The organism is Paenibacillus sp. WC2504 (assembly GCF_052682475.1).
Genome location: NZ_JBQZFH010000001.1, coordinates 2,114,903 through 2,172,573 on the forward strand (window position 1 = coordinate 2,114,903; position 57,671 = coordinate 2,172,573).

Sequence of the window (57,671 nt, forward strand, 5' to 3'; positions counted from 1 at the left end):
ATGCATACAGTTGGTGTTCGACTCGTCGCAGCCCGGAAATCAGCGGAAACGCGATAAAACACGCGGCGAGCATGCTTAGAAAGGCAATGAGTAAGCTCCACAGCCTGGATTCCTTAACGCCCTGCGTTATCGCGTCGAAGGGGGTTAATAACACCATTTGCCAACCTGTGGGAGCAATTTCTTGGGCAATAACTTCAAAGTGTTCACCCTCTGATTCAAATAAGAGCTCTTCGTTCGGTACTCCGCCTTTATGAAGAGCGATTTCGAGATTATCATGAAGTTCTCCGGAAAGCGGTTGTTTGGATATGACGTTTCCACTAGCGGGGTGATATAATAGGATTTGACCGTCGCCAGATTCGTAAGTCCCATTCATAAGGCTTCGAAAATGTTCAGCTTTGATTTCAACGATGAGCCACGCATTAATTTCCCCACTGATTAGGTAAGTAACCGGCCTAATAAGTGAAATACTTTCTTGGGGAGGGCCAAGCGTATAGAGTGTTTGATGCAGTTGGCTCAGTACGGGTTTGTACACGGAAGCTGCTTTCATAAAAAGCGGATCCGAAGCAAAGTCATAACTATAATTCATACTTTTCTGATTGGAATTATATAATATCTTACCTTCTTTATCCATATAAATGATGCCCTCAATTTCCGGATGGGATTGGAGCAAGGGGTCTAGCTTCGGGCGAAAAGTAAGGATGCTGCCGGCTTGACTGACGATATCGTCTTTAGGGATATTCATATACTTTTGAAAACTCGAATCAATCACAAGCGGGTCCAGGGATTGGTTAATTTCTTGAACCGATTGCGAGACCTCTCTGGCAGCATAGCGGGCGAACTCCGATGAGACGGCTGAAGAATGAAGCAGGCTGGAGCGAACCATTTGATAGTGCCAGCTTAAACTGGCGAGCAGGATAGGTATAATTGTAATAATAAGCACTATCACTAAAATTTTGTATTTCAATGAAAGTGGCAGGGCTCGGAGTGAGCTGCGCACAAAGCATTCTCCTTCCGGGGGCTATTTGTAGTTTTGATGGCGGATTCTCTGTTAGTTTACAATAAAAATTGCTGTTGAGGTGGCTTCATATGAAAATTTGTGTAGCGGATGATGAGAAAGAAGTTCGGCACAGCATCGTAATGAAATTAACGGAATCCCACCCCTATGCCAATGTCTTTGATGTAGGTTATGGATACGAGGCACTGGAGCAAATCAAGCTCATACGTCCTGAACTCGTTTTTTTGGATATTCGAATGCCTGAATTGGATGGTCTCGAGATGTTGGCGAATGTGATGAACGCGCTGCCTAAGACAAAAGTTATCATGCTGACGGGCTACAACCACTTTGAGTATGCGAAGAAAGCGGTACATTTCGGTGCATCCGACTATTTGCTTAAACCCGCTGATGTCGATGAAATCAAGCAGCTCGTGCATTTGACCTACGATCGATTGACCCAACAGCTGGGAATGGAACTGAACGGCGCGCTGGGAACAACGATGATCGAAGGTTTATATTATAGGAACATTACTTACTGGTTCGACGATCGTGTTCGAAAGTCGATTATATTCGAAGATGAACTGGTTCATGCCGAAACTCATGGTAAAGCCATTTGCGGATTTGAATGCCAAGGGCAGAGAGTCCTGATTGTGGCGGTAGAGCCATCTTACAGTGGAGGGAGCTTTCGAGATTCGGGCGAACTTACCCGACTGTGGCCGGTGGAGTGGAAAACCTGGGAAACGAAACGGTTTTTTGATAAAGATTTCTTGCATCGTGGACGATTCAGATTGAATGCGGATTCAGCAGGCGGACTTAGGCTGGGTGTTGTTCGAGCGGTGAAGACAGCGGATCGGGAGAAGTTGAATGAAGATCTGTCCCTGTGGATCCAGGAGCTGCAGAGTCTGCAGGCCAATGTGGTTCGGGAGGAATGCGCGAAGCTGGTTTCTCTACTCGATTCGGACTTAACCGAAGGGCAAACCTTTAACATTTTGGAGTATGGACCTAAGGAGACATGGCTGCGGGAGGTGGAGCGCTATGCGACTTGGCAGGAGCTGAGGACCTGGTTGCAGGAGTGGGTGATGAAGCGCTTTGAACAGCTGCATCCTGTGACTGTTCCTAGAGGCTCCGCTGATTGGTTTGAAAAGGCATTGAGTCTTCTGGAGCTGCGCGCCGACATGGACATTACCTTGGAATCGTTGGCGGCGGAGGTCGGCGTACATCCAGTAACCCTAAGCCGCATGTTTAAGCAGCAAACTGGGCTAAATTTTGTCAGGTACCTGACGAGGAAGAGAATGGAAAAGGCGAAGCGGATTCTGATTTCCGGCGATCAGCCAATTGCGAAGCTTGCCGAAAGCTTAGGCTACCAGGATCATCGATATTTTACATCCTTATTTAAAAATGAGTGGGGAATGACGCCGGGGGACTACCGGAAACAGCATGGCTCAAGCATTGGAGAAAAATAAACGGTTAAAAAATTCGCCTATAGGCTAAATTTTTCTCGCTGTTAGCCGTCTTCAAATGCCGTATGATGAGATTACATTAAAACCAAGTATACCAATGTGTTTTAAATGGATGTCTACCGGAAGACCGGCGATGTGAATAATTTTGTCGGAGGGGTTAGGATCTATGAAAAAAAGAGGGTTAACTAGCTTTGTATGGCTGCTGGCTGCAGGGATGGCCATCAGCGGCTGCTCGAATAATGGCACAAGTGGTACTGAGCAGAAGGTAGAAGGTCAAAGTAAAGAGCAGGTTACGATCAAGTTTTGGCACCGTTGGCCGGAGTCACAGCAAGCTTTGGAGCAAGCAATCAAAGAATTCTCTGATAAATATCCGAATATTAAGGTAGAGCTGCCCGCAATCGCATCTTCTCAATATGCAACCCAGCTGCAGGCTGCAGTAGCAAGCAACGACCTGCCGGATATTTTCGCCAACGCCAATGCGGTTCCTGTCGATCAACTGAATCGTCTTGGTCTTATTCGCGATATTGACGATGCTGTACAAGGTTATAAGGATAAGTTCTACGAGGGAACCTGGACCGAGGGTTTTACCACGTTGAATGGAAAAGTTTATGCCTTGCCTCATTTCACACCACGTCGTTACGCTCACGTACTTTATTACAACAAAAATGTGCTGAAAAACGCGGGCTTATCCGAGAAAGACGTGCCAAAGAGCTGGGACGACTTGGTGGCGGTCGGTGCCAAAATCAAACAAAGCGGCAGTGATGTATATCCATTAATTTTGGGAATTAAAACCGACTGGCTGGCCAGTGGTTATTTAGGTCAAATGGCGACGGCGATTAAACCGGAGGTCGTTCCTAATGACGGTTTTAATTTGAAAACAGGACAGTATGAATTTGATTCTCCGGGGTATGTGGAGAGCATCGAGTTTATTAAAAAACTTCAGGACGATAAGCTGCTTCATCCAAACAGTCTGGTTATCGATTACAGGGAAGCATCCAGTTTATTTGCCGGGGGCAAGGCGGCTTTCGTCATCGACGGCACGTTTTTGTCCTCAGAGCTGCAGCAAAATAACAAATTTAACGATTTTGGCGTCGCCCCATTGCCAACGAAGGACGGAAAGCCTCAATATTATGCGTTCCAGGGAGAAACGAAGGCGACGCTTCATGTAAGCAAAAATACGAAGCACTATGAGGAAGTCAAGCTGTTCCTGCAGTTTTACATGGATCGATACTACACGAAACAGCTGGAGCTTGGCGTAGAGGGGTCACCAATTGTCGAACAGAACAAGACGGTGAAGATTGACAATCCTCCATTTGTTGAAGCCCAGAAAATTCAGGACCAAACATTTGTCCTCTCACCGCACCCGTTCACGCGCAACCGTGCAGCCGTCCAAGTGAATACGGAACTGAATGGGAAGAAGCCGAAGGAAACGGTCGGTAAAATTCTTGAGGGATATTTAGCCGGTCAAGTCAAGGATGTGAAAGCCCAGCTTTCGCAATTGACGTCAGGTTATAACAAAGCGTTGCAGGAATCCATAGACAAAGTGAATAAATCCGGAACCCCGGTGCAGCCGTCGGATTACCAATTCCCCAACTGGACCCCGCTGCAACCATATTCGACAGACAAATATAACGAGTTGAAAAAATAAGCGCGTGCGACTGGCAGCAGGGCAGTGGAGGGCTTACGCCCGAGGCTGCCTGATTACTGCTGTGAGCTACAGCCCAGAAGGAGGGAATTCCGTGAGTCGCACTGCATCCATGATTCGATGGCCGGTTTCCCGCCGGATGCGAATCCGCTACTTATGGGCCTACGCCTTGATCGGACCGCAGGTGTTATTTTTCCTCGCGTTCACCGTGTATCCTATCGTGATGAGCTATGTGTACTCTTTTTACGAATGGAGCGGATTCGGTCCTCTTGAAAATTTTATCGGATTGGATAATTTCATCAAGTTAGTTCATGAACAAGCGTTCTGGAATGCCTTTCGCAACAGTCTAATCTATATGACAGCTAAGACATTAATTCTATTGCCGACTACGCTCATGCTTGCTCTCGTTTTGAACCAGGCGCTATTTAAAGGCAAGGTATTTTACCGGACGGTATACTTTTTACCGGTTGTAACAACCACCTCGACTGTGGGGATCGTCATGAAATTCATTTTCGGCAACGAAAATGCGTTAGTTAACGAGGCACTGATGGGGCTGGGAGCTCTTTCCAAACCAATTCCATGGCTTGGTCAGGCCGATACCGCAATGTTCGTGCTGATTCTGATCGGCTCGTGGAAATTTTTCGGCATGGTGCTAGTCTATTGGCTGGCGGGGCTTCAATCACTGCCCAAGGATGTTTACGAAGCGGCGAAAACAGACGGGGCGAATGGCGTACAAACGCTGCGGCATATTACGCTTCCGCTGCTTGCCCCGGTAGGTGCTGTTATTCTTTTGCTAACAGTAGTCAACAGTATGCATGTATTCGATTTAGTCAAAACCTTGACGGGCGGAGGTCCCTTCTACGCGACAGAGACGGTGGATCTGTACATTTACAATTTCGCCTTCAGCACAAGCGGCTTCCCACAGATCGGGTATGCGTCGGCGGCCGGTATTGTATTTGGTGTTGCCATCTTTATATTGACTGGACTTCTTGGTCTTCTTGTAAAATGGCTGCAGCAGGCAGGAGGCAGGGGATGATGACAAGAAAGAAAGGTTATCTGGCGAGTGGATTGCTTCACATCCTGCTGACGGTATTCGGCTTCATTTGGATTTATCCTTTTATTTGGATGATCTTCTCTTCTTTGAAAACGAATCAGGAGTATATCACCTCGGGCTTAAAGCTCTTTCCCGAATCTATGCAGTGGATGAACTATGTACGAGCATGGAAGGTTGGCCACTTCTCCGATTATTTCATAAACTCGGTGATCGTGACGGTATCGACAGTCATTATTGTTACCTTGCTGTGCATGTTGACCGGCTATGCGCTCGGTCGCGTCAACTTCCCGGGAAGAAAGGTGCTTATAGTTATCTTCAGCGCTACGATGTTTATACCGAAGGGATATACCATTATTCCAGTGTATTTGATCGTGAAACAATTGGGACTCCTCAATACGATGCCTGGTGTCATTTTGGCGGAATCCTCCGGTGCCCATGTGTTGTTCATCCTGCTGTTCATGGCTTATTTCCATGGCTTACCAAAGGAGCTGGAGGAGTCCGGGGAGATGGACGGGAGCGGTTTTTTCCGGATCTTTTGGCAGATCATGCTGCCTCTATCAAAACCGATTATCGCGACCACAGTCATTATGCAGTTCATTTGGACCTGGAATTCGTTTTTTGTTCCGTTGGTGTTTACACTGAATAAACCCGAGCTGCGTACGCTTGCGGTTGGTATGTTTTCGTTTGCTGGAGAGCATACGATAGACTGGTCCGGTATGGCTGCGGGCGCATCCATTTCGCTGGTGCCGGTTATCCTCGTATTTATTGCATTTCAGAAATATTTCATAGAAGGTATTTCCGGTTCGGTCAAAGGATAATAAATTTAGCCAGGGAGGCTGCTCTGAATGGAAAAAAAACCGCATATCGTTATATTCAATCCTGATCAATGGAGGGGGGACGTCCTTGGGCATGTCGGAAACGCTGCGGCGGTAACGCCGGTGCTCGACCGATTGGTGGAGATCGAGGCCGTTTCGTTCCGCAGCGCCTTTTGCCAAAACCCAGTGTGCACACCGAGCCGATGCTCGTTTATGAGTGGCTGGTATCCCCATGTGCGGGGTCATCGCACCATGTTCCATATGATGCAGCCGGATGAACCGGTTCTTCTGCGCACGTTAAAAGAGCAGGGCTACTCCGTATGGTGGGGCGGGAAGAATGACTTGGTTCCAGCGGAGAATGGCTATGACGCTTACTGTGATATCAAATATAAACCGGAGAAGCAGCCGCGCCCGGAGACGAATCTGCACGGATATGATCAGTGGAGGGGCGAGCCGGAAGGGGACAACTATTACTCTTTCTATGCCGGCAAACTTGAGAAGGATCCAGCCGAGGAAGCTTATTATGACAACGATTGGGCGAATGTATTAGGAGCCATTGAATTTATCAAGAATGCTCCCGAGGATCAGCCGATTTGCCTCTACTTGCCACTGCTTTACCCTCATCCGCCTTACGGTGTGGAGGAGCCTTGGTTCAGCCAGATTGACAGGGAGAAGCTGCCGCCGAGGATTCCGGCACCCGACAATTGGGAAGGCAAGCCGAGTCTGCTTAAGGGGATTTACGAAAGGCAGAATCTTCAAAGATGGACGGAGGAACGCTGGGACGAGCTGAGGGCGACTTATTACGGTATGTGCTCCCGAGTGGATCATCAGTTCGGGCTGCTTCTCGATGCATTGAAGAAAGCGGGTATTTATGACGAAACAGCGGTGTTCTTCTTCTCCGATCACGGTGATTTCACAGGAGATTACGGGATCGTGGAGAAAACGCAGAATACGTTTGAGGATACGTTAACCCGGGTACCTTTTGTTATTAAACCGCCGAAACACATTCCCATTGTACCGGGAGTCAGCGACGCTCTGGTGGAATTAATTGATTTTCCCGCTACGGTCGAGGCGTTACTTGACTTGAAACCGGAGCACACTCATTTCGGACGTTCGCTTCTGCCGCTTCTGGCCGGGGAAACGGATGAGCACCGCGATGCCGTCTTTTGCGAGGGCGGCAGAATCCATGGTGAAATTCACTGCATGGAGAAGGACAGTGTCACCCAAACGACGCCAACCGGCTTGTACTGGCCACGAGTAGGATTGCAGCAGAGTGAAGAGGCGGAGCATACAAAGGCCGTCATGTGCCGCACCAAAACACATAAGTATGTAAGGCGCTTATATGAGTCGGATGAGCTTTACGACCTGCAAAGCGATCCCGGCGAAACTGTCAATCGGATAAATGATCCTTCTTTCGCCGGCGTACTCGCTGAACTGAAGGACCGGATGTTGACTTTTTATCAGGAAACGGCGGATGTAGTCCCGCACAAGACCAACCACCGTTTTTAGCAGGCTTTGATATCGTTCGAAGATGAGGGGCGTCGCTTGCCCCTTCATCTGCGATGATTTAGGGATGGATTAGGCTCTAAGTTTTTCCATCCAATTTATAATTTGCTCGGCTCGATGGTCATAGGTGTGGAATTGACGTACATAGCTTTGAGCTTTACCTGCAATAAGCTGTGCTTCTTGCAGGTTATTTAAGTAATAATCGATTTTATTCATCAAATCATTCCTCGATTGATACAACACGAAATGAGTCCTGTCCTGAAACAGCATTTCCTGTTCGGGCGCATAGTCCGTAAAAACTAAAGCCCCACAGCCCATTCCTTCGAAAATCCGCATATTGAAAGCCTTAATCGAATCAGCTGTATGATTAAAAACAATTTTGGATTTCCCGTAAAGTGAGCTCAGATCATGAAGAAAGACTTTTTTATTGAAAGAAACCGTTCGTTTGCCCTTGAGTTCCGTTTCCATATATTTCATTCTGGCCTCCCGCGTACGGTACAAGGCGCTTTGTCCACCGACAAAAGAAATGTCAAACGGCCGTTCTACCAAAGGAGTCGCTGAGTGAAAAATATGCGGATCAACGCCGAACGGGAAGAAACGAACCGGAGCCGGGAACTGATGCGCGAGATGTAGGGAATGAGCCATGAGCAGCAGATCCGGTTTATACCATCCGCACATCTCAATGTTCGCGTTTAGACGATTTTCACCGTGATGGATCCAGAACAGTTTCGGAATGGTAACGAGATGTATGTTTTTGACAAGCACTTTCGGGCGAGAGGGACTTTCAACAAAGAGTACGCCCAGATAGGAGCTCAAGTTGATCGCGGCAAAATCAACAGTTTCTTCCATTCGAACGACTCGGACGCCAATTCGGCGAAAAGCGTCTTCTAAGTATCTTCCTGGGGTGTACGGAGTTTTTCCATAGCACATTAAAATGGCGGGTTGCGGTTTTGCTATTTCATTGGCGTCCATTGCGCAGCTCCTCTCTTAACGTGTTTACAAAAAAGGCGGCGGACAGCCTTCCTGTATATTTGTTGACTTCTTTCTTCATGGTTTGAACCAAAGTAGCGTGATTCTTTTCAATGTCTTGGGATAAACGCAGGATTTCAAGGTTTACGGAAGGGTTATCGGTTGGTATGACAAAGGGCAGCATGGAGATAGAGGCTGCGAAGTCAAACATTTTGAAGCGATAACCTAATGAGATAAAGGGTACCTGCATAACGGCAGAGAAAATAGCAGCGTGAAGCTTTAAGTTAATGGTAAAGCGGCACTTTTGGATTAAAGCCATAAGTTGATAAGGATACACGGTATCCGCGAGTTTCACTTTGCCGGGTCTGTTTATTTTATTTAATAACCGTTTGCTAGCCGGGACATCTTCTGGCCATACATTGTATAAAAGAATAGAGTAGCCTTTATGGATCAATAACTTAGCGGCTGCTGCAAGCTGATCTTCGACAATGTCCTCTTTGCCTCCGAAAATTTGATTATTCGCCGTTCCCCAATTGATGCCGACAACCGCATCTTGCGGATCGAAGTATTGCGTAAATAACCCTTTAGCTCTATCGCCCGGTTGCAGTAAGAAAGCGGGATCTCCGCTAATCTGAACTTTCGATGTATTCACGCCAATGGATTGTAGAAATCGGTGGCTTAGCGGCCCTCTGACGGCTGTGTAGCGAGAATATGAAATGATTTTATTTAATTGGTTGATTATGTTTGGATCGACGATGTTCATTGGCATTTGTTTCTTGTTTAGTAAGCTATCGAGACCGGCTCTTCCGGCAATTTTATCGACCCCTGAGCCCCAAATATAGATTGATTTCTTGAGCTCCATCGCTTTGCTAAGCAAGGAAATATAACTTGGAGCAAGCAGAGAGCCGCCGCCAAGGACGATGATATCGTAGCCGGAGATATGCGCATACTCTTGCCTGCAAGCTTCCAACAAGCTCAATTCATTGGGGATGAATCGTCTGGTTTCCTGCTTGAAGATGTCCCACATGACTTCGTCTCCTGCATTTCGATACCCAATTTCACCCAAATATAATAGTTTGGCCAAGATGTGACCTCCGTTCAGAAAAAGTTGCTACAACTACATCATATTCAAGGTTTACACATATGTTATATATTCATAGAAATCAGGCTGTCGACACTTAGTCGACAGCCTGATAGGCATTCATTTGTTAATCTTAGGACTGAGCTGTAACGACAACTTCATCAATATAAGTGCCAGCAACGCCTAATTCAATTAATGAGGCAAACAAGATAAAGCGAATTCTGGCTTGCTCAGCTAGGGCAGGTTTAGGACCTGTCACTACAACGTGCGTTTCCCACTCTAGCGAAAGATCAATATCCGTACCTGGCATGTCTTCTAGTACTTCGCTGGAAATCACGGCATAGCCGCCATCTGCTCCTCGTTGCCATACGATCTGAACTTGAATATTTCCGTTTACAATCGGAGCTACTGCCAAAAGTCGACGAAGCGCATAGCTCACACGTAGGTTAACGGCATCAGCAGGGACAGGGAATGCTTGGCTTATGACTGCATTGCCGGGAAGTAGTGCGACAAGTGGACCTAATGTGCCGACAAAGCTGCCTTCGAATGCGCCTGTTATTGGATTTACTGTACCGGCTGTACCAGCTGTTTGCCATGGGTTAATGCCAGTTTCAAAGGAAAAGTTTTGAATTAAGTTTAGAGACATTTTAGTTGCACCTCCTCCTTTTTCAGACATGCCATATCATATGCTCGGTATTTACCAAACTCTTCCAACATATGTCTAAGTCTTCTAAAATGTATGTTTGCTAGGGATTCATATAACTAGATTTCCAATAATAGGTATATCCAGTCCGTCATCTGCCCCTTTCCATTTCATGATAGGGTGCATCTATTAGAAGTATAGAGATGAAGCCGGAGGATGAATGATGAGAGAAGTGATACCAGGCCGTGTAAGTATCATCGTTCCTTGCTATAATTCGGAAGCTTATGTGCAATCGTGTTTGAATAGTGTTTTTAAACAGACCTATAAGGAAATAGAGATCATTGTTGTGGATGATGGATCAACGGACTCAACTTGGAACAAGATTCATAGATGGAAGGAGATTAAAGAGCAAACGGCAAAAACATTCTCGTTTGAAGATCGTTTCTATGCCGTAAAGCTGCCGCGCAATACAGGTTATGCGGGAGCGGTCAATGTGGGCATGTATTTGGCCAAAGGCGAATTCATTGCCATGCAAGATTCAGACGATTTATCGCATTCCAGAAGGATTATGAGGCAAGTCGAATCCATGCGCGAGCATCCATCCCTTGATATGATTGGAACCTCCTATGAATATTTCCAGGATGGTCACTTCGAAAGCCGTAAACGGGAGCAATGGCTCAGCTATGGCGTTTCTAAAATAAATGCGGTCTATAAAAACGGTGGTCATTGTGTTTGTCATGGAACGATATTATTCCGTGCTGGCGTGTTCGATCAGATCGGAGGACCGATTAGGCGTGGTGTCGGTGTCGAGGATTACGATTTCATTGCACGCTGTATAGCAGCAGGTATGAAGGTAGACAATCTGAAAGAACCCCTTTATTTCTATAGAAGACATGAAAACCAACGCTCAAGGGAGTTTTTCCGAAAATAGAAATGATCTGACATAACGAGTCAGGAAGGGAGACTGGGATGCGAAAAGTTTTCTATGTAGGGTGGATTGGTTTCGGCAATATCGGAGACGACTTAATGTGGGATGTTTTTCGTGAAAGTGCTAATCTCATGATGCCCGAACAACCTGTTACGGTCGTACCCTCCATGCCAGGCGTAAGTTTACAGGATGTGGCTGATTATGATGTCGTGGTACTTGGCGGGGGTTCCCTGCTTATTCCAGGTTATGTGGATGTCTTGCATCATGCTTTGAAGCAAGGGAAGCAAGTGGCTGTATGGGGCAGTGGCGTCGATTGGATAACTAAAAAAGATATGTTAAGTCTATCAAGTGGAGATACAGGGAGGATTCAGTATCAAGCAACGCCTGAACATAGGAAAATGCTGAAGAACATAAGCCAAAATGCTATATTCTCCGGTGTGCGGGGACCGCTTACCAAAAAGCTGCTGGAATATCTTGATGTGGATGCCGATAGGTTCATCGTAAGCGGAGATCCGGGTGTATTGCTGTGTTCGGATGATTTGGAGCCGCCTATCAATACCAAAATGTGGCCTTCTAATGAGAAGGTTGTGGGGATCAACTGGGGGACTTCCTATAACCGGATTTATGGGAGTCAGGAAGAGCTTGTGGAGAATCAATTAGCGGAAGCTTGCAAGATGTGGATACAAGCGGGCTACAAGCTATATTTATATTACGTATGGAACCCTGATAGAGAGGCATTGACAAGGTTGGCGGATAAGATCGGCAGCCCGGAAGCTGTGCGGATCGCACCGAAGGTTTATTCGGCGCAAGCGTTGATGAGGATTATGAAGCGCTGCGCATTCACAGTAAATTTCAAGCTGCACGCTAATGTCATGTCAGCTGCGGCTGAAGTTCCCTTCATCGCACTTGGTTATCGGATGAAAACATTTGATTTCGTAGAATCAATCGGGCTGCACTCCTCTGTAGTTTCAACGGACGAGGAGCGGCTTGCGGAGAAATTAGAACAAACCTCATCTCACATTCTAGAGAATTGGGATCTCGATAGGCATCGCCTACAAGCTAACATTTCTGCTTATCAAACAAGCTTACGCTCTCCTTTCCTTCATGCATGGGGCTAAGAAAATGGGTTTTATGGAAATTTAAGTAATCGTTATAAGCAACCATGCCAAGATCGTCCTCATCTCATACATTATAGGAGTACAAGACAAACAGCCCCGGTGCCAGCGCACATGGAAGGAGTGAGGAATTTGCCGTTGCCGAAGAGAAAAGTAATTTCTAGCTTGCGTAAGCCAGCTAGGAAGAAACAATCTTCCCAGAATCAAAATGTGATTGTCATTAAAAATGAAAAAAGCGGTACCATTCATTTGAAGGATGTTGTCCGCTTTGAAGGTAAGCCGCAGATGGTGCAGCTTCCTGCTTCGGAAATTCGCAGAATGCAGAAACATCTGCGAGTCCTTCTGGTCATTGACCAGTTTAACGTAGGTGGGACCGAGACGCATACATTAGGTTTAGCTCGTGAGCTAATGAGAAATGGTGCGCATGTGGTCGTTGCGGCGAAGACCGGAAGAATGCTAGACGCCTTTGCTGCTCTTGGCTGTCCGGTTTATACCGTCGATTTTGTAACAGATGAGTTCAAAGAGAATACGGAGAAAAAAGCTGAAATTATCGATTATTTGAAACTTATTATCCGTAACGAAAATATTTCCCTCCTGCATGCTCATCAGTGGCCATCAGGCGTTTTCGCCGTACAGGCTGGGAAGGAAATGAACATTCCAGTCGTGTTTACGGTGCATGGATTCGTTGATGATGCCTTAATTCCATTAGTCAAACAATGCGACACCGTGCTGGCTGTAAGCCAATCGATTGTTAAAACATTGAAGGCTAATCACGTTACCTCTATCCTGCTGCAAAATGGGATTGATGTGTCGGAGTTTTCCTCTCACAAGTCGACCAAACCTTATGTGCGTGCTTCCTGGGGAATCGACCATGACGCTCCAGTCGTCACTTATGCGGCAAGGTTGTCGTTTGAGAAAGCGGATATTTCACTTGCGATTATGGAAGCATGTCGCAGACTGATTGCAGGCGACTATCCGGAGCTCAAGCTGATTATTGTCGGTGGCGGGCATCATAAGGAGCTAGTTCAAACAGAAATGGCGCGAATTCAAGAAGAAGCCGGAGTCGATTTTATACAACTGGCTGGAGAGTCTTTGCATATGTGTGCTTATTACTCCGCAAGCGATTGCTTTATTGGCACAGGGCGTGCTGCGTTAGAGGCACTTGCCTGCGAATGTCCTACGATTGTTGCAGGAGCTACCGGATATATGGGGGTTATGAGCAAGGAACTGTATGCCAAAGCATGGGAGACTTGGTTCTGTGATCATGGAGCGAGCAAGCCTTGGACGGTAGAAGAGTTCGAGTCCGACATTAAGTCGGTATTGGAGCTGAAAGAGCGTGAGCGGGAAGATCTTGGATGGGTAGGCCGTAAATTTGTTGAGGACAAATTTAATGTGCACGACACGATCCCAGCACTCTTCGATGTTTACTTGAAGCATTTAAAAACATTACCTTCGACAGAACGAGCCGCCATTCGATCGGAAATATAATAGATAGCGTGTTTATGAAAAGCCACTATATCGGTGGCTTTTTTTGCTGTATAAGAAACGCTGAATAAGCGTGTCGCGCTAAGTTCTCGCACCAAGTAACCAGACGGCTCTGATAAACGTCTCACACTAAGTGACCATGCCGCACTGCATGATTGCCTCGCACAAAGTGACTAACCGCACTGCATGATCGCCTCGTACCAAGTAATCAAAACGTTCTGCATGCCCGCTTCACACTAAGTGACCATACCGCACTGTTTAATTGCCTCGCACCAAGTGACTAAACCGCACTGCATGCCCGCCTCGCACCAAGTAATCAAACCTCACTGCAGGCCCGCTTCGCACTAAGTGACCATACCGCGCTGCATGCCCGCCTTGCGCCAAGTAACCAAACCTCACCGCCTCGCGCCACGGCCCCTCGCTCCCAGTTCTATGTTGCACTTTGTACAGCATAGAACTGCTTAAAACCCCATTACCCCGATCTTCATTGCACAAAGTACAATAAATTCAATCAAAATAGCGTGAAAACCGCTCTACTCAGCCTTTTACGGTGTAATTTGTACAACGTAGAAGCCGGCAGTGGCCAATTTGAGGCCTCTAAGTTGCACAAAGTGCAGCATAGAGAAGGCAGTGGCCATTGTTTGTGTGTGTCTGTGCCGCGCAAATTTGCTGCGCACTACCCTGGCAAACGCGCTCGTCCTAAAGAGACGACGAAGTCGTATATCTTTACGTTCGTTGGCAGAGTAACTGGAATTTTTACAGTTAAACATGGTGCGGAGCAGGGTTTTGATGAATTATCGGGAGTATGTGCAGCTATTTCAGTCGATTCGTCCCATTTCAGACGTAACCTAAGGAATTAGCAGGATAATTTCCATCTACTGGATCGAATATAGCAGAAATGAACAATTTAGCAGCATTTTTCCCGATAACAACTAAAAACAAATAAAAACAAATTAAATACACAAAATTAAACTAGATTTAACATAATGATGACAAACACAGTGTAAGATGTCCATATAGAAACAACCAAATCCAACTAGAGGTGAACATATGCCAACCAAACAAGAGCATCAAGCATTCATGAAGACGGAAGGCGATATAAATTTAACGGAAGCAAGGAGTGAATGGTGGACAGCTCAAATTGATGAGGCAGCACGAACTTATTTGCAAGAGGATGAGGATGTCTTTTTGCACCAAACGTTATCTACACCTTGTCTGAATGTCCTTTCCTCCTGTGAAGGGATTTATGTAGAAGATAGCCAAGGACGCAGAATCATGGATTTCCATGGCAATAACGTGCATCAGCTTGGTTTTGGCCATCCTGCTGTTATTGAAGCTGTGAAACAGCAGTTGGACCAGTTATCCTTCTGTACGAGAAGATATACGAATTTGCCTGCCATTGAGCTTGCTAATAAATTAGTTGCTTTAACTGAAGGAGCCCTGCAAAGAGTTCTCTTCGCGCCAGGAGCGACATCCGCCATCGGTATGGCGCTTAAGCTTGCACGCGCAGTTACCGGTAAATACAAAACATTATCGATGTGGGGAGCGTTTCATGGAGCCTCGCTGGATGCGATATCCGTAGGCGGAGAAGGGGCGTTCCGCCGTGGCTTAGGTCCGCTGCTTCCCGGCGCTGAGCATGTGATCCCTTTTAACTCGTACCGTTGTGTGTTTGGGTGTCAGGATGAAGCGCACTCCTTATGTTTGAAGCCTATTGAGTATGTGCTTGAACAAGATGGAGAGATTGGTGCCGTAGTCATCGAAACCATTCGAAATACGGATGTGCAAATTCCACCTGTCGCTTATTATAAAAAGCTTAGAGAACTCTGCGATCGCTATGGCGCTTTGTTGATTGTTGATGAGACGGCAACGGCTTTTGGCCGAACGGGGAAAATGTTCGCTTACCAGCATTACGGGATTGAACCCGACATGATGGTGCTGGGGAAAGGTTTAGGCGGCGGTGTATTCCCGATGGCAGCTTTACTCGTGAAGGAAGAGTTGAACAAAGCACAGCAAATGTCGATCGGGCATTATACGCATGAAAAATCGCCGGTAGGAGCTGCTGCCGGGCTGGCAACCATCCGAGTCATCGAGGAAGAGAACTTGCTGGAGCATGCGGGCCGTATGGCCGATCTCATGGCGCAGCGTTTGAAAAGCATGATGGAGACGTATCCGCTTATTGGAGATATCCGTCAAATCGGTTTACTTGTTGCTGTTGAGCTCGTAACCGATCGTGTGAGTAAGGAACCTGCCGTACAAGAGGCCGAGCGCGTCATGTATAGCTGCTTGGGAAGAGGGCTTAATTTCAAAGTGTCCAAGGGGAATGTTCTGACGCTTTCACCCCCTTTGATCATTACGGAAGATCATCTCAATGAAGCCCTGGATATTCTGGAAAAGAGCATTGCCGAACTCGCATAAGTTCATCTTCATCTACATCAAGCATAGCGACTTATCGCTATGCTTTTTTGCACGTCCCTTTCATGAATAAATCTAATTGCTTTGGCAGGGGGGGAAATCATATAATTTGCTTGAAAGAACAACAACTTGGTATGGATGAGCTCAGGGGAGGCAGTAATGGTAACAAATAACAGACTGAACGTCCCTCTTCATAGATATTGGCAAGAGCAGCAAGGAGAAATGTCTGGTTTTCTGTCCCTCGCAGAAGGTATTACGGAAGCGGTTATGGTCTTGCATAACGCAGACAAGGTCCATCGCCGCTTGAGTCCGGAAACGATTTTAATTGAAGCTAACGATAGAAACCCTATGATAATCACTCTGAACAGTGAAATGTTGGAAACATCCTGGGCCTATCGTGCGCCGGAACAGTCCGGTCGACTAAAGCGGGGCACGGATGCACGCACGGATTTATATGCCCTAGGGATGATATGCTACGAGCTTCTGGTGGGAGAGCTTCCGTATCAAGCGGATGAGCCGACGGAATGGATTTATGCTCATTTGGCGAAACGCGCCCCACATCCGAGTGAGGTTAATCACCGCATACCTCAGCAGATCGGCGACATCATCATCAAGCTGATGGCCAAAGCACCTGAGGAGCGGTATCAGAGTGCCTACGGTCTTTTATATGATATCAAAAGATGTAGAAGTGAATGGGAACAAAATGGCGTTATCGGAGCTTTTGCACTGGGAAGCAAGGACTTTGCAGGCCATTTGCGAATGCCAATTTTTCTAAGCGGACGTGAAGCGGAAATGGCGGCTTTGACTGACGCTTATGCTGACAGTTTGAATGGGAAGACGGCGTTTGCTGTCGTTAGCGGAGGCGCAGGCGTAGGGAAGACGACACTTATTCGTGAATGGTACAGATCGCAGCAGCAAGAGAGAGGTTATTTTATTTCGGGAAAAGCGGATCCACTCATTAGGGAGGTCCCTTATGCACCACTGATTCAAGCTTTTCAAGAACTCATTCATCGGCTCCTTTCAGGGAGTGCGGAACAATTATTACGGTGGAAAGACAAGCTGACTGCGGCACTTGGTGATCATGCAGGCATTTTGGCAGAGATTATTCCGAACATGCACCTGATTATCGGCGAGCAGCCGGATGCTGAGATATTGCCATGGATGGAGTCTAGAAACCGGCTTCATTTTGCTTTTCAAGTGATGATTCGTACGTTTGCTGGAAAAAGATCACCTTTTATTTTGTTTCTTGATGATGCGCATTGGGCGGATGCAGCCACTAAGGATTTTATTCGCAGTATTTCAGAAAGTCGGGATCTAGGTTATTTCTTATGTATACTCGCTTATCGTGACAAAGACATGCAGCCTCGACATTGGTTGAATGATCATCATCGGGCGGCATTTGACCATCGGCGGATTGTGCTTTCTTCCTTAACGTTACTGGAAACAGAGCTTTTTCTGTGCCAAACGTTACATTTGGAAGAGTCAAGGGGGCGGTCGCTGGCTGAAGCGATTTTCCAGAAGACGGCCGGCAATCCCCTTTATATGAAGCAATTCATACAGACTCTCTATGCCCAAAAATGGCTGCGTTTCGATACGCGTACGGAAACTTGGCTGTGGGATGCAGACGAAATCCACAAGCAGGATTCGCTTGACGATGTTTGGGACTTAATGCTGGACAAGCTCCCCAATCAAGCGGGATCTGTGCTGCGCATGGCCGCGTGTATTGGCCATTCGTTTGATTTGCACACGCTGGCTGCTATTTGCCTGCAATCTCCCGAACAAGTCATGGAACAATTGGAGCCTGCGCTGACGGAAGGATTAGTTCTTCCTGTCAGAGAACGTGAAAGGTGGCATGGACTGAACAGGACTGCGGATTCCTCGTTACTGGAATCGACAGATCCGAATATGTGGTTCGTATTTATTCACGATACGATTAGGCAGACTGCCTATGATGCCGTAACGGCCGAAGAGAAAGAGAAGATTCACTCGGGAATTGGTCGGTATCAATGGGGCCTTCAAACGGCTGACAAGCCGGATGACCTCATGTATACGACGTTAAATCATTTCATGCTTGGGCAAAATCAATTGACGGACCGTGAGGAAAAACGACTTGTCGCCGAAATGGCGCTACAGGCAAGCCGTAAAGCTAGAAAGTCGGCAGCATACTTGTCGGCAGCGACGTATCTTGCCTTCGGTACAGGGCTTCTGACCGACACGGATTGGGAGGAGCATCATGCGTTAACTTATGACCTGTATATGGAACGCATGCAAGCTGAGGTGTTATGCGGTCACTTGGAAACAGGGGAGCTGTTGTTCGAGCAGCTCGTGTCCCACTCGCATACTCGTTTGGAGGAGTTGCGGACTTACGCGGTGAAACTGGAGCTTGATATCAATCGCGGGAATGCCAGAGAGGCTTTTCATGCTGGTGTGCAGCTGCTGGGCAAGTTGGGCATTGAGCTTCCCAAACAGGTTGGAGCTGCTCGGCGCCAAAAGGAACTGAGCCAAACGCGCAGATTGCTGCACGAAGGCATCCCGAAAAAGCTGGATGCTGAGCGCAGCGAGGAAACGTCGCCGCTCCAATTGGCTATCCTGCAGCTGCTGCCGCTTGTGGCGCGAGCTTCCTCTTTTGTGGATATGAATTTATTCGTCGTGATGATTTGCCGAAGCATACGTTTGATGCTTGAACACCATGCGGCGTACCGATTTCCGGAAATCATTGCGATTTTTGCCTCGTATATTTCCAGTGAGGAAGGGAAGCACAAGGAAGGATGCGAGCTTTCGGAAGCAGCACTGCACCTAGGTGATGCTGCTCATTCGCCATTGAAGGCGAAGCTTTCGTTTATTTATGCGTTATCTCACTTCTGGCGCATGAGCGCTCAGGAAACGTGGCCGTTATTTAAAGAAGCTCATCGGCTAAGTCTCGCGAGCGGCGATATGTATTATGCCGGTTTTTCGCTTCGCGGCATGAAGTTCAGCTTGTTTTTCGGTGGACATCTGGAAGAACTGTACGAATTTTGCCAAGTCCAAGGCGGCGCTTTTCATAAAAAAGATCCTTTCCTCATGAAATCGTTCGCGTTATATCAGCAGTTTGCCAAATGTCTAAAGGGAGAGACGGCAGGTCGTCTAACGCTGAGTGATGACGCGTTTGATGAGGTTTCTTTTCTTCATTCGATGAGTCCTGCAGAGACCCGTATAGGACTTGTGTTTGAATATTACATTTGCAAAATTCAACTGCTGTACCTCTTCGGCCGCTATCAAGAAGCTGCAGAGCTTTGGGAACAGACAGAGCACAGCGAGCGATACTACAAGTATCATTCGCATTTGCCCGAGGGCATGTTGTACGGCTTTTTAGCCATGTCCAGTGTGTATTGTGACCAATCGGCGAAGCAACAGGAGTTGGCGGACGGAAAGATGCGAAGTATGCTGGGGCAAATGCGAAAGTGGTCCGAGTTAGGGCCAAGTCACTTCCTGCCTAAGTTATTACTGATGAAGGGAGAAGCAGCCCGTCTGAAAGGGCGATGGGAGCAAGCTTTAACCTGTTACGATGAGGCGATAGACGCGGCGCGTGAGAATGGATATACCCATCTGGAAGCCATTTCATGCGAACTTGCCGGTAAATTACTTTTAGCCATGGGTAAAAAGAAGTTTGCCAAAACATACCTTTTGGATGCGTATCATAGTTTTAAGGTATGGGGGGCTATCGAGAAGTGCTTGCAGCTTCGCGAGCAGTATTCTGATTTATTTGAAAGGTCGAGTGAGGAAGGCCGAGTATGGGAGCAAGATTTGAAGCTCACTCGCGCGTCCGCTCAAACGGACTACAAGGATGCGAACGAGGAACCTTCTGTGGAAGTGGAGCGGGATATGTTCAAGAAAGCGGCAGCCCGACTGACACAAGCGTACGGTTTCGAACAGCTGCTTGGTCATTATTTAGTGACGCTTATGGAAAATGCCGGAGCGGCCAAAGGGTTCTGGATCGTTAATAAAGCCGGCGATTTGTGGATCGAAGCCGAGCATGACATTAATCGAAACATTTCCAAGAGCGGCCACTCCGCTTCGCTAGAAAGCTGTTTTGATTTACCGATTTCAGTGATCCGTTTCGTAGCTAGAACCAAGCAGCCGCTTATCCTGGAGGATGCGCATCTGGACGACTTATTCGCTTGGGATCCGTATATTCGCAGTGTTCGTCCGCGTTCAATGATTTGTTTGCCCGTTCAGCAGCTGGACCGATTAGCCGGAATCGTTTATTTGGAAAATGAAGCGGTGACCGGGGCGCAAGCCAGCCAACGTTTGGAGCTGATGCAGATGATGTCTGCCCAACTAGCAGTGCTAAATCGCTTTGCAAGTGAGGGTACCATTGTGAAAACGGAGCCGCTTGTTATGGATACAGGAAAGCCGAAGCTTGACGCCAGTCTGCTCACCCAGTCGCTGACCGAACGTGAGAAGGATGTCATGCAGCTCATGGTGAAAGGCTTATCGAATCCAGAGATTGCGCAAAGACTTGAGCTGGCCGTAGGCACAGTCAAAAACATCACGTTGTCCATCTACGGCAAACTACAAGTAAACCGTCGCACACAGGCGGTTGCCAAGGCGAAAGATTGGAATATTTGGGAGTAACAAAATGTCGGTAACTATAAATGAGCTAGGCAGATTCTTATCTGCTTAGCTCATTTTGTTTTCCAGGGAGTTCTAGTGTGCGTTAGGACTTTTCTCATGTTTTATTTCGGGAAAATGACCTTTGGCACTATCGATATTTGTCGAAATTCGCGTAGAATGTGGGGGTTCCAAATAAGCAGGTTTGATCAAAAGGAGGCTTTATGAGAAAAATTTGGGGGCTCTTCACAAGTATGGTGCTATTGGCAGGTGTCGTCCTACCATTTCCGATAACGGTAAGGGCAGCAACCTTAGCGCCTGCTGGGGCTGTCAAGCAGCCTACAGCTGTCACGATTAGTTCAATCGGGGCCACGGTTTCTCCGGTAAACGGCAAATATTTTTTTACAGCAGGACAGACGATCAAGATGAATGTTCCCTTCGAATCGTCGAACCCCTCTGTGAAATGTGATATGGAATCAACGATTCCCATTTCCATGAACGGTACGCAAGACTGGATTCGTTTGTATAATGCCGTGTTTGAGGGATACTCCTCTCCGGTATATGCCAGAGGGATTACCGCGGATATGCCCTCGGGACTTGTCGATATTCAAAGAGGCCCGGATGGCTGCGGTCCTTCGGATGGTGTGAATATGCCTACGAATATTTGGAACGCAACCTCGAATGGGACGACTTATTTTACGGACGGCACGTCCTTGAATAATGTGGCTTACTTTAAGAGCTTGGTCCAGACGCCCATCTATATCGACAATGCGCTGCCTACTATCACGTTCGGCAATCTGCCGGCAGATACGAACTATAAGAAAACATTAGGAATAACCGTAACCGCCAGTGACTTACCGCTGAACGAAAACGTTAAGCTTACTTATACGTGGACGCAAAGCCAGACAGCACCTGCTGCGGCTGACATCAATACGATTATCACGAGCGGTGCTGCAGCCGTAGATCCTGCAGCACCTGGCATTTATTTCCTTCACGCCAAAGCGGTGGACGTTGTAGGACATGAAGTGATCCAAACCAAAGGACCCTTTTATTTGGATAACACAGTTCCAACGCTCACTTTCGGCAAACAATCGGATGCCACATATAAAAAAAGTCATGGAGTGACAGTTACGACTGCAGATACACCGTCAACAGCTAACACGAGTCTCTTCTACGTGTGGTCACAGAGCGCAACGCCACCGGCGGCAGCAGGTATTTCAGGAAGCCTCATTAACGGGGCTGCCCCCATTGATCCGACAGGGACAGGTGCATATTATTTGCATGCAAAAGCGGTCGACCTAGCAGCGAATACGATCATTCAAACAGCGGGACCTTTTAATTACGATAACCAAGCGCCAACCATTGGCATGAATCCGACATCGGGAACAGCCAAGACGAGCCATACACTAACCTATACGGTTGCAGATCCACATTCCGGTATGAAACAAGTCAGCTACGAATGGTTTAAAGACGGGGTTTCATATTCAACCGGGACGGGGAGCATCAGCGGCGGTACGCTCAACGTACCGAATAGTGTGGAAGGAAGCTACAAGCTGAAGCTAACGGCTACGGACAATTTGAATAACGTGGGCACATTGGAAAGTTCCAATTTTATCATTGACAAGACAGCACCGAGCGTTACATTTACGGCGCAGGGCAATAGCGCGCCAGGCACTGCCCGCCAAGTAGGCGTTACGTTACTGGATGCGAAAGGTACGTTAGGGCAAGCCTTTTACTTATGGGGAACGAGTGTAACGACGCCTGCAGCGAATGATCCCGGTTGGCAGATGTTTTTTGATGGAACCGGCAACAAAACAACTTCAACGACAACGCTCTCTTCTCCCACAGGCGCTAACGGTACGCAATATTTGCATATTAAGACAACAGACAGTGCAGGGAACATTGGATATGCGAAGACAACGCAGGGCTTTGTTCTCGACAATACGAAACCTACAGTAACGTTTACGCTTCCTAGCACGGCAGCCTACAGTAAGACGCTGTCGACGGATTTGAATTTGACGGATAACATGACAACAAATCTAGCTAATTTTGTGATTAAATATGCGGTAACAACACAAGCAACGACAGATGGGAACGATTCGGCATGGGCGACGTCAACGATTAGGACCCTTTCCATAACGAATCAAACCGGCATTTTTTACATTCATACCAAGGTTTATGATGAAGCAGGCAACTGGACGCTGGTAACCGGTGGGCCCTATAAGCTGGATAATGAAATGCCAACAGGTGCTATAAGCATCCCGAAAAAGTTTACGAACATTACGACAGTGCCCGTCCAGCTGAGTGCCACGGACTTACAAGGCACGGTAGATAAGATGAGATTCGCGGTGGATAGCGGTATATGGGGGAGTTGGGAGACGTTTACGACTGACAAAACGATCACGATCCCTGCCACACAAGGCACGCGAACGATAGCGGTTCAGTTTATGGATTCGGCGGGAAACATCTCAACGACATATTCGGATACGGTAACTTTTGATACGACGAAACCTGTATTGACGAATATTACTTATAGCACAACCGCATGGACGAATCAGCCTGTATCTGCGACATTGTCAGCCACCGATAATGCGACACCATCCGCTGACATAACGGTAGATGGACTTACAGGGTTGACCTATATCTTTCAGACCAATGGCACCTATACGTTCAATTTCCGAGATAAGGCAGGCAACGTGAACACGGCTATAGCGACCGTAACTTGGATCGATAAGACCAAACCGGTCATCACGTTAAGCACCAATGGATCATCTCAGCAGAAAACTGTGAGCACGATTGTTTATGCTACGGATTCAGGGGCTCCACAGAGTGAACTGACGTATGCACATGCCTGGTCGACGTCCCATATGGCGGAGCCAACAACGTGGACGCCGTTAGGCGCAGATCATAAAGCGGATAAAAATGAAGTGACCGGTACTTGGTATTTATGGGTGAAAGTAGCCGATAAAGCGGGGAATGTGACGACATTTTGCAGTAATCCGTTTCTGCTCGATAACACAAGTCCGGTAGGTACGATATCTTACAAACCTGCCGGCTTGACCGCCAATAATGTGACGGCGACGCTCACCACCAACGAGCCTGTCGTCGTAACGAATACGGAGCTTGGCAAAAAAGAGCATGTATTTACAGATAATGGACAGTTCCAGTTTGAATTTAAGGATGCAGCGGGGAATGTTGGGGTCGCTATGGCCAATGTCGAATGGATTGATCGCAGCTTGCCATCCTCAGATGTCACGCTCACGCCGAGCGATTGGACGAACGGACCTGTCCGCGTCACGATCGATGCGTCAGGAAGTCCTGAGCGTGAATTAATGGATTTGACGATCACGGGTGAAGCGCAAGTCATCAGTCAGACGGTAACGAAGGTTGTTTATGAATTTACGACGAACGGATCCCTCCACTATAAAGTGCGTAATGTGAGTACAGGCATCGTAAGCAATGATGAGGTCTATGTTGACAAAATCGATCAGCAGCCGCCAACAGGGGAGTTGGTCTACACCACGGAAAGGCCGACGAATCAGGATGTTACCGTTACGCTGATTACGTATGATGACAATAACGGGATAGTTACGATTCTCAATAATGGCGGAAGCCCTTGGTATACCTTTACAGAGAACGGGCAATTCACATTTGATTACGAAGATGAGGCAGGCAACATCGGCCATCGGACAGCGGCGGTGAGCTGGATCGATAAGGAGGCGCCTCAGGCAGAGCTCAGTTTCAGCAGATCGACTTGGACCAAAGATAATGTCGATGTAGAAATATCCTTCACGGATCAATCTCCAGTGACCGTAACGAACAATGGGGGCAGCAAGCGGTATACGTTTACAGACAATGGTACGTTCTTGTTTGAATATCGTGATGCTGCTGGCAATGAAGGACAGACGGTCGCTTCTGTTACCTATATCGATCGAGAAGCTCCTGAGGCCATTGTTACCTACAGCCATACAGGGTGGACGAATCAAGATGTCGTGGCAACGTTGACCGCTACAGATAACTCGGGCGTACCTGTACAGATTCTTAGTACGGGGAACAACACGCATACGTTTACGCAAAATGGGTCCTTTACTTTTATGTTCCAAGACGTTGCTGGAAATCAGCGTGAGTTGGTCGCCACCGTTGATCGGATCGACAAGACACCGCCTGTCGTCTCCATTCAATATTCGGAAACGACAAAGACGAGATCTGATGTGCGGGCAACTGTTCTAGCGAATGAGCCAATCACCGTGATCGGCAATAATGGCAGCACGGCTTATGATTTTACAAGCAATGGGACCTATTCATTCGTCGTTGTAGATCGGGCCGGCAATCAAGCTTTCGTTCAGGCGACGGTCAACTATATCGATCGAACACCTCCTACACCACGATTATCTTACAGTACGACAGCAGCAACAAAGGAAGATGTCATCGTAACGGTAGATGCGGATGAGCCGTTCTATGTATTGAACAATAACCGTGCGAAGCAGGTTGTGTTTAAGGATAACGGTACGTTCACCTTCTATTTGCAGGACGTTGTAGGAAATTTAACGGAGATTCAAGCTACGGTAAATAACATTAATAAGACAAAGGCAAAAGTGACCTATACCTATAGTGAAACAGCACCAACGAAAAATAATGTGAATGTAACGATAACATCCGATCAAGCACTTACATTCACAGGTATGAGTGGAAATGTAGTCACTTTTACGAGCAATGGCACACGTTGGATTGACGCTGTAGATATGCTGGGGAATAAATATGCGTTACGTATCGATGTAAACAATATTGATCGCGAAGCACCGAAGTTTACCTTTATCGGCGGCGAGCCATTGCTGCTTGAAGTGGGAGCCGTGGTGAAACCACTGGCAGACGTCACAGCGACAGATTATGTGGACGGCGATATGACAGCCAAGATCAGCGTAACTCAAAATACGATCAATTCCCAAGTACCTGGTGAATATTCGGTCGTGTATAAAGTGAAGGATCGTGCAGGCAACGAAGCGGTAGTGACCCGGAAGGCGGTTGTCATCGCACCGACGGAGTTCACCGTTTACGTCAATTCCGTGAAAGTGCAGGATACCGATGTGGTTGTGTACGGCGATGCGATTCAACTTTCGTTGTTCGGCATTCAAGGAGCGAGCTCTGTGAAATGGGCGAAAGGGCCGAAGAGCATCGGAGATTTCAAGGCAAATGCCAGTCTGCTAACAAATGGTATTTTACCTATAACGGAATATGGCTATTACACTTTACTCATTCAAAATCAAGAACGTCAGTTGAAGCTCATTCGTGTGTATATTTTACCAAGACAAGCTTCTTAGGAGTGTGAGCAATGATAAAGGATCGATTTCAGATAGGCAAAAAAATAGCGCTCATTGGAGCTGCGTTTGTCCTGCTCTTTCCGATCGGAAGCGGGTTGGCGTTGGCCGCACAAGAGGAGATGACACCTCTTACAGTTTCCAATACATTCATGGAAGTAAGTGTGAATAAAGAGACCGGAAGGTTCAGTGTCAATACAAAGCAAGGCTCCCCGTTAAAGAGCGGCGACGATAACAAGGCGCTGCTCTTTAAGGAAAAACTGCCGGAGACTTCTTTTACGACGTTTCGCATTAACGGGAAAGATTATATTTTCGGCAACGGGTATGGCTTCCTAGGATCGAATGGAAGCTTTACCTCCTCCCCGGCAAATCAGGGATTGACGAATAAGTCGGTATGGAACATCGAAGGTCTGGACATCACGCAGACGCTAACACTCGTCGACGATCCGACGAATCCTAACGCAGGTAATATGAAAGTTTCGTATCAAGTGAAAAATAAAACCAACCAAAATCAGAGTGTTGGCTCTCGGATTTTGCTGGATACGATGCTGGGGCCGCAAGACGCTTCCCCCATTTCGGTAGCTGGCGGGAATACGTACATTTCCAATGAGAAGGTTATCACGGGACAGCTCCCTTATTATTGGAGTGCGACGGACAATCCAATTAATCCAAAGGTCATGTCATACGGATTTATGCAAGGCTGGGGAAACAAAGCGCCGAATCAGATGATTATTGCTCATTGGAATGGCATTTCCCAAACTAAATGGGACTACACGGTGAATCCGCTGCTCGATTTTACGAACAAGCAGAACGCTTACGGTTCAGCTGATAGTGCAGTCGCGCTTTATTGGGACCCGGCTAACATTGCCCCGGGTAGTGAGGCTGTATTCGAGACGTACTATGGCTTGGGCAGCTTTTTCACATCAAAGAAAGAAGCTACTTACCGGTTGCAAGTTGGTGCGCCTAAGCAGTTGACGCTTAACGATGATCGTAACGGCTACAAGGAAAATGAGTTTGATATACGCGTTGATATTGATAATGCCATTGACCGTTCAGTGAATATGGAAGGCGTGCAGGTCACACTCGGCTTGCCCGATGAGTTGGAGCTCACACCCGGACAGGGAATAACGAAAATTGTAGGCAATATGAAGGTCGGCGAGACACAATCCGTTACATGGCGCGTAAAACCTAAAGTGCAGCTAGCGTATAAAGCAGCGCAATTTCAAGTCATCGCTCAAGCGGCAGGCGGAGAGGAAAGCATTCAAGCTTCTTATGTTGTTCTTCCTGCCTTGACGGGGGAAATCCCCAGCATGCAGCTGATGGAGGTTTTCCCGAGAAAACTGTACACGCTCGATGAGAAACCTGCTCTAACGCTGCAAGGAGCAGGGTTTGAGATTTTGAAAGGATCGTCAGGTTGGAACCTTGATGTTATCCGGGATCGCGATGGAGCAAGTGTAGCGATTCCTGCCTCGGACGTATCCATTCAAGATGATAAGCAAATTACAGCTCGATTGAATTTAACCAGTGACCTGTGGAAGCAGCACAAGCTTGAAGTGGGATCCTACACGGTAAGATTGACGGCAGGCAGCAAAGTATTTGAGAAAAAAATCGAGTTTACGCTGGATAAAAGCTTTAAATCGAAAGATTACGGTATTCTGCTGGTTGTTGGCGATAACATGACGCAAGAGGCGGGGCAAACCTACAGTTTGCTGCCTGTAAAGAGTGAGACCGAGCTAGCGAATTATAAAATGGAATTCGAACGCTCAGGCGGCCGCCAAGTCTCGCTGCTGGAAATCCGAGGTTCCATCCTGGCGAAAAACGGCGATGGCGGGAAAGTTGTTTATGAGATTGATAAAGGTTCGACGATCAACTCAGTCATTCACCACGATACAACAGAGATGTTAACCGCCATCTTCGGAGAGGCTTCGCAAAAGATAACCATTCAGAAGAGTGCCAAAGACAGTACGCATGATCAGGATTATATCAATTTGAAAGGGAATGGGGCTCTTTCGATCCCGAACTTCAAATTTGCCTATGGGCCTTTCAGCGTTGAGTTGGAAGACGGTAAAAAATATGCTCTGGAAGCAAAGGAAGACGAGCAAGAAGAGAAGATTGAAATCAAGTGGGACGTATTAAAAGGTTTATCTATTATTCAACGACTCGCTTGGTTTCAACTCAATATCAAAAATGCTGTCATTGGAACAGAGAGCGTCTCATTCGGTGGCCGGCTTGCCTTGGACTTCGAGCCTGGCCCTAAAAAAGACACGGGGAATGAGGGGGATTCAGGCAATCCGTCGAATCCACCGAATCCACCGAATCCACCGAATCCACCGTCGAATCCGCCGACAGATATAACGGAGAATGTAGACGGAGAAGACGATGGGGCAGGGTCCGTGTTGGTCTCGGTCGATTTGGATGAGGCCAAGTTCGGTGTTCGGCAATATGACAATGCCTTTGGTCCGGCAGGAAAATTCGGGTTTCTGGGTTTACGAGCCGAAGGGGAAGCGGGGCTGCCGAAAAATCTAGTCCCGGGACTTGATTTGGGGGTAGACGGTGTTGTTCGGGTAGATACGTTCGAGAAGAAATATGAAATTGAAGCAAATGTGCAATTTAAAGTGGTCGAATTGAACGGAATGCTGACCATACGATTAACCGATACGAATTTTCCGATTATTGATAATTTCCGCTTCGTTGTAGGCGGGGAACCGGGTATTCCGCTGATTCCAATCGCTCCGGTTGCCTATATCACAAAAGGTGGAGGCGGAATTTATAATATCTACGATACGTTAATGGGCAATTATCAGTTTCTGCCTCCGCTTAAATTAGAAATGACTGGCGGCTTGAGCATCGCAAAAGTGTTTAAAGCGGATGATGCCACGGTAGGGCTATCGATGCGAGGTGTTGAGTTTTCCGGCGCATTCGAGGTGCTCGGGATACAGCTTTTGGAAGAAGTATATGGAAGCGTACTGCTCAAGGACTCCTTCTCGCAGTTTGGCGTTGAACTCAAGGCTGGGGCCAAAATTAATATCAAAAATTTGCTTACCGGCGAAGTCTACGTGGTCTTCCGGTACGATCCGGAGCAGCATGGCAAGCTCGGACCGGTTTATTTGGCAGGCGGCGGCAATTTGCAGGTGAAGCTTCCGAGAGGTTTGGTGCTTGCAGCGGCCGAAGGCGAAATTAGCTCGGAGAAAGTGGCAGGAAACGTAGAATTTATTGGTATTCCTTGGGGCTTCGAGTATGAATGGGGCGACAAAAAGCCGTCCATCACGTTGGGCAAGCGTAACTTAATGAGCAGCAGAAGCCTAATGGCTGGAGCGGAGTTACCAAGCAACGAACCAACGAATTCCGATCTGCCAGCTAAGAGTCTCATTGAACAGACGTATTATGATGAGTCAGGAAGTGTTTCTGGAACGATGAGCTTCGGAACGAACATGAAGCCCGTTGTCAGTTCAGGGCCAAGAAGTAATGTGCAGCAGCCAACGAGAAGATTGCTGAAAGCTGCCAGTCCGAACGTTTACTCCATTCCGTTTTCTTCGGAGCAAGAGATGGCCTTACTGGACATTACGTACTCAGGGGATCCCACTGAGCTTCAAGTTGCGGATCCAGCCGGCAATTCGTACCCGCTTGTCTCCGGTGAAAATTATGACATTCAGGAAATTTCGGCTGAAGAATCTGCTTCCGGAGAGCGTGAGCAAAGCGTTTTGATCTCGATGAAGCATCCCATGGCCGGCACCTGGCGAGTAACGACAGATCGTGATCTGGAGTGGACACTTGAAAATGTTACCGTACCTCCAACATTCACCAATGTCGATGTTCAACAACCGGATGCCACGAAGCCGCAACAGATAACAGTTCATTGGCAAAGTGATCATACGACGAATGAAAAAGTTTCTTTATTCCTTAGCACCAACAATGAGAACGACCCTGGCAGTCTGCTTGTTCAAGATCTTGACGTTTCGGCCGGTTCTGCGCAAATCGTCTTGCCGGACTCGACGCCTAGCGGCACGTATTATGTGAAGGCAGTTTTGTCACAGGGCGAGACGAACGTAACCAGCCAATACAGCAGTCAACCCTTGCAAATGGTGAATTCGCATCAGCCGGCTTCTCCCAGTCAGGTTCATTTGACCCCAGCAGGCAATGGACTGTTCGAACTTTCCTGGAATGAGCAAGCGGTTGATGGATACACAGTACAAGTGCTGGACGAGAGTGGCAAAGCCATACCTAGCTTGGGTGTCATTGAACTGGCTGGCGAAGTTCACAAGGCTAGAATCGGTGGGACATTAAATAACGAGGCCGGTGAAAAAGTCGGTATGCTGCCGGGCTCCTCTTACAGAGTGTCCATCGGCGCTTACAAATTAGTTGACGGCATCAAAGTCTACAGCGAACCTGCGGTTACGGCTGCAGTCCTTTTACCGCAACCAGAGCCTGCCAATGTACAGCTGTCGGTGCTTCATGCCAATCATGAGCCCGTTACCAATACATTTTCGCAGGATGGTACGACAACCTATATCATGAAAGAAAACAATATGCTTTTGCATATGCATGCGAATCAGACGGTATCGTCCGATATCATTGTAAACAACGTGAAGCAAGAACCGCAATCAGGGGCTGATTGGGAACAATCCATTTCGTTAAATGAAGGGGAGAACGTCATCCAATTATTCTCGACGAATTCGCAAGGCGATATCACAGCTTCCAGCGTTCGTGTGATTTCGGATACGACTGCGCCTGATTTAAAAGTGGAAAGTACACGCACTGCATCTGACCAACAAACGGTAATCGTGAAAGGGATGGCAGAGCCAGGCAGTACGGTAACGATAAATGAGGAGCCAATTGACGTTCAAACGAGTGGTGCCTTTGAGAAATCGATACCTATGGAGGGCTACTTGTCCAAGCCTGTCGTTGTTACTGCGAAAGATATCGCAGGGAATGAAACTGTGCTGAATACCGAAGTTGTAAATAGTCAACTGAGTTCCTTAGCCAAAGTGGAGCTGCGTGCGAAAGAGGGTCGGCTGGAAGATGGCGTTCTGCAGGTAGAAGCGGGCAGTGAACAGTCTTTGGAACTTATAGGGACAGACAAAGAAGGCAAATCGTTTAACATTGATCCTAGCAGTGTGAAGTGGAGCGTACTCTTAGGGGAAACGAACGGGAATATGTCGGAGCAAGGGCGTCTACAGGCTGAATATGAAGGAGATATGGTCATCAAAGCTTCCTATTCGGTCGCGGGAGATTTTGCTTTTGAAGATACGATGGCTGTGAAAGTAACCAAACCGCGTGGAGCGCCGGAGACTCCTCCTGTTCAATACGATGATTGGTATGTGCCGCCAACGTCCGACACCCCTGAACATGACGCTGGCAGTGGCAGTGAGTCGACGGATTCAAAGGTAGAAGATACGCTCCAGAGAATTTTACAAAGGTTAATTGAGCAGGAGCAGGGCGTTGATTACATTACGTCCGCTATTCTTAAAGACAATCAGGAAAGTGTGGTTAAGATTCGCGATCGTGCCGTCATTCGCATACCGGCTCAGCCGCTTCAGGAAAGCGTAGGACTGGGCATCGGCGCCGTACGGACTCCGAAGAAATATGAGACAGGCCGGTTAAAAGTGATTGGCGAGATTTATGAGTTTAAGTTCGATAAACCGACGGTACTTCAAAAGCCTGCAGAACTGACAGTTCGCTATAGTCTGGAAGAACTTCAGGATCCAAGTCGAGCAGCGATATACTGGTACAATGAACAGACGTATAAGTGGGAATATGTCGGTGGTCGCGTAGACCCGGCAGCAGGCACGATAACCGCTTCGTTACCGCATTTTAGCAAATATGCCTTCATGTATAACGGTGATCTGCCGGTGTTCGAGGATATGCCTCCAGCTCATTGGTCCCATGATATGGTGTACAGATTAGCTTCAATGGGAATCGTGAATGGCGTTCCTTCCGGTAATGGTTTAGCCTTTGAACCAGAGCGTTCCATTACGCGGCAAGAGTTTGCCAAAATAGCCGTTGGTGCCGAGGGCACAGCGTCCGTTTCAACCTTACACGAGATCTCACCTGAGTTCGTGGATCAAGAGCTTGTCGCTTCCTGGGCAAAGCCTTATGTCACAGCGGCCATTGAACAAGGATGGCTCGGAGGTACGACGAGAGATGAGAAACGATATCTGGACCCTAAGGTACCGATATCCAGAGCGGAAGCCATTGCGATAATCGGCCGCATGATGAAGGTGGATACAGTTGCAGCGGGTGCAGAAAATTCCTTCACCGATACTGTAGCCATCCCTGGCTGGGCAATGCCATATGTGTCAATGCTTGTGAAGTTAGGCGTTATCAGTGGCTACCCGGACGGCTCGCTTCATCCGGAGGCACAGATTACTAGAGAAGAGGCCGCCGCTATGATTAGCAAAATGCTGGATGCCAAGAGAAGCAAATAAATAATTAGTAAAGACAACCCATGCGGTTGTCTTTTGCTTTGAGCAGATAGCGAAGAAATAAATATTGGCTCTATTCAAACTAAGATGTGGTTGTGTACCATGGAACTACACATTTTTCTTGTTGGGAAGTATAAATGGGGGCTAACATCGTGCTAAACAGTATTTGGATGAAAAGACGAAGCGTTATCTTAACCTGGCTATTTTCTTACGTTGCCATTTTGTTTCTGCCGATTCTAATTGGTGTGTTTGTATATCGTGAATCGAACGCGGCTCTGGAAGATGAAACTCATAGGGCATCAAGTGGCGATGGATTTTAAACTGTATAAAACGTTTTATCCTCAAATTACTGACTTCTATGTGTATTACTCATTGGGAGATACCGGCATCATGCCTGGGGTGGTACGAAGCGGCAAGGATGTGTATGAGCAAGTCCATAATAACCCTGATTTTTAGCTATCAGGACTGGCAATCCATGTTAACTTCGAGAAGGTAGTTTTCCGGTAAACGGTTGGAATGGCGATTAACCATCTCCAACTGTTATCGGTTATCACCAATAAAGTAATTTATTTTGTGAAGCGCACATTCGGATCTTGTCTTCTCAACATATGATGACAAGAATAGGGATATCATGAAAAGGATGTGAGAGCAGCATGAAAACTTATCCTCACCCCACAAGAAAGCACGGCCGCGTAAATGTTGGACAGAAAGGACGATTAGCATCGTCGTCAAAGATCGCCGCTCAAGCTGCAGCTAATCTAGGAACACCTGTATGCGTAGTACTCAAGGACGGTTCTGTCTATTATGGTGTTCTGAAAGAAGTGCAGGTTAGTCAAGTTATTCTTCAAGGATTTAAAGGGGACAAGAAGATTCCACGAAAAAAAGTTAGATCTAAAGCGCATATATCCAGTTTTGGTGGTTTAGGTAACATACTTGGGCTTCTTGGCGGCGGAGGACTTAGCGGTTTATTTGGAGGGGGTTCCTCAGGTGGTGGATTACTGGGAGGTCTTGGTCAAGGTGCTGCCAAAAGCGCAGGCGGGTCAGGCGGGTTGTTTAGCAACATAGGCAGCTTTATGAAACTTGGCATGGGTGCCATTTCATTTATTATGCCGTTAATGAAAGGTTTTTCGATCTAAACATATAGCAAGCCCAATGCCCGGGGATTTCCATCCACGGGCTATTTGGCCTTTCATCCTATTTGAAGTTTTAAATCGCTCCAACTACGGGATGGGGAACATACAATTCCTCCAATGACGTAATTTCATCAGGCGTTAACTTCATGGATAAAGCGCCTACGGCTTCTTCGAGCTGAATCACATTCGTAGCGCCGATAATAGGAGCCGAGACGGGCTCCTTCTGCAGCAGCCAAGCAAGCGCGATATGAATACGGGGAACACCGCGTTTTTCTGCTATGGCTGCTACACGTTCCACAATGAAGCGATCCGTATTCGCTGTTGCATCGTACTTCTTTTTTTGCATGTGATCGGTTTCGGAACGAAGCGTGGTAACCGATTCATCACGTACCAGTCTTCCTGAGGCAACTGGACTATATGGAATCACACCGATTTTTTCTGCCTTGCAAAGCGGCATCATCTCTCTCTCCTCTTCACGGTAGATGAGATTCATATGATTTTGCATCGACACAAACCGGGTCCATCCATTTTTCTCGGCTACATGCAGCGCCTTCAGAAATTGCCATGCGTACATGGCGGAAGCACCAATATATCTGGCCTTACCTGCCTTTACAACATCATGCAACGCTTCCATCGTTTCTTCAATGGGGGTATGGTAATCCCAACGGTGAATTTGATATAGATCAACATAATCCGTTCCTAGCCGCTTCAGACTTTTATCGATTTCACTCAAAATCGCCTTACGGGAAAGGCCGGCGCCGTTTGGACCCTGATGCATACGTCCATGCACTTTTGTCGCGAGGACAATTTCATCCCGATTGGCGTAATCCTTCAAAGCTCGTCCGATGATTTCTTCACTGGTTCCATCTGCATACACATTCGCTGTATCGAAAAAAGTGATGCCTAATTCAAGGGCTTTTTTTATAATAGGGCGACTGCGCTCCTCATCAAGTATCCAAGGATGATGCCACCGCTCTGCTGCACCAAAACTCATGCAGCCAAGGCTAAGCCGAGATATATCCAAGCCAGTATTTCCAAGTTTCACATATTCCATGTCATGTTTCGCTCCTTTATTTCAGCGGGATAACCTTATTATGCAACAGATGAACAGGGGGGCGTTATCTCATTTATGCCGAATTATTGCCTAATCCTCTCCATGCACTTATGAACGGAATCAGCCTATGCCGCGGATGTTTTATTTGTCCAAAATAACACTTCCCAACGATACATATTTTTGTCTTCCTGTTTAATAATAAAGAACAAGAATTTAAGTTTGAAGCGAATAGGGAGAAAGATATGCCTAATGAAATAGAGGAATTAAACACGAAAGAGAGTCGAATGGAGTTCGATTACTGGCTGCATCAGGACGTTTTTTCGTTCCAGTGGTGGGTTATCGTCATTGCTAATCTGGTGGTTTTTGTGCTGCTGCTCATCTCTATGGATCGTAAAAGGACACTCAGCACCGTATTAGCCTTCATGACGGCATTTATTATTGTCGGGGCGGTCGATCAAGTCGGCAAGTTTTTCGACTTGTGGCGTTACCCGCATCAACTAATTCCATTTACTGAGAACTTAAATGCTGTCGACTTCTTTGTGGTTCCCTCTATTTTTGCCTATTTGTATCAGAGGTTTTCCAGCTGGAAATCATTTCTGATTGCTGGTGTAGTGGCCTCGCTAGTCATTTCGTTTATCGGTGAGCCCATCTTTGTGTCTCTTGGCATGTATCAACTTATGAGATGGTCCTATTGGGAGTCGTTTATCATATTGGTTCCTATTACAATTCTGGTGAAAGGATTCGTTGACCTGACTCAGAGCAACGTGCTCCATATTAACGTCGATCGGGAATTGGTCATCAATTTTAATCCAAGGAACAAGAAGAAAATAAGATGAATAGAGGGCTCCGTAGGACTGCTCTTTAACTGGAGATGAAATAATGACAAAGCAAGCAGACTCCATAAGCTCTTCAGAGCTCGGGACACTTTGGCTTACCTATCAGCAAAAGACACTCATTCTGCGGGTGTTGGATTACTTCATCGCGAAAACGGATGGTCATGAAGCAAGAAATATTATGGGTGGCTTATGGCAGGATCTCGATCATTATGTGAATAAAATTATCAGATTGTTTGAAAATCAAGGCATTGTCGTACCTGTTGGTTTTACCAAAGGGGATGTCAATTTAGAGGCGCCGAAACTGTACGACAATGGATTTGATATCATGTTCCTCCGCATTTTGAAAGAAATAAGCATGGGCATGTATACCCTCAATTTAAATATGTCCTACCAAGGTGAGGTGATGGATATTTATGAGGGATTAACCGTCGTTACACAGAATATCTATAAAAGATCGACCGAATATTTGCTAAAAAAAGGGATTCTCACCACACCTCCCAAAGTGACAATGCCTATTGTCAATGAGTTTATTGAGAGCAAAGACTATTTAAGCGGATTCAATCTCTTTGGAGAAAAAAGGGCTTTAAATACAATCGAAGTCGGCATTCTGCATCATGGGATTGAGACAAACAATGTCGGGTTGCAACTCATTTCAGGCTTTGCCCAATGTGCGAATACCCCGGAAGTAAAGGAATATTTTGTGAAGGGTATGGAACTTGCAAAGAAACAAATTCATACTTTCGAAGAAATTCTCCTCCAAAGCAACATTCAGTTCTCGGCCACTTCCGGGAGTACCGTAACAACTTCTACAATGGCCCCGTTTTCAGAGAAACTCATGATGTTTTGCATTCACCTTCTTAATACGTTCGGCATGGTTAGCAGCAGTTTTGGCGCTATTTTCACGCTTCGAAATGATTTGAATTTAAAGGCAGGATTAATCGCCAAGGATATCTATGTCTATACTCACGATGGCATTAAGCTGATGATTAAACATGGTTGGTTGGAGGAACCGCCGCAAATGGAGGACCGCAAACAACTCATCAAGCAGTAAAAAAAATAAAGAAGAGACCCCTATGACAAAAGATGAACTTGAGAAAATTTTATGGAGCATCGCACTGCCAGGATTCCCTCAACTTTTGGATGGCAAGATTGCAAAAGGCGTTCTTTTCATTGGATTAGAAATATTAATCAATGTCCAATCCAATTTTAATACAGCTATCATGTTAAGTTTTCAAGGGAAAATGGAGAAAGCAGCTGAGCTGACCAATTATCAGTGGTTAATGTTTTATCCTTGTCTCTACTTTTTTGCTATGTGGGACGCTTATCGAGACGCGATTGGTGAGAAAAAGCCATTCATGTTCATGCCATTCGCTTTCTCTGCCTACTTGGTTACGGTCGGAGTGATGTATTCCACAACGTTCCGTATAAAAAATGTGCTGCTTGGCCCGATATGGCTTCCTATGATTTGCGCACCCATTGGTTTAGGGGTCGGGCTCATGTTGATGAAAGTAACGAAGCGATTTATACGATCCGAGGATCAGAATTAAGGAATAGTCCAGTGAAAAGACCGGCTCATGGGTTTGAGGCGGTCTTTTGATTCCTGGATACTGCAGGATAGTTAACTGGAAAAAGGCAGCGTTATTTCGATGAGAGTGCCTTTATTGACTTCACTTTCAACTTTGATTTTACCGGCGTGATTTTCTATGATTTTTTTGCTTACCATAAAGCCCAGGCCGGTTCCGTTTTCTTTGGTTGTATAAAAAGGTTGACCTAGCTTGGAGAGGGCTTCTTTGGGAATTCCACAGCCTTGGTCAGCTAGCCGAATCATCATCTCTTGATCATTATCACTGCTGACTTCAAGTGTTATTTTACCGCCGTCACGCATGGATTCAATGGAATTTTTGATGAAATTGATAAATACTTGCTTTAGCTGATTTTCATCGCAGTATAGATGCGTAGCTCCGGGCTTGAATTCAGCCAAAAATTCAACATTGTTCAGGATCGCTTGTGAATCCAAAAGCGTCATAACCTGGCTCAGCAACACCCGAATATCTTTTCTCTCAAATTTAATCGATTGCGGCTTCGCCAGTATTAAGAGTTCGCTAAGAATCAATTCGATCCGTTCGATTTCGGAAGTCATGATATCGAAATAGATGGGTTTTTCTCCAAACCCAGATTTCATCAATTGAATGAACCCTTTAATAGAGGTGATCGGATTCCTGATCTCATGGGCGATTCCAGCGGCTAACTGCCCGGCTACTGATAATTTCTCGGAATTTTGCAGATGTTCTTGGGCAATTTTCCACTCCGTAATATCCCTGTCCATTTTCGTCCCTCATGCAATTGATAGCCAATAGTACCCATACGGTGTAACCATTTTTGTGGATAAAACGTTTCTCCATTTGGAAGTTATCCATGTTGCCATCTAAAATTTGATCCCTTACATCCCACGTTTTGTCTGTATCATCCATTTGAATGATGTCTTGAATCGTCATGTCAAGAAAGTCTGATTCCGTATAACCAGTAATTCGGCATAAAGATGCATTCACTTGCAGCCATTTTCCTTGCGTTGAGAGTAAGGCTATGCCAATCGGGGAATATTTGAATACTTGAGAGAACAGTTCGGGCTGTGAAACATCCAAATTCTTTGCCATATATCCTCCTAAATCACGTAAGATCCATATTAAAAGAATTGGACAAAGAGCAGCGTTTTTCCTTTCAAAATAATGGCTATATTCCTGAACGAGAAAAGTTTCATTGCGCACAAAAAGCCCCTTACCCTGATGCTGATGGGAGAGAGGCTCTTCGTATAAGTTTCAGCTGTTAACTTCGAATTCCCTTGTAAATAAACTCAATAACTTCTTTCTCAATCGGATAGTCGCCGACCTCTTTTTCTCCAATGATCACTTCGAGCATCCCCGTATTGGAGACCGAGATCATGCTCATGCATCCAAGGATAAAGCGCAAAGCATTCGATATGGATTCAAATTGAAAAATACCTTGATCCCGTCCATTCTCGAGAATGCTTTTTAATTTATTTGTAGAGTTTTGAATAAACGTAATGATTTTGTCCGCTCTTGTGCTATTCATAGCTAGTTCTTGTCTAACAATTAATGAAATTTCCCGATCTTGTTGATAAAAAGCCATCATAACCTCTAGATATTTCTGCAAATCTTGCTTGGGATCCCCGGTTTCGGCAGAAAAGGGCAGTTTCTCTAGCGGTTCAAGAATAGCCAGAAATACGTTTTCCTTGCCTCCGAAATGATACGAAACCAACGGCAATGATACACCAGCCTCGTCACAAATCTTTCTGACGCTCGTCCCTTCGTAACCTTGTTCGGAGAACAGCTTTTTGGCAGATATGATAATTTTTTGTTTCACATCGATTTCTTGTTTGTTCATATAGGAATCAACTGCACCTCCGTATAACAGTTGTTAGCAACACCTGTTCTAACGAATTTTATAGGAGAATATCACAATAGTCAAACGCCTGCGACTCCTTATAAAGGAGTGCGGGTTATTTCATTTTTGGGGAATCGATTGTCGGAAAAATTTTCATTGACGGCTCTAATCCCGAGGTCATATAATAACGTCCATGGAGTTTAACGTTTGTTAAAAACAAGTGTTAAAAACAAGTGTTAAAACGGAAAATAAGAAAGAGGAGAAAACATGAAACGAAAAATTATGTTGTATGTCATTTTAACCGTTATCGTTCTTGGCGGAGGCAGTATTGCCGGGTATTTCTGGTATGAAGGACAGAACTTCATCTCAACCGAGGATTCCCGATTGGCCGGCGACATCTATAAAGTGATGCCACGTATTACGGGGAAAGTGACGTCCCTGCAGATCGATGAAGGTGCGCATGTGCTTGCCGATCAGATTGTCGGACAACAGGATAGTAACAATTTGGCCACGAGCAGCTTGGATCAAGCGGCATTAAGAGCTCCGATAGAAGGCACGGTGATCAAGACTTTGATTAAAACCGGTGAAGTGGCGTCAGTCGGCCAGGCTGTAGCGATGATTGTAGACCCTACTAAGTTATTTGTGTCAGCCAATATAGAGGAAACTGCCATCAATAAGATTCATGAAGGACAGAAAGTTGAAATTAAATTGGATAATTTCCCAGGCAAGGTCTTAACAGGAAAGGTCAAAGAAATAAGCAAAGCCACCTCATCGACCTTCTCGTTGCTGCCTTCAACGAACACAAGCGGGAATTTCACGAAGGTCACTCAGCGTATTCCAATCAAAATATCCATTGAAGACAATCAAGGGCTTAACCTATTGCCGGGAATCAGCACAACCATCAAAATCCACTTGAAGAGCAATTAAACAAAGAGGAGTCAGTTCAAATGAATAGATTAAATCAATTAATAGTTCCCGCTGTTTTTATGCTTGCTACCCTTGCTGTTCTACCTGCATGTGGGGCGATAGAAGCAGAAGAATCAAGTGCGTCGGCCGTTCCTGTTCAAATCATCAAGTTGGGGCAAGGAGCAACAGCGGGCCTGAATGGCAAAATCATTCCTGATCAGAGTATTAATATCGTTTCGAAGGCGTCCGGTAAAGTAGCAGAAGTTCGCGTGCAAGAGGGCAGCAAGGTGAAGAAGGGGGATGTGCTTGTTCAGTTGGAGACGAGCGAGTTGACCCAACAGGTCAAACAAGCCGAATACTCTTCCACCGCAGCTCAAGCAAAGCTTGCTGATACGCAAGCGGGTGCCCGTACCCAAGAGATTACAGGACTCCAGAGTGCTATCCTTGCAGCAGGTGGGGCTTACCAACAGGCAACAGCGGCCGTAGAGCAGGCTAAAGCAGGCTTGGATCTTGCTACGAGCGGTTATAATCGTCTTCGCAATGCGTTCGAGAGCAGCTCCAATGTATCGCAAGATGATTTGGATAAAGGGACGCTCGATTATGAAAAGGCAAAGGCCGGTTACGAGCAGGCTTTAGGCGCACAGAAATCTGCCGAAGCCCAATTGAGAGGGGCAGAAGCCAAACTGGAGCTTGCCAAAGTCGGTCCGACAGAAAATACGGTTAAAGCACTCCAAGCGGATGTTGAGCGGTTGAATGCTACGCTTGAGCTCGCGAATAGCGGGCTGAGCAATGCGACAATTACGGCACCCATCGATGGAGTTATTGTGAAAAAAGGCATTTCGCCAGGTGAGTTGGCACAGGCCGGGGTGCAGATCCTCTCGCTTGTTAATATGGATCAAGTCCAAGTAGAGCTTAGTGTGATGGATAGCCAGATTACACAAGTGAAAGAAGGCATGGCCGTAGCAGTGAAGGTGCAAAATGTGCCGGATAAAAGTTTTCAAGGTGTGATTTCCTTCGTCAGTCCGGTAGCCAACACCAACAGCAACACATTTCCTGTGAAGGTAAAAGTCGATAACAAAGACGGCTTGTTATTTGCCGGCATGGTGGCGGAAGTACAGCTGAATGCTTCACAGCAAAGTCGTCTAGAAGTGCCGAAGAGCGCAGTCGTCAAAAAGAACCAAAAAGAATATCTGTTCACCGCAGAGAACAGCACAGTGCATCTCGTTGAAGTGAAAACAGAAGAGAAAAACCAGGATTGGCTCTACCTGATGCCTAACGACAACATCAAAGCCAATCAACAAATCATCGTGAAGCCTGCAGATAATTTAACTGAAGGCACGAAGGTAAAAGCCGAATAGGAGGCGCTACGATGGCTGATGAATCGGTGGTTCCACAACATAAATCAAAAGGCAATGGCCAGATGTGGCTGTCGCTGGTTGCTATTGTTACAGGTACGTTTGTCGCTGTATTGAATAGCAGCTTAATGAACGTAGCCATGAATAAATTCGTTGCCGTATTCGGCTCGGATCTCACGACCATGCAGTGGATTATTACCGGATATACGCTGGCTTCCGCCATGGTCATTCCGATGAGTGGATATTTGGGCGCGAGATTCGGCAATAAGAATTTGTTTATCTACTCCGTAGCCGGGTTTACGATATTTTCTGTCCTATGCGGTTTGGCATGGAGCGCCAATACCATGATTATATTTCGAATCATTCAAGGGTTTGCCGGCGGCTTCATCATGCCGGTTGGGATGTCGATTATTTTTACCACTTTCCCGAAGGAAAAGACAGGTACGGCCATGGGACTATGGGGGATTGCTGCCATGGTGGCTCCCGCGCTCGGGCCGACTTTCGGAGGGTATTTGATCCAGAATTTCAGCTGGCGGCTTCTGTTCTTCATCAATGTGCCGATCGGGATTCTGGCTGTCGTGCTGGGGAAGATACTTATGAAGGAATCACCTCGCACAACAGGATTAAAATTTGATACACCAGGGGCTATCTTGTCCATGATGTTCTTCGGGAGCTTGCTGCTGGCTTTAAGCAAAGGGCAATCCGAAGGTTGGACTTCGTTGTTCATTGTCAGCCTGTTATTTGTAGCTATGTGCAGTTTAATGCTCTTAATCTGGGTGGAGCTAGGAGCCAAGCAGCCTGTTCTGGACTTAAATTTATTCAAAAATGTTAAGTTTACGATTAGTGTCATCTCGGGCAGTTTGGTCATGATGGCTATGATGGGCGGAACTTTTTTAGCCCCTGTGTATTTGCAAAGTATTCAAGGGCTTAATGCCATGCAGACGGGGATCCTGTTAATGCCGCAATCGATTGCCATGGCCGTGATGATGGCGATCAGCGGGAAGCTGGTTGAGAAATTCGGGGTTGTTCCCATCTGTATTGCCGGTCTGGCTGTACTGGGGATCACTACGGCGGAATTGCATCTGTTGACGGCTGATACGCCGAATCATTGGCTGAATGCCCTATTAACGATTCGTGGGATTGGCATTGGTGTTTGCCTGATGCCGCTAACCTCTGCCGGCATGAACGCAGTGGCTCCGGAACAAATTAGTAACGCCTCGCCGCTTTCCAATGTTCTAAGGCAGGTGGCGGGTTCGCTAGGCATTGCGATATTTACCGCTATCATGGGCAACCGCCAGATCGTGCATTATCAGCACATTTCGGAAAGTGTAGCTGTGGATTCCGTTATGGCAAATAACACCGTATCCGCACTCACCGGGGAGATTTATGCTTGGGCGGTAGACAGGGCTACGGCTGCTGGTGCAGCGAGTTCTTACCTCGCCGGTTTTATGCAGAAAGAAGCCTATGTCAGGTCTATCGCAGATACCTTTTATATCTCAGCCATACCGGCCTTTATATGTATTCCTTTCGTTCTATTTTTTATAAAGCGAAAAAAAAACAGTTGAAGTACAAGAATAGCAGCATCAAAGAATTCATCGGGAGGCACAAGACAATGAAAAAGAGTTTAACGGTTATAATTAGCGCGTGCATGGCCTCTACCTTGTTAACTGGGGCTGCGCTAGGTGCCGCTTCTCCTAAATCCTCTGTAGATTTCAATGATTTGGGTCAATTGGATGCGGGCACGAGGGCTAAATTTGATGCGATGATTGCCGCAAGGATTTTTGATGGTGTGAGCGAGGGTGCGTTTGGTCTGCATGATAAAATGAACCGTGCCCAGTTCGCGAAAGCTGCTGCAATGATTTTCAACTTGAAGGTGGACACCTTGAGCAGCACTTCCAGCTTTCGCGATGTGAGCGCTGCGGATCCAGCTAACGGTTATGCGCTTCCATATATTGAGGCATTGAAAAAAGCAAACCTGACGGATGGGTTTGGCGAAGGCACCTATAATCCTGCTGGTGAGGTAACCAAAGAGCAATTAGCCGCATTCTTGATCCGAGGTTTGAATAAAGAGGCAGAAGTGAAACAGGATGCAGCGATGAATGATAGCACGGTATCCAGCTGGGCCAAGGGATATGTCGCTCTGGCTGTACAAATGAATTTGATGGGGAACCAAACGGACGGAAAGTTCGGCGGAATGACGCCAGCCAATCGAGAACTGTTAGTTACCTCTTCTTATGAAGCGAAACGCCTGTATGTGCCTGTAACACCGGCTGTAGCTGAGATTCCCGTAGAAGATATGAAAGCTTTCAATCTGACAGAAAATACGCAAGCTCAAGTGAAAAGTGTTACCCAAGAAAAATCGGCAGAAGGCTGGAGAGTCGGAGTGGTCGTTACATTAAACAACACTTCCGGTTTTACAAACCGAATTCCCGATTATGAGCTTCGCATCCAAACTGCGGAAGGGACCGTTTATACCCTTCAAGCGAGCGCAAGCAATTCTCGTTCCATACCTCCGCAGGGGAATGTGACCTTAAGCTATATGACTGATATCGGTGTGAACAAGGATATCCAGTTGACGAATCTTCTTTGGGTAGATGTCAATCAAAAAGTGTACCCTAAAGTAGAAACGCAATTAGCGGATGCTGCTATTAGTTCTATCGTATGGCGTGGCCAAGACGCCAAAATAGACGATCCATCCCGATTAGGCGATTGGGGCGCAAGATTCTCCCTTCCTGGTATCCACTCCGATTTGAAATATTCTGCAGTGAAGCTGTCGAAGCAGTTTACGGGTCAAACACCGAGCTATATCGTGGAAATTCAAGCGGAAAACGAAGGAAGCTATGCGGAAACAATACCGGATTTTACCTTGAGCGGGAAATCGGAGGGACAATCCTTCATCGGCAAAAGGGTGGAAGAGACGCCAATTCGTCTTGATGCAGGAGCCAGGAAGTCCATTCATTTTGCGATTACAACCGATATGAATACGACACTGCAAGCCTTCTATGTACTTTCACCTGAGAGTTTCTTGAAACAAGGTCAGACTGTGCCGATTCCCTATTTCACCGGGCGCATAGGATTCCGACTCCCTGCGAACGAAGGTACCGTTACAGGGCCAGCTGCAGGTATCTATATTTATGGCACGCCGATCGCATTCACACCAAGGAATGATTTCATTAATCCGAATTTAACTATTTCGCTGGAAGAGCTGCATGTAACAGATAATGAAGAAACAGGAAATAAAACGGGCGTGGCTAAATTTAAGCTCTTCAATAAAAGCGACAAACCTATTCCTGTGCCGGCTTTTGGAGCGGAGTTAGCGGGTAAAGATGGTAACGCGTACGCTGGAAAACGCCAGATTGTAAGTGCAACAGATATTGAACCTGGAACAGGAGTCGTCGTTAGTTATGGATTCACCCTTCCAACCACGGAGCAAAGTGAACGATTCCAATTGAATGTACAAGAAGTGCTATCAAATTCTGCCTACAAATCTACAATTGCCAGCTACCCTGTAAGTGTTCAGAATGAGAACGATCATAACAATATCTCGTTATTTCCATTCAAACTAAACTTGAAAAACTGGACTTTATCGCAGTTGACGGCGATGGGGACCACTGGATTTGCATACACGTATAAACTAAGTTTGGATATGGACATGCAGCGGGAATCCGAAGTGTTCTTAGATAATGCCTTTTCCAAGTTGAAGTTTGAGTTAGTGGACTCGTCAGGGCGTTCCCTGGGATCGAATTCATTTCCTTTTACCGGGGCAAATCGGTTGGTGAGCGGTTCCCAAATGCTGACCTTCAGCAACCTTACGCAAGACCAGGTTCAATCCCATATTTCCGTTAAAGTTTATGAAACCATCACTACGCCGACTGGTGAAGTGGATAGGCTTATTGCGGAATTGAAATAACATGAAAGAGACGTCTTCTAATTGAAGGCGTCTTTTTGTATATAAGCGTACTATGTCAATTAGCTCATGCCAATGGGAGAGCTTCGCTAACCCTAACCTGAACCCGAACCCGAACCCGAACCCGAACCCGAACCCGAACCCGAACCCGAACCCGAACCCGAACCCGAACCCGAACCCGAACCCGAACCCGAACCCGAACCCGAACCCTTATTGGTGTTTGTAGGTGGAGTAACTGGATTTTCTACTGTTAAAAAGTGTCGCGGAGTATCTATTAGATGAAATAACTGGAAATTGTGCAGTTGTTTCATACGATTCGCCTCATCTCAGACGGAATTTGAGGAATTACCTGTACAATTTCCATTTAATAGGTTGAAAGTAGCGGGAATGAACAAATTAGCAGCACTTTTCCCGTTAAAATTTCAGGGAATGCGTGTTGAGGGGATGAGTCGTTGTTTTGCGGGAATTACGGTCCGCTATTTTGCCGAAAAAGCACACCTTCCACGTGCAAGTGGAACTATGGGGCGCTATTTTGCAGATTTCACCTGTATAACGCGATATTGCGGACAAATAAGATCCTGTAGTTCCCATTGGGAAGGGGAAAGCTTGTTTTTCTCCAAATAGCGGACGCCAGTTCCCTTGAGTAGACACTTTACCAGGGGAAAACCTGGTACGTGCTGTACCATCATTTGCTGCCGTTTATTTGGCCACTGGTGCGCACGAAATTCATAATCGCTTTCCAAACAGCGGTTGCAATGGAAGCGAGCCTGTCATTTCTGGGTGTAGGGAATCCAAGTACGGTCTCCTTAGGTAAAATGCTTCTGGACGCTTTCTCGCGTACGCAAACTTTTTTGAACGATGCCTGGCAGTGGATGATTGTACCGCCTGCTTTGGTCATTCTTTTTGTCACTGTTGCGCTTGCTCTGATTGAGGAAAAAGCCGTGACAGCGAATTGCAGCGGTATAGAGCTTCCTGGAAAAGAGCGCCTTTTTGGTTAGGGAGTCTGCGAGAACTAGAAAATGAAGCTGCCGAGATGATCGGCAGCTTCATTGCGTTAACAGGCGGAAAATAATCTACTGACCCCCACCTTATCAAGGGTCAGAACTTCTATATATAATAAGAATTAAGTTAACTATTATTTTGTGGAGGGATCTTATGGGAGATTACAGACGGTACATTCCACTGTTAGCAACGAAAGAAGGCTGGCAAGCAGCATACGCCATTTTAGACAATGCCGGGAAATTAGCTTTAGATGATATTCTGGAAGGTCTTGAAAATCAAAACTGGAGAATAAGGAAATGGTGCACGGCTTTGCTAGATCACAATGCTGATCAACGCTGCATAGACCCCCTGGTCGCCCGATTAACTGATTCCTATGCGGATGTCAGGAGGCATGCCGTTCATAGCATTGGCTGTCAATCTTGCAAAGATGAATTGTTATGCTTGGATATCATCGCGTTATTAATCGAACGTGCGACGAAGGATACAAGTATTGCGGTTAGACGCAGTGCTGTTCATATGCTGGGCAATCAACCCTACGACATTCGAGCTTCAGAAGCGCTTGAGAATATGATTAGTAAGGAAAAAGATAGGAAACTAGTATTCAACGCAATGTGGTCATTGAAACAACAAAAACACTTTTACTGAACCAGACTCTCTAAGTCCGGCTGCAATTTATTCCGCAGAACATACAGCATGACGGCACCAACAAGGAACGCGGCAGCATCTGAGATGACGAGCGACCAGACAACTCCGTGGAAACCATTCATTTGATTGGCAATATACAACACAGGAATCAACGTAACCCCTTGAATAATGGACATAATAAATGCGGCGGTACCTTGCGCTGTTGCTTGGAAGATTCCTGTAAACAACGCGGTTATTCCTGTTATGAACAAGGATAAAAACGTCACATGCAGAATGTAACTGCCCATTTGAATTAATTGCGGGTCATTCGTAAAAAGACCGATTAAGTGGTCGGAAATTAGAAAAACGATGATGCCGAAAACGACGGCTAACGCCACAATCGCTTTGATTGTGAATTGAATGGTATGTTTCATGCGTAATTTATTCGCTGCAAAAGAGAAGGCAATCAACGGCACGACACCCTCGCATAAGCCCATCAGAATAACCTCAGGAAATTGCAATAAACGTGATGAAATTCCGAATGCCGCTACAGCCTGCTCACCATATTCGACCAGATAACGGTTAAAGATAAGCGACATTGCCCCCAAGAAAATACTCATAATAAAGACGGGAAATCCGATTTTGAATACATTGCTTAGTATATCTTTAGAAGCCTTGAACCATCTTAAGGAGACAGTTAAGAATTGGCTTTTATATCCGATATGGAAGGCATAGAATACACCCGCAACCAAGTTAGCAATGACGGTAGCAGAAGCTACTCCGATCACGCCCCAATGGAAGACGAAGATGGCTAACGCATCAAGAATAATATTGATGACAACACTGAGAATCATACCAACCATGGACGTGATTGCCGAGCCCTCAGCGCGCACAATATTCTCAAGCGTGAAAAATAAGACGATAAATGGTGAGCCAGCAATCATAAGTGTGACATAGTCTTTCGAGAAGCCGAAGGAGTCAGGCGTAGCTCCCAAACCATGAACGATGGAATCGATGTACGGGAGGCCGACGGCCATCAAAATAAGACCGAGCACTATGCTGCTGTAAAAAGCGAACGAAGACACATGTTTGGCATCATCGTATTTTTTCTCTCCCAGCAAACGGGAAATGAATGCACTGCTGCCCATGCCAATCAAGTTGCCTAAGGCCATGATGGCCGCGAATAACGGCAATGTGAGTGCGAGTGCGGTTAACATGGCCGTATTGTCGAGTGTGCCAAGGAAAAAGGCGTTCAAGATGGAATATATGACACTCATTGACATGCCTAGCATCATGGGTACAGCGAAGTGAGCTACGGCTTTTGCGATGGGGGCTTTTTCAAAATAATGAAGATTTTCTGTATCCATATGCGTCATCACTTTCTCATTTATTTTGGAGGGGATCGATCCAATCTTACAGTGTTAGATTGAACCTTACAGTGTTAGATGTTATCATATGCGTATGCACCTGTAAAGAACAATCTTACACTGTTAGATAAAGGGCGGATATCGATGAAAAAGCAGCAGCCTCAGATTTCGGAAGATAAGATTTTGGAAACCTCGTGGGAGCTTCTTGGAGAAGATGGCATCGAGAAGTTCAGCATGCGACGATTAGCCGACCGTCTTGGGATTCAGGCACCTTCTTTGTACTGGTACTTCAAGAGCAAGCAGAATCTCTTTCAGCGTCTGGCCAATCAGGTATCAAAAATGATCGTGGAGGAGTTCCACTCCGAAGGGGACTGGAAAGAGCATCTGACCGCGTTTGCGGTTACGGTGCGTCGTGTGCTCTGCCGATACCCCTGCTCAACGCAGCTCATGATGCTGACGATCCCCATCGAGCCGGACATGATCCGTTTCACCAACCGCATGCTGCTCTGCTTGGAGTCGACACCACTGGAACAAGAGCAGAAATTACAAGCGGTTCTTACGCTAGTGAACTATGTCTTCTACTTCGTGCTGGATAATTATCAGCATCAGCGCCTTTTCTCCACGGTCATTAAGGAGCAGGAAGAGCAACTCGGCGGGGAGATGATTCGTCTGCTGGACTCCATGAGTGAGACGGATGCCGGGCAGTTCCGGAGCATGTACAAAAGCGGGCTGTTCGAGCTCATAGGGACCGATAAGTCGTTTGAATTTGGCTTAAAGCTGATTCTGTTGGGAATTGAACAGGTAATAGAAGAGCAAAATGAACGCGGAACGACAGCTTAATAGATGAGCTTAACAAGGCGGCCAATAGGAATTGGCTGCCTTATTTATGTTGAATTCTAAGAATAGGAGAGCAACATTTCATAATTCCCCTTGTGTTATAACTATCCTGTACTTATTTGACACAGGAGGAGATTAAAAGATGAGTAGATTAAATGGTAAAATCGCTTTGGTTACCGGTGCAAGCCGGGGAATTGGTCGTGCTATTGCAACACGGTTAGCACAAGAAGGAGCCATAGTAGCTGTTCATTATGGCACGAACCAGGCCGCAGCCGTAGAAGTAGTACGAGGTATCGAGCAAAATGGAGGGACTGCATTCACCATTGGCACGAAACTCGGTACGATCGAGAGCATAGAGACCCTTTATAAGACATTGGATGAGTTGTTGCAGGAGCGTACAGGTGACACCCATTTTGATATCTTGGTGAATAACGCAGGGATTGCCCTAGTAGCCCCAATTGAGGATACAACAGAAGAGGCATACGAAGAAATGATGAAAATAAATGTCAAAATGCCATTTTTCCTAACACAACATGCTTTGCCGCGTTTGAGAAATGATGGTCGCATTATTAATTTGTCGTCCTCGATAACAAGAATTTCACTGCCTGCTATTCCTGCTTACAGTATGAGCAAGGGGGCAATCAACTCCTTAACGCTTGCTTTATCCAATCAACTCGGTTCACGTGGAATTACGATTAATGCCATCCAACCTGGATTTGTTGCCACGGATATGAATGCCGCCATGCTGCAAGATCCTGCCTCAGAACAATATGGCGCTGATTTTTCTATCTTTGGCAGATGGGGGCAACCAGAGGATGTCGCGGATATAGCAGCTTTTCTGGCTTCTTCCGACAGCCGCTGGGTAACAGGGCAATGGATTGACGCCAGCGGGGGCTCTCATTTGTAAGTGGCAAAATAGGAGAAGAAGAGATTTCATTCGGAAGGAATTAAAAATTTCTGCTAGAATAATATGCATAAACGCGATGAGTTCAACAATTAAAGGAGATAGACATGAAAGAAGAAGACGTTAAGCAGCGTATTAAGGATTACCAGCAGGCAGAAGGCGTGAAATCTCTTACTTGTGGAAACAACAGCAGTCACGAGAAACTATATCCTAAGGTGCTTGAACAAGGTTTGGTGCTTCTATGCCCTAATTGCAACTACACGCAGACGTACATCCCGGATCTCTTTTTCGATGACGGGTTTTATGACTGGCTCCGGGGTATGAAAAGTTTGATTTAAATGGAAGCGGGTTGTGTATGTTTTAGGATGAACAGTTGTTGGAGCGTTTATAGATTAAGAAGACCGGAACCGCTGGAGCTGAGGGTTCCGGTTTTTTGTTATGGAAGTTTCAGAAGGCTTAGATAAAGAAAGAACACAAAAATTATCAAGGTAATCACTAAATATATCAATGAAAGCGCATTCTTATATTTTGTATGATGGAATTAGTAATATCTTACAAATACGAGAAGGTGTGTTTATATGAAATTACCTAATAAGTATGTCATCTTACTAATAGCATTTTCTGGCATATGTATAGTTATTGCCACTTATGCCCTTATGAAGAGCCAGAGTGTCTCCGAGTATGAACCTCGAGTCGTTATATACCTAATGAAACGGAAAGTCGGATTGATCCTGAGCAGGATGGGGTAACGGTAATCATCGATCGTGAGCGTCTGGCGCAGAAGTTAGCAGCTCTTCATGCAGCAACAGGAACAGATCATGATGCCCTCCATATTTACATGCCTGGTGCTTATTCATCGAATACGGTGGAGCTGCCGTTGGATGTCTTGCGCAGCAGTCTTAAAGAAAATCAAAAAACAATTTTGGTTGTCCACAGTCAATTAAGTACCTATGATCTGCCGCTTTCGCTACTAAATCTGACAGGTGCAGATCGTCTGGATGCTGGTGCCGTGCTTATTATTCGAATGGATAAAGCGAAAAGCCAGCAAGAACAGCTATTTGAACAAGCTATCTCAAAAGAAGGTCTGAAGCATGTAAGCGATATGATCGATTATAAAGTTATTCTCAAATCCAAGGACAAAGAAGAAGAGATCAACATTTTGGAAATACTTTTGTGAAACGTGTGATACAAATAGATAGTGTCATCCAAGACTCTTCTACTGCCACTGTAGTTGTATTCGATCCTCGGACTGGGAAAATGCAATTCGTGCCAGCTGTATTCATGGTGAAAGATGGGAAAACAGAAGCAACCATTACCCGTAATACGAACAGTATGTACGCCATCGTTCAGAATAAGAAAACATTTGACGACATGGCTGGGCACTGGGCGCAGAAGGATGTTGAGTTGTTAGCTTCCAAGATGATTATCAATGGCACATCGGATCACTCGTACACACCGGAGATGCAAGTGACTCGAGCTCAGTTTGTAGCCATGCTTGTAAGAGGATTGGGACTATCGACAGAAACGTTGCCAGCTGTATTTACAGATGTAGCTGCTACTCAGTGGTATGCCTCAGAAGTGGGTACAGCCGCTAAATATGGTTTGGTTCAAGGCGTATCCGAAGGGTTATTCAACCCGGATGAACATATAACGAGGGAGCAGATGGTCGTTATTCTAATGAAAGCTGTTGCACTCGTTCAAGGGACAGCGAAAACGGATGTAAAGGCTACTACGCAATTCGCAGATCAAGACCAATTGTCGGACTATGCCCGTAGTGCATTATCAGAAGCCGTTGGAAAGGGATTGGTGCATGGGAAAACAGAAACAACGTTTGCTCCGCAAGATATAGCCACTCGTGCTGAGGCTGCGGTGATGATCAAACAAGTCTTGCAATTTTTAAAGCTGATCAATTAGACGGTATTGAACAATGATGTGCCCGGTTCAACTGAAGTTGAGCCAGGGCACATTTTTTTATTTTCCAGGATGTGCGTAATCATCCCGAAGGAAATGGGACATTTTCAAAAACTTATCGGGCAATCTGACTTTTTGCATCATAGCGGAGAAATGAATCATGGTCCAAATAGCGGAGAAACGGAACTTTGAACGCCAATTTGGCTATTCAAATGGTCAAAAATGGTATGCTATGCTCCTCGTGTAAGACAAACCAATGACATGGGAGGATTTATTCTATGAAATAAAAACGGGCGATATTGATTTACTTTCATTATTTGTAAACGTATACAATTGTAAAAAAACAAGACTTAAAGGGTAGGTTTTATTAACAATTGAAAGGACGTGACCCTGTTTGAACAAGATGAAGCAAGTGACTCTGTTAGTATCATTATTGTTAATTCTTAGCATGTTTAATACGGTAATTGCGGATGCAGCAGCACCAGAGGGTATTAGTCATGCTAGAATGATGCCTGTCGACAACATTGCCAATCATGGTTCCACGATGGTAGAACTGCCCGATGGCACGCTCTTCTCGGTATGGTTTAACGGCGTTGGAGAAAGAGATGGGAATTTAACGAAACTCATCGGTTCTCGTTCGAAGGATGGCGGGAAAACTTGGACTGAACCCTTTATTGTTTATGATACATGGGATTTTCCGGATAATAACCCGGTTCTTTTCGTCGACAGTCAACAGAGATTGTGGTTGTTCTACGGCGTTATCTACAATGGCCAATGGGTATCTACGCAAACTAAATTTATGTATGCCGATATGGGCAACTATGAATATGCCGTTCGCAATGGCGGAAATGCAAAATGGCACTATCCACAGCCGTTGTACACGAATGTAGGGGAAGGCATGTTTGGCGAAGGAAAGTACTCCAATGGACAGTGGAACTATGGCATCAAGGGTGCTGAAATTAAGTTTGTAAATCCAAGCTCTGTGACGGCTGCAACCTACTTGGACCCGTCTCAATATGTACCGGTCACGACAAGGTTTGGCGGCGCTACCCGTTTTATTACAGACAGCTTCGTTGTCTCGATGAGAAATAAATATGATCAGTACGTTGCCTATTTGAAATCCGCCAAGCCATACGACGATGTTTATGCGGGCAGAACGGATGAAATTATCACGATGCTGACCACGGGAGTCTCCGTAAAAGAGCCCTCCATTATTAAAAATTCAATTGAGCGTTCATCCGGCGCAGACAACGATGTCAATACTTGGGGACCGATTTACCGCAGGCTTGGATGGCAAACCAAAAATAAGCCGATTGAAGTCACACTTGCAGATGGCGTCACCAAAAGATTAATTTTGCCGTTGTATTCCGATTCATTGGCGAATTCCGTTTGCGCGTACACCGATGATCACGGCATCACCTGGAAGTTTAGTGACCCGATTGTAGGATCAGGAACGATCCAAGGCTCGCTGATTCAAAAGAAAGATGGCACGATTCGCGGTTATTTTAGAAGCGGTAAGTTAGATGGCCGAAACGGGCGCATGGCTTGGCACACGACCTACTCGGAGTCTACCGATTTCGGAGTTACGTGGAGTGTTCCGAGAGTTGATCCTTATTTAAAAAATGACGGCGGCTTTGAACTTTCCAAGCTTCCTAACGGTGACTGGTTGATAGCTACCAATCAAGAAACCTCACGCAGTGTAGTGAAGAAAACGCTGGACGGAAATAGAAATTCTTTCAGTTTATTGCTCTCTACCGATGAAGGAATGAACTGGAAACCGATCATGATCAAGGATGGCATGAATAATGGCGAGAGCTACGAATACCCATCGGTTCTCGTTGATAGAGTCGGGAATGCGTTGATGAACTATACGTACAAAATCCCTGGAGCAGGGGCTACGATTGGTTTCTCCAAAATTGCAGGCAGCGAGATGGGGACTATGTTTAATTCTGTTGTAACTGCAACTTATGGCTCTGGAAATTCACTGAGTTTTGACAGTGTCGTCAATTTGCCGTCAATTGAACTGAAAGCAGGACAAAGCACACAAATGACCTACAACCTTACAATAGGCGGACAATCGTTTGATGCAACAATGGACACCCTTACATTGACATCCGATCTGCCTGCTGTAGCCACAATTAACACAAGCGGAACCGTCACGGCCATTCAAGCGGGAACTGCCATGGTAACGGCTGTAAGCAATAAATACGGAACCATATATAAATTTATCGTGAAGGTTACCCAATGAAAGGAGTCATGCAGATGAACAGGAAAATCAAGCTATTAATTTCTATGACGGTTTGTATCGCGATATCTGCAACAAGTCTAATTCCTGCCTTGGCTGCAAGTACGGGAACATTCAACATTTCCGATCAAGCGGTGAGTATTTTTAAACCCATTAAGGATAATGGGGCTACGGGTGATCACGTACATGGCTCCAGCATTGTAGAATTACCAAGCGGAGAGTTGCTGTGCGTATGGTTTCAAGGGAATGGCGAGCGGGATGCGACTACGACACGGATTATGGGAGCACGTTCAACTGATGGTGGAAAAACATGGCTGAAACCGTTCGTAGTCACTGACGCTCAAGATATCGCTGACATTAATCCCGTCGTATACGTTGATTCCGGGGACCGTCTCTGGTTTTTCTGGTATCCGGTCCTTGCGGGCAGATGGCAAACTTCCCAACCTCGCTATGCGTATGCGGAAAAAGGGAGTTATGAGCTTGAAGAGGTCGGCAACAAAGCGCCAAATTGGACTTTTTCAGAAAATGTCGGGATTAAGCTTGGTAAAAATATTGGCGGTGTAGTCAATCCAAGCAGCGCAGACGATAATATTAGTCAGTCGCTCGATGATAGAGCAGGAGCCACTTCTAGACCTTCTTGGGCTACAGCACCTGTTGTCGCGCGTCCAGAGTTGGCCAAAGGTTTCGTGAACACGATAAAGGCTAAGCTTGATGAGCAAAAAGAGTACTTGTTCAAACCGGTTGCAGATGGCGGAGCAGGGATGAGCCGGAAAATTAATGAAGCTGAATTTGATGGTTTAGTCACGCAAACCATGCAGTTAATTGGCGGCGATCCAACCAAATATTTGTATGCTCCGACAGTTGCGGACACCATTACGGAGCCTCGTTCCGGCTATCCGTACGCCCGCCGACTCGGCTGGCAAACCAAAGATAAGCCTTTTGCAGTCGATTTAGGCAATGGCAAAGTTCGTCTGCTCCTGCCTCTCTATTCGGACATGTTAGAAATGAGCATTATGGCTTTTACAGAGTATGACCCTTCCAAACCTCTTGCGGACAATTCGGTTCGGTGGGAGATGAGTGAGCCTATCGTAGGTATCGCCAACATTCAGGCCACGATGGCTCAAAGAAAAGACGGCACCATTGTAGCTTATATGCGTGACAACGGACCAAGACCTTATCGTGTGGTGGCTTCCGAGTCCAGAGACAAAGGATTGACATGGTCAACGGTCAAGGATGTGCCGGAACTGCAGGATCCGGGTGTAGGACATGATCTTTTGCAGCTTAAGAACGGCAATTGGGCATTCGTTCACGTAGATACGGAATCAAACCGGAACACATTGGCTGTCGCCCTTTCGGATGATGAAGGAAAAACGTGGAAATACAGAAGGCATCTTGCCCTGGATACAAGAAGCAGCACGGGAAGCTACCATTACCCTGCCATTACGCAAGCACATAACGGAGATATCCTGATCAGCTTCAGCCGGTTCTTCTCGTCGCTTGATATGGACGCTGCCAACCAATCTTTGGGAAGTTATAAAAACATTACGTTCTCCAGAATAACGGAGGACTGGATTAAGCAAGGTGACCCTTTAACCGTTATCAGAGAATATGAAAGCATCGATCGTGAAATCGCCGTGCCTGCTTCGTTCAATATCAGTACGGCATCCGATAGTGCGATTAAAGCCCTTTTCCCATCTACAATTAAAGCTTATACCTCCTATAAACAAGGGGCAGAAAATGCGGTTCTTCCTTCCGTCGATTTGCCGGTGGATTGGGATGTTGCTGCTATTAAGGCGAACTATAAGCTTAATTCCTTCATTAGCAACCTTACCGGCGTTGTGAATGAGAGCAAACTGCCGCAGGGGATAACAAGCGATATGCTGCCATTTTTCAAAGCACCGCTCAGGGTATATCTCTACAATGATCCCAATGCGGTTGCGGCTCAAAGTTTGGCGTTAAATAAAGATGACCTTAATCTGTTCAAGGGGCAGTCTGAAGCCTTAATCGCTACAGTACTCCCAAGTCAAACCACGAATAAGACAGTGCTGTGGAGTTCAAGCGATTCCAGTGTTGCAGTAGTGAATAATGACGGTATCGTCACCGCTGTTAATAAAGGAGCAGCTGTCATCACGGCGAGAACACTTGATGGTAACTTTACGAAGGCAGCTAATGTTGAAGTAAGAATACCTGCTGCAAGCGTTACTGTCACACCGGGCGAAATTACGCTAAATAGGGGACAATCAAGTGTTTTGGCAGCAGCAGTATCGCCGGATGACTCAACGGTTCAATCAATGAACTGGAGTTCAAGCGATGAGAATGTTGTTTTAGTGAATGATAAAGGGGAAGTTACAGCCAAGAGTGTTGGTCAAGCCATTATTACGGCAAAAGTCATTGATGGAAGCAACATAGCTTCTGGAACGGCGATCGTCAAAGTACTAGGAAGCAGCGGTGGTGGTAGTGGTAACGGTGGTAACAATGGTAACAGTGGAGGCAGTGGTACTGGCAGCAGCAACTCAACAACTCCACCTTTAGTGCCGCCTGTAACGGAGAAACCTCCTGTTAATCCACCGACGAAGCAGCCGGACACAACGCCAAAGCAAGTATTTAAAGATGTCAATGACAACTATTTATGGGCAAAAGAAGCCATAGAAGCGTTGGCGAGCAAAGGAATCGTTAACGGTACCTCCGAGACGACATTCTCGCCTGAGAAAAATATTTCGAGAGCTGACTTTATAACAATGGTTGTCAGAGCGCTTAATCTGAAGGCGGATATGACCAGTAACTTCGATGATGTGAACAAAAGCGATTATTATTATGAAGCGCTGGCAATAAGTAAAGCTTTGGGGATTGCGGATGGAGTAGGCGGCAATACCTTTAATCCTCAGGGTGAAATTAGCAGACAAGATTTAATGGTGCTTGTTTCCAGAGCTCTTCAAAAAGCAGGAAAGCTGCAGTCTAAAGGCAACCTTGACGAACTGAATTCCTTTAAGGATGCATCCAGCGTTGCGGAATATGCCAAAGAAAGCGTCGCATTACTCGTGGAGGCTGGAATCATTGAGGGCAGTGACAACTTGATCAATCCGGAAGGCAAAGCAACAAGAGCTGAAGTGGCAACTATCGTTTATCGCGTTTTAAAATTGCTAAACTAATGGCAAGAGGGTGTCCCCGAGTAAGTTGGGGACATCTTTTTTGTGTTGTGGGGTGTTTACCATGTAAACCTAACAACCCTATTGGGCAGCGACAGTTCGGTCCGGTTCCAAGGTGGACCACCTTGGGCGCGATCTTGCCAACCAATTCTAACGGACACCACAGCCGTTATTATCGTGAATATGGTCCTGTTTCATATCTAACGGACTCAGGAAGCGTTATTTGCCGATTTCGAGGCGAAATCACGGTAGAAACAAGCAAATAACTGCGCTGGTGTCCGTTAGATTTTCAAAAGGGCTATATTTCGCCGAATAAGAGCTGCTGTGTCCGTTAGACGGTCGGGTGACTGTCCCAACCACCCCGCCTGTCCAGTCTCAACTCCACATTGCCCATCTGCATCTGGAAGCGAACGGTCCGTTAGATTCTCAAATAGGCCAACACTCGCCGAACAAGAGCAGCCAGATCCGCTGCATGTTGACTATTTGCATCATGGCGGAGAAATGAATCATTGCCGGATAAGCGGAAAAACGGCACTTTAAACGCCGAATTGGACGTTCATCTGGGCAAAAATGGTGTGCTATGATCCTCGTGTAAGGCAATCCAATTA

Annotated in this window: 43 protein-coding genes (1 of these 43 cut by a window edge); 33 read left to right on the forward strand and 10 right to left on the reverse strand. The window is 46.3% G+C overall.

The features are described 5' to 3' along the window. Positions 1-997 carry the 5' portion of a cache domain-containing sensor histidine kinase gene (locus tag ACUN27_RS09410; protein ID WP_326060390.1) on the reverse strand. It extends 656 nt beyond the left edge of the window, so only the first 997 of its 1,653 coding nucleotides appear in the window; the start codon lies at positions 995-997; the stop codon falls past the left edge of the window. Between the two features lie 89 nt (positions 998-1,086). Between ACUN27_RS09410 and ACUN27_RS09415 the strand changes: the two genes are divergently transcribed. The 5 genes from ACUN27_RS09415 (at position 1,087) to ACUN27_RS09435 (ending at position 7,477) form a co-directional block, all read left to right on the forward strand. After that, entirely contained in the window at positions 1,087-2,457 is a 1,371-nt protein-coding gene (locus ACUN27_RS09415; RefSeq protein ID WP_326060389.1) for a response regulator transcription factor, read from the forward strand. A 163-nt stretch (positions 2,458-2,620) separates the two neighbouring features. Next, a complete protein-coding gene (locus ACUN27_RS09420) occupies positions 2,621-4,102 on the forward strand; it encodes an ABC transporter substrate-binding protein (protein WP_326060388.1) in 1,482 nt (493 codons plus the stop codon). Between the two features lie 91 nt (positions 4,103-4,193). Beyond that, positions 4,194-5,135, forward strand: coding sequence for a carbohydrate ABC transporter permease (locus ACUN27_RS09425; RefSeq protein WP_326060387.1), 942 nt, complete (start codon positions 4,194-4,196; stop codon positions 5,133-5,135). Then, positions 5,132-5,971, forward strand: a complete 840-nt coding sequence (locus ACUN27_RS09430; protein ID WP_326060386.1) for a carbohydrate ABC transporter permease — start codon at positions 5,132-5,134, stop codon at positions 5,969-5,971. Before ACUN27_RS09425 ends, ACUN27_RS09430 begins: the two co-directional genes overlap by 4 nt. A gap of 27 nt (positions 5,972-5,998) precedes the next feature. Further along, positions 5,999-7,477 carry a sulfatase-like hydrolase/transferase gene (locus ACUN27_RS09435; protein ID WP_445558791.1) on the forward strand — a complete coding sequence of 493 codons (1,479 nt, stop codon included), beginning with the start codon at positions 5,999-6,001 and terminating at the stop codon, positions 7,475-7,477. Between the two features lie 69 nt (positions 7,478-7,546). On the opposite strand, the gene ACUN27_RS09440 is transcribed toward ACUN27_RS09435, so the two are convergent. The 3 genes from ACUN27_RS09440 to ACUN27_RS09450 all read right to left on the reverse strand — a co-directional run bounded on the left by ACUN27_RS09440 (position 7,547) and on the right by ACUN27_RS09450 (position 10,170). Then, a complete protein-coding gene (locus tag ACUN27_RS09440) occupies positions 7,547-8,446 on the reverse strand; it encodes a glycosyltransferase (RefSeq protein ID WP_315951802.1) in 900 nt (299 codons plus the stop codon). Further along, on the reverse strand, positions 8,433-9,527 hold the full coding sequence (locus ACUN27_RS09445) for a polysaccharide pyruvyl transferase family protein (protein ID WP_326060384.1): 1,095 nt from the start codon (positions 9,525-9,527) through the stop codon (positions 8,433-8,435). Before ACUN27_RS09445 ends, ACUN27_RS09440 begins: the two co-directional genes overlap by 14 nt. A gap of 130 nt (positions 9,528-9,657) precedes the next feature. Further along, positions 9,658-10,170 (reverse strand): hypothetical protein, encoded by a 513-nt coding sequence (locus tag ACUN27_RS09450; RefSeq protein ID WP_445558792.1) that lies wholly within the window; start codon positions 10,168-10,170, stop codon positions 9,658-9,660. A 220-nt stretch (positions 10,171-10,390) separates the two neighbouring features. Between ACUN27_RS09450 and ACUN27_RS09455 the strand changes: the two genes are divergently transcribed. The 3 genes from ACUN27_RS09455 (at position 10,391) to ACUN27_RS09465 (ending at position 13,698) form a co-directional block, all read left to right on the forward strand. Next, positions 10,391-11,098: a glycosyltransferase family 2 protein gene (locus ACUN27_RS09455; protein WP_315951796.1), complete on the forward strand. Its 708-nt coding sequence runs from the start codon at positions 10,391-10,393 to the stop codon at positions 11,096-11,098. Positions 11,099-11,136: 38 nt separating this feature from the next. Continuing rightward, entirely contained in the window at positions 11,137-12,213 is a 1,077-nt protein-coding gene (locus ACUN27_RS09460) for a polysaccharide pyruvyl transferase family protein (RefSeq protein WP_445558793.1), read from the forward strand. 162 nt (positions 12,214-12,375) lie between these two features. Continuing rightward, complete coding sequence (locus tag ACUN27_RS09465) at positions 12,376-13,698, forward strand: glycosyltransferase (RefSeq protein ID WP_445558794.1); 1,323 nt, start codon at positions 12,376-12,378, stop codon at positions 13,696-13,698. A gap of 255 nt (positions 13,699-13,953) precedes the next feature. On the opposite strand, the gene ACUN27_RS09470 is transcribed toward ACUN27_RS09465, so the two are convergent. Next, a complete protein-coding gene (locus ACUN27_RS09470; RefSeq protein ID WP_445558795.1) occupies positions 13,954-14,148 on the reverse strand; it encodes a hypothetical protein in 195 nt (64 codons plus the stop codon). A 104-nt stretch (positions 14,149-14,252) separates the two neighbouring features. Here ACUN27_RS09470 and ACUN27_RS09475 point away from each other — a divergent pair, with 104 nt between their 5' ends. From ACUN27_RS09475 to ACUN27_RS09510, 8 genes are all read left to right on the forward strand, one after another. Further along, the gene (locus ACUN27_RS09475; RefSeq protein ID WP_315951791.1) at positions 14,253-14,555 is read left to right on the forward strand and encodes a hypothetical protein; all 303 of its coding nucleotides are present in this window, start codon (positions 14,253-14,255) and stop codon (positions 14,553-14,555) included. Between the two features lie 190 nt (positions 14,556-14,745). Continuing rightward, on the forward strand, positions 14,746-16,110 hold the full coding sequence (gene pbfA / locus ACUN27_RS09480; RefSeq protein WP_326060382.1) for a (R)-1-hydroxy-2-aminoethylphosphonate ammonia-lyase: 1,365 nt from the start codon (positions 14,746-14,748) through the stop codon (positions 16,108-16,110). Between the two features lie 135 nt (positions 16,111-16,245). Continuing rightward, complete coding sequence (locus ACUN27_RS09485; protein WP_445560609.1) at positions 16,246-20,721, forward strand: AAA family ATPase; 4,476 nt, start codon at positions 16,246-16,248, stop codon at positions 20,719-20,721. Between the two features lie 200 nt (positions 20,722-20,921). Further along, positions 20,922-26,015 carry an Ig-like domain repeat protein gene (locus ACUN27_RS09490; protein WP_445558796.1) on the forward strand — a complete coding sequence of 1,698 codons (5,094 nt, stop codon included), beginning with the start codon at positions 20,922-20,924 and terminating at the stop codon, positions 26,013-26,015. An 11-nt stretch (positions 26,016-26,026) separates the two neighbouring features. Further along, complete coding sequence (locus tag ACUN27_RS09495) at positions 26,027-32,437, forward strand: S-layer homology domain-containing protein (protein ID WP_445558797.1); 6,411 nt, start codon at positions 26,027-26,029, stop codon at positions 32,435-32,437. Positions 32,438-32,586: 149 nt separating this feature from the next. Next, on the forward strand, positions 32,587-32,754 hold the full coding sequence (locus tag ACUN27_RS09500; protein WP_445558798.1) for a hypothetical protein: 168 nt from the start codon (positions 32,587-32,589) through the stop codon (positions 32,752-32,754). Then, complete coding sequence (locus tag ACUN27_RS09505) at positions 32,744-32,890, forward strand: hypothetical protein (protein ID WP_315951785.1); 147 nt, start codon at positions 32,744-32,746, stop codon at positions 32,888-32,890. The genes ACUN27_RS09500 and ACUN27_RS09505 overlap by 11 nt, the downstream gene beginning before the upstream one ends. A 197-nt stretch (positions 32,891-33,087) precedes the next feature. Next, a complete protein-coding gene (locus ACUN27_RS09510) occupies positions 33,088-33,570 on the forward strand; it encodes a hypothetical protein (RefSeq protein WP_326060378.1) in 483 nt (160 codons plus the stop codon). A 70-nt stretch (positions 33,571-33,640) separates the two neighbouring features. Here ACUN27_RS09510 and ACUN27_RS09515 read toward each other — a convergent pair whose 3' ends face one another. Next, complete coding sequence (locus tag ACUN27_RS09515; RefSeq protein WP_326060377.1) at positions 33,641-34,621, reverse strand: aldo/keto reductase; 981 nt, start codon at positions 34,619-34,621, stop codon at positions 33,641-33,643. A 242-nt stretch (positions 34,622-34,863) separates the two neighbouring features. Between ACUN27_RS09515 and ACUN27_RS09520 the strand changes: the two genes are divergently transcribed. From ACUN27_RS09520 to ACUN27_RS09530, 3 genes are read left to right on the forward strand one after another with little or no spacing between them, the layout of a single operon-like run. Continuing rightward, positions 34,864-35,457 (forward strand): CBO0543 family protein, encoded by a 594-nt coding sequence (locus tag ACUN27_RS09520; RefSeq protein ID WP_315951782.1) that lies wholly within the window; start codon positions 34,864-34,866, stop codon positions 35,455-35,457. A 43-nt stretch (positions 35,458-35,500) separates the two neighbouring features. Continuing rightward, complete coding sequence (locus ACUN27_RS09525) at positions 35,501-36,508, forward strand: DUF3231 family protein (RefSeq protein WP_326060376.1); 1,008 nt, start codon at positions 35,501-35,503, stop codon at positions 36,506-36,508. A 22-nt stretch (positions 36,509-36,530) separates the two neighbouring features. After that, entirely contained in the window at positions 36,531-37,004 is a 474-nt protein-coding gene (locus tag ACUN27_RS09530) for a hypothetical protein (protein ID WP_315951780.1), read from the forward strand. Positions 37,005-37,075: 71 nt separating this feature from the next. On the opposite strand, the gene ACUN27_RS09535 is transcribed toward ACUN27_RS09530, so the two are convergent. From ACUN27_RS09535 to ACUN27_RS09545, 3 genes are read right to left on the reverse strand one after another with little or no spacing between them, the layout of a single operon-like run. Further along, on the reverse strand, positions 37,076-37,783 hold the full coding sequence (locus ACUN27_RS09535; RefSeq protein WP_326060375.1) for an ATP-binding protein: 708 nt from the start codon (positions 37,781-37,783) through the stop codon (positions 37,076-37,078). Continuing rightward, positions 37,683-38,222 carry a PAS domain S-box protein gene (locus ACUN27_RS09540; RefSeq protein ID WP_326060374.1) on the reverse strand — a complete coding sequence of 180 codons (540 nt, stop codon included), beginning with the start codon at positions 38,220-38,222 and terminating at the stop codon, positions 37,683-37,685. The genes ACUN27_RS09535 and ACUN27_RS09540 overlap by 101 nt, the downstream gene beginning before the upstream one ends. Positions 38,223-38,280: 58 nt before the next feature. Next, positions 38,281-38,859 (reverse strand): TetR/AcrR family transcriptional regulator, encoded by a 579-nt coding sequence (locus ACUN27_RS09545; protein WP_315951778.1) that lies wholly within the window; start codon positions 38,857-38,859, stop codon positions 38,281-38,283. Between the two features lie 267 nt (positions 38,860-39,126). Here ACUN27_RS09545 and ACUN27_RS09550 point away from each other — a divergent pair, with 267 nt between their 5' ends. From ACUN27_RS09550 to ACUN27_RS09580, 7 genes are all read left to right on the forward strand, one after another. Further along, positions 39,127-39,786, forward strand: a complete 660-nt coding sequence (locus ACUN27_RS09550) for an HlyD family efflux transporter periplasmic adaptor subunit (RefSeq protein WP_315951776.1) — start codon at positions 39,127-39,129, stop codon at positions 39,784-39,786. A 20-nt stretch (positions 39,787-39,806) separates the two neighbouring features. After that, on the forward strand, positions 39,807-41,123 hold the full coding sequence (locus ACUN27_RS09555; RefSeq protein WP_326060372.1) for an efflux RND transporter periplasmic adaptor subunit: 1,317 nt from the start codon (positions 39,807-39,809) through the stop codon (positions 41,121-41,123). A gap of 11 nt (positions 41,124-41,134) precedes the next feature. Then, the gene (locus ACUN27_RS09560; protein ID WP_326060371.1) at positions 41,135-42,685 is read left to right on the forward strand and encodes a DHA2 family efflux MFS transporter permease subunit; all 1,551 of its coding nucleotides are present in this window, start codon (positions 41,135-41,137) and stop codon (positions 42,683-42,685) included. Positions 42,686-42,732: 47 nt separating this feature from the next. After that, entirely contained in the window at positions 42,733-45,030 is a 2,298-nt protein-coding gene (locus tag ACUN27_RS09565) for an S-layer homology domain-containing protein (protein WP_445558799.1), read from the forward strand. A 52-nt stretch (positions 45,031-45,082) separates the two neighbouring features. After that, positions 45,083-45,253, forward strand: a complete 171-nt coding sequence (locus ACUN27_RS09570) for a hypothetical protein (RefSeq protein ID WP_445558800.1) — start codon at positions 45,083-45,085, stop codon at positions 45,251-45,253. 448 nt (positions 45,254-45,701) lie between these two features. Then, the gene (locus ACUN27_RS09575) at positions 45,702-46,025 is read left to right on the forward strand and encodes a hypothetical protein (protein ID WP_315951766.1); all 324 of its coding nucleotides are present in this window, start codon (positions 45,702-45,704) and stop codon (positions 46,023-46,025) included. 157 nt (positions 46,026-46,182) lie between these two features. After that, positions 46,183-46,674, forward strand: coding sequence for a HEAT repeat domain-containing protein (locus ACUN27_RS09580; RefSeq protein WP_315951765.1), 492 nt, complete (start codon positions 46,183-46,185; stop codon positions 46,672-46,674). Here the strand turns inward: ACUN27_RS09580 and ACUN27_RS09585 are convergent. Next, positions 46,668-48,020 (reverse strand): MATE family efflux transporter, encoded by a 1,353-nt coding sequence (locus tag ACUN27_RS09585; protein WP_326060369.1) that lies wholly within the window; start codon positions 48,018-48,020, stop codon positions 46,668-46,670. The two genes, ACUN27_RS09580 and ACUN27_RS09585, sit on opposite strands and share 7 nt — an antisense overlap. A gap of 144 nt (positions 48,021-48,164) precedes the next feature. On the opposite strand from ACUN27_RS09585, the gene ACUN27_RS09590 reads away from it, so the two are divergent. The 7 genes from ACUN27_RS09590 to ACUN27_RS09620 all read left to right on the forward strand — a co-directional run bounded on the left by ACUN27_RS09590 (position 48,165) and on the right by ACUN27_RS09620 (position 57,066). Next, positions 48,165-48,860, forward strand: coding sequence for a TetR/AcrR family transcriptional regulator (locus tag ACUN27_RS09590; RefSeq protein WP_326060368.1), 696 nt, complete (start codon positions 48,165-48,167; stop codon positions 48,858-48,860). 139 nt (positions 48,861-48,999) lie between these two features. Next, complete coding sequence (locus ACUN27_RS09595) at positions 49,000-49,764, forward strand: SDR family oxidoreductase (protein ID WP_326060367.1); 765 nt, start codon at positions 49,000-49,002, stop codon at positions 49,762-49,764. Between the two features lie 104 nt (positions 49,765-49,868). Next, on the forward strand, positions 49,869-50,099 hold the full coding sequence (locus tag ACUN27_RS09600; protein ID WP_326060366.1) for a hypothetical protein: 231 nt from the start codon (positions 49,869-49,871) through the stop codon (positions 50,097-50,099). Between the two features lie 500 nt (positions 50,100-50,599). Then, positions 50,600-50,938: a hypothetical protein gene (locus ACUN27_RS09605; protein ID WP_326060365.1), complete on the forward strand. Its 339-nt coding sequence runs from the start codon at positions 50,600-50,602 to the stop codon at positions 50,936-50,938. Then, complete coding sequence (locus ACUN27_RS09610; protein ID WP_445558801.1) at positions 50,935-51,675, forward strand: S-layer homology domain-containing protein; 741 nt, start codon at positions 50,935-50,937, stop codon at positions 51,673-51,675. The genes ACUN27_RS09605 and ACUN27_RS09610 overlap by 4 nt, the downstream gene beginning before the upstream one ends. Positions 51,676-52,075: 400 nt before the next feature. Continuing rightward, positions 52,076-53,920 (forward strand): exo-alpha-sialidase, encoded by a 1,845-nt coding sequence (locus tag ACUN27_RS09615; RefSeq protein WP_326060399.1) that lies wholly within the window; start codon positions 52,076-52,078, stop codon positions 53,918-53,920. A gap of 14 nt (positions 53,921-53,934) precedes the next feature. Then, positions 53,935-57,066 carry an exo-alpha-sialidase gene (locus tag ACUN27_RS09620; RefSeq protein WP_326060363.1) on the forward strand — a complete coding sequence of 1,044 codons (3,132 nt, stop codon included), beginning with the start codon at positions 53,935-53,937 and terminating at the stop codon, positions 57,064-57,066. Positions 57,067-57,671 lie beyond the last annotated feature (605 nt).

Coding starts and splice junctions, on each gene's coding strand:
- ACUN27_RS09495 (WP_445558797.1), top strand. CDS start 26,027: ATGATAAAGGATCGATTTCAGATAGGCAAAAAAATAGCGCTCATTGGA.
- ACUN27_RS09490 (WP_445558796.1), top strand. CDS start 20,922: ATGAGAAAAATTTGGGGGCTCTTCACAAGTATGGTGCTATTGGCAGGT.
- ACUN27_RS09585 (WP_326060369.1), bottom strand. CDS start 48,020: ATGGATACAGAAAATCTTCATTATTTTGAAAAAGCCCCCATCGCAAAA.
- ACUN27_RS09515 (WP_326060377.1), bottom strand. CDS start 34,621: ATGGAATATGTGAAACTTGGAAATACTGGCTTGGATATATCTCGGCTT.
- ACUN27_RS09600 (WP_326060366.1), top strand. CDS start 49,869: ATGAAAGAAGAAGACGTTAAGCAGCGTATTAAGGATTACCAGCAGGCA.
- ACUN27_RS09455 (WP_315951796.1), top strand. CDS start 10,391: ATGAGAGAAGTGATACCAGGCCGTGTAAGTATCATCGTTCCTTGCTAT.
- ACUN27_RS09510 (WP_326060378.1), top strand. CDS start 33,088: ATGAAAACTTATCCTCACCCCACAAGAAAGCACGGCCGCGTAAATGTT.
- ACUN27_RS09615 (WP_326060399.1), top strand. CDS start 52,076: ATGAAGCAAGTGACTCTGTTAGTATCATTATTGTTAATTCTTAGCATG.
- ACUN27_RS09620 (WP_326060363.1), top strand. CDS start 53,935: ATGAACAGGAAAATCAAGCTATTAATTTCTATGACGGTTTGTATCGCG.
- ACUN27_RS09590 (WP_326060368.1), top strand. CDS start 48,165: ATGAAAAAGCAGCAGCCTCAGATTTCGGAAGATAAGATTTTGGAAACC.
- ACUN27_RS09550 (WP_315951776.1), top strand. CDS start 39,127: ATGAAACGAAAAATTATGTTGTATGTCATTTTAACCGTTATCGTTCTT.
- ACUN27_RS09520 (WP_315951782.1), top strand. CDS start 34,864: ATGCCTAATGAAATAGAGGAATTAAACACGAAAGAGAGTCGAATGGAG.
- ACUN27_RS09420 (WP_326060388.1), top strand. CDS start 2,621: ATGAAAAAAAGAGGGTTAACTAGCTTTGTATGGCTGCTGGCTGCAGGG.
- ACUN27_RS09450 (WP_445558792.1), bottom strand. CDS start 10,170: ATGTCTCTAAACTTAATTCAAAACTTTTCCTTTGAAACTGGCATTAAC.
- ACUN27_RS09580 (WP_315951765.1), top strand. CDS start 46,183: ATGGGAGATTACAGACGGTACATTCCACTGTTAGCAACGAAAGAAGGC.
- ACUN27_RS09470 (WP_445558795.1), bottom strand. CDS start 14,148: ATGCTGTACAAAGTGCAACATAGAACTGGGAGCGAGGGGCCGTGGCGC.
- ACUN27_RS09570 (WP_445558800.1), top strand. CDS start 45,083: ATGTCAATTAGCTCATGCCAATGGGAGAGCTTCGCTAACCCTAACCTG.
- ACUN27_RS09565 (WP_445558799.1), top strand. CDS start 42,733: ATGAAAAAGAGTTTAACGGTTATAATTAGCGCGTGCATGGCCTCTACC.
- ACUN27_RS09535 (WP_326060375.1), bottom strand. CDS start 37,783: ATGGACAGGGATATTACGGAGTGGAAAATTGCCCAAGAACATCTGCAA.
- ACUN27_RS09530 (WP_315951780.1), top strand. CDS start 36,531: ATGACAAAAGATGAACTTGAGAAAATTTTATGGAGCATCGCACTGCCA.
- ACUN27_RS09605 (WP_326060365.1), top strand. CDS start 50,600: ATGCCTGGTGCTTATTCATCGAATACGGTGGAGCTGCCGTTGGATGTC.
- ACUN27_RS09595 (WP_326060367.1), top strand. CDS start 49,000: ATGAGTAGATTAAATGGTAAAATCGCTTTGGTTACCGGTGCAAGCCGG.
- ACUN27_RS09415 (WP_326060389.1), top strand. CDS start 1,087: ATGAAAATTTGTGTAGCGGATGATGAGAAAGAAGTTCGGCACAGCATC.
- ACUN27_RS09485 (WP_445560609.1), top strand. CDS start 16,246: ATGAGCTCAGGGGAGGCAGTAATGGTAACAAATAACAGACTGAACGTC.
- ACUN27_RS09555 (WP_326060372.1), top strand. CDS start 39,807: ATGAATAGATTAAATCAATTAATAGTTCCCGCTGTTTTTATGCTTGCT.
- ACUN27_RS09430 (WP_326060386.1), top strand. CDS start 5,132: ATGATGACAAGAAAGAAAGGTTATCTGGCGAGTGGATTGCTTCACATC.
- ACUN27_RS09505 (WP_315951785.1), top strand. CDS start 32,744: ATGGATTTTAAACTGTATAAAACGTTTTATCCTCAAATTACTGACTTC.
- ACUN27_RS09435 (WP_445558791.1), top strand. CDS start 5,999: ATGGAAAAAAAACCGCATATCGTTATATTCAATCCTGATCAATGGAGG.
- ACUN27_RS09545 (WP_315951778.1), bottom strand. CDS start 38,859: ATGAACAAACAAGAAATCGATGTGAAACAAAAAATTATCATATCTGCC.
- ACUN27_RS09525 (WP_326060376.1), top strand. CDS start 35,501: ATGACAAAGCAAGCAGACTCCATAAGCTCTTCAGAGCTCGGGACACTT.
- ACUN27_RS09560 (WP_326060371.1), top strand. CDS start 41,135: ATGGCTGATGAATCGGTGGTTCCACAACATAAATCAAAAGGCAATGGC.
- ACUN27_RS09440 (WP_315951802.1), bottom strand. CDS start 8,446: ATGGACGCCAATGAAATAGCAAAACCGCAACCCGCCATTTTAATGTGC.
- ACUN27_RS09460 (WP_445558793.1), top strand. CDS start 11,137: ATGCGAAAAGTTTTCTATGTAGGGTGGATTGGTTTCGGCAATATCGGA.
- pbfA (WP_326060382.1), top strand. CDS start 14,746: ATGCCAACCAAACAAGAGCATCAAGCATTCATGAAGACGGAAGGCGAT.